Raw genomic sequence first — 57,671 nt, 5'->3', positions numbered from 1 at the left:
CCGTGCGCGCGGACGTGGCGGCCTCCGACGACGTAGCGGACATGTTCCAACGAGCACAACGCGAGATGGGACCACTGGCCGCGCTGGTCAACAACGCCGGAACGCTAGGCGAACAGGCACGCGTCGACGAGCAGGACGCGGACGAACTGACCCGGCTGATGCAGGTCAACGTCGTCGGCCCGATGGTGTGCGCCAAGCACGCCGTCCAAGCAATGTCGACCGCGCACGGCGGGCCGGGTGGATCCATCGTCAACATCGCCTCGCTCGCCGCCCGGACCGGCGGCCTAGAGGGAGCCGTGCCCTACGCAGCCACCAAAGGCGCCTTGGTGACGTTCACCCACGGCCTCTCCAACGAGGTCGCCTCCGAAGGGATCCGCGTCAACAGCGTCTCACCAGGCCTCATCGACACGGACATGGCAGCGTCAGCCCCATGGGCGCCAGAGGTCGTCGCGCACAGTCCGATCGGTCGCATGGGCCGGCCCGACGAGATAGCGGCCGCCGTGTCATGGCTGATCTCACCGGCGGCATCGTTCGTCACCGGCAGCGACATCACCGTCTCAGGCGGCCGCTGACAGACCACCACCGTGGACCGGGTTCCGGTTCCCGCCCGAGGTGATCGTCCTGGCGGTCCGCTGGTACCTGCGGTTCAACCTCTCCTACCGCGAGGTGGAGGAACTCCTGGTCGAGCGTGGCGTCGAGGTCGACCGCGTGACCGTGTTCCGATGGGTGCAGAGGTTCACCCCGTTGTTGGCCGACGCCGCCCGGTTCTGTCGGGACTCGCCAGGTGATCGGTGGTTCGTTGATGAGACGATCATCGCCGGACACGCCTTCGTGCAGAACCTGCGGCGCGGGCATTACGCGGGCCTCGCGCAGCGCACAAAAGCGGAGGCATCGTGAACACGTTCAGGCATGTGCTCGTCACGCCCGTGCACACCACCTCGTACCTCGAAACCGGGCCGGAAAACGGTCCCGTGCTGGTGTTCGTCCACGGCTGGCCGGGGCTTGCCTCGACGTGGCGGCACCAGCTCGGGTACTTCGCCGCACGGGGCTACCGAGTGGTCGCACCCGACATGCGGGGTTACGGTGACTCCACCGTCCATGACGACTCGGCCGCCTACCGGCAAGAGCTCGTAGCCGCCGACATGCTCACCCTGCTGGACCACCTCGGGCGCCGGCGGGCGGTCTGGATCGGACACGATTGGGGAAGCCCCACGACCTGGAACCTCGCCGCGCACTTCCCTGAGCGGTGTGTCGCCGTCGCCACGCTCGCCGTCCCATTCGGCACGCTGGAACGCGGGTGGGACGGCCTGCTTGCGACGGTCGACCGCGACCGATACCCACAGGACACGAACCCGTACGGCCAGTTCGACTACATGGCCTACTACGAGAGCCACGCCGAGCGCGCGGCGTCCGTCTTCGAGTCGGCCCCAGGCAACACGGTCAAGGTGCTCTTCCGCCGTGGCAACCCGGCGGAGCACACCAGGTCCGCACCGAGATCCGCGATCACTCGCGAAGGCGGCTGGTTCGGCGGCGCCCCGAGCGCCCCGGACGCCCCGCTGAGCACCACCGTCCTGACTGAGCGCGACTTTCAAGAACTCACCGTTGCCCTGGCGCGCAACGGGTTCGGCGGGCCCACCGGCTACTACCTCAACCATGAGGTGAACGCCCGCTACGCAGACGCGGCACCGGGCGGCCGCGTGCTCCGGCTACCGGTGCTGTTCGTCGGCGCCGCCTACGACCAGGTCGCCGACCTTCGCAGCCCCACAGCACTCAACGCGATGCGATCCACTTGCCCAGATCTCACCGAGGCCACCGTCCCGGCCGGGCATTGGCTCCACATGGAGGCACCGCACGCGGTGAACGAGCACATCGAGTCCTGGCTCACCAGCCAGGTCTCCGAGTCGCGGTGGTGATGCTGCTGGCACCGAGCACCGCCTCGGCCCCTGTCATCGTCGGCAAGGTTAAAGATCGAGCTCGGCTCAGAAATCCGCCGCTAATTTCCTTGCCTCCTCCTGACCGAGCGCGATTTTCTCCGCGCCCTTCTCTTTCCCGCCCCACGTCGTGCCGTCCACCACCAGCGTTTGAACCTCCTTGACCCCGATGAACTTTAGCCAGAAATCGATGTACCTTTTCTGATGGTCGAACCGGGAGGCGGGCGTCGGCGAGTCTTCCGAATACGTCCCGCCTCGCGCATAGACCACGAAGGCGCGGGGAGTTTTCAGCAACGGGCCGTACTCGATGCCGTCATAGGTGAAGAGCATGTTCCGCTGACAGGCCAGATCAATCAATTGCTTAAGTTTGTACGGATAGGCGAAGTTCCACATGGGCACGCCGAGCACGATGCGGTCCGCTTGCTGGAAACGTACCGCCAGCTCCTGAATTTTGTCCCAGATGGCGGACTCCACCCGGTCCATCGGTTCCTTGCTCACGCCCTTGTACTTCGCCCCGATTGCCTCCTGATCGAAGTCCGGCAGCATTTCCTCCCAGACGTTCAAGGTATCGACCATGACCCAGGGGCAAGCCTGACGGTAGGCTTCGATAAATGCGCTGGTGACGGCGATCGACGCAGACCTGGATCCGCGCGGAGAGGATTCGATGTTGAGTAGACGCATGACCTTACCTCGCGAGCCCCGCGAGGGGAGCGGACATCGAGGCGCCGCCGGCCGTGGCCACGATCGCGGTGGCGGCCCGGTAGGTATCCTTGGCTCTACCTCCACGTACGGATCGACCGCACTACCCCGTCTGCGCCACCAATAACCTCGTTCCCTGATGCGACCGAGGCCGTCGTCGCGGTGGGCTCCGGTCGTACCGACGTGCTTGGCGCGGCGGCAGCCGAACTGGCCACCCCGCAGCCTGTGCAAACGTTCGGGCTGGAGCCATGAAACCGCCTGCCCGTGCTCGATCCTGGTCGCCACCGATGTCGGCGTTCGCCGGGTTCCGGTTCCCCCCGGAGGTGATCGTCCTGGCGGTCCGCTGGTACCTGCGGTTCAACCTCTCCTACCGCGACGTGGAGGAACTCCTGGTCGAGCGTGGCCTCGAGGTCGACCGTAACTGTTCAGCTGGTTTTGGGCATCCAGCGGACCCGCGACGGTCGTATCGCTATCGGCGGCCTGGGCGTCCCGTACCACTTCGCCTCAACGTTCGACCCGGCGGGCACCACACCATCGGAGACGATCCAGCAGCTCAAGGCGCACCTTGGCGAGATGCTGCCGGCGACCCGGAAGGCGAAGGTCGACCGCGCCTGGAGCGGCATCCTGGGTGTCCCCGTGACTGGACGGCAAGCGTGACGTTCGACGAGAGCACCGGCTTGGGCGCCTCCGGCGGATACACCGGTCACGGGGTGGTCGGCACCAACCTCGGCGCCCGTACGCTCGCGGACCTGATCCTCGGTCGCGACACCGGGCTCACCCACCTGCCCACGCGGCTCAGGCCTCCGCCAGCCGTACGTGGAGCGAGGCTCCGAACCGCTCGAAGAAGATCTCGTACGCCGGCTCGCCGGGCGTCCACGCATCGTTCACGTCGCGGGCGGTGTAGCGGCGCACCGCCTCGCCCAGGTCCGAGCAGGCCGCCACCCAGGCCTCGCGGCCCTGGGCGACGACCCACTTGCACAGGTCCTCGGTGTCGTCCTCGGAGTACGGCACGCCGTCGACCACCGGGCCGTCCCAGTAGTCGGCAATCTCCTCGGCGGCCTGCTCGTAGGCGAGCTGGTAGGCGACGATCTCGTCCGCGGACGCGCGGCGCAGCCAGGAGACGAGGCTGTCCTGATTGCGCGCGTGTGACTCGAGGACGCTCCAGAACCGGTCCGGCATTTGCTCCACCCTCACGCCTGCTCCAGCTTGACGAGGAACTGCCGGATGTACAGATCGACCTCGTCCCGACGATACCCGCGCGGCACCGTCGGCAGCTCGGCCCCGCGCAACGCGGCCACAGCGGCGGGGCGCCGGCGCATGCTCCGCTTGCGTCAGGCGAACATGAATCGTCCACCATCGATGCCGATCGCCTGGCCGTTGATGTAGCCCGCGCCTTCGCTGGCGAGGAAGACCAGCATAGGGGCGCAGTCCTCGTACGCCGTGCCGAACCGTCCCGTCGGGATCTGCTCCGCAAGCATCTTCGCGGCCTCACGGCCCTGCTCGCTCAGGTCGTAGGCAGGGGTCCTGATGACCGGCAGGAAGGTGTTGGTGACGATGCCGTACTTTCCCCACTCTTGGGACGCGTTGCGGGTCAGCGCCATGATCGCACCCTTGGCCATCTCGTACGGGGTGAAACCGGGGATTCCAAATAGCGCGGAGTGCGAGGCGGTGTTGATGATGCGCCCGTAGTGCCGTTCCTTCATGTACGGCAGGCACTTCTGCATGAACAGCATCGTCTGGAGCGGCCCGGTGACGAAGCTGGCGATCGTGTCTTCCGGTTTGGTTTCTTCCAGATACCGCATCTCGCCCATGGCGCCCTGCGCGATGTTGGCCAGGATGTCGATCTGCCCGAACGACTCGATCGCCACCCCTACCACCTGGTCGATCTCGTTCTCGTTGGCCACGTCACAGGTCACCGCTACAGCCTTGCCGCCGCCAGTGGTGATTTCCTCGGCCAGTTCCTTCACCAGTTCGCCTTGGATGTCGGCGAGCACCACAGCGGCACCCTCGTCAGCGAACCGCCGCGCACAGCCTCGCCCGACACCGGACGCCGCACCGGTCACGATGGCCACCCGCTCGCTCAACTGTCCCATCTCGACTCCCTTCACTTCTTCGACCAATGGCTTGGTTTGTCTATATCGCCGACCATCTCAGGCTCGGCAACGCTCTCGAAACACCGTCGTCACGGTTCCTGCGTTCCGCCCGCCGACTCCACGATCCTCTCGCCACGGCCTCCGCCCGATGATCAAGGAGCGTCAGCGCCCTTGCGACACGTCCTGTGCGGTCAGCACTCGCATCTGCTCGGCGGTAGGGACACCGATCGCCCGTAGGCAACCTGCCTGCCGGGTGACCGCGTCGTCGAAGAGGTGCGGGCGTAGCGGGCGTTGCCGAAGGTGGCGTTCTCCGGGACCTGTTCGAAGTGCGTTCGCAATGCCGCGAGCGTGCTGCCGGGACAGTCGTAGCCGTTCGCCTGAGCGAAGCCGTCGCAGATGGCCACCAGCTCGTCCGGTCCGTAGTTGGCGAAGTGGAACCTTTCTCCTCCCGTCGTCGTCCGGTGGCACTACGACCGCCGGGGCGGGCCGGTTCAGTTTTCTTCTTTCCTTCGTCGATCGGGGATGACCAGGACGGCTGATGCCTCGTTCACGACGACGCGACCTTCGGTGACCCGATCGGCCACTCGTCACGTAGTTGGCACGGAGGCCCACAAGTCGTGTGCCGGGAGGGCACACGACGTGGGCACCGTGCTGTTCCAGCAGCCTCCGCGCCGCGACCTGCACGACACGGTGGGGCACGCGATCGCCACCATCACCATCCAGTCCGCCGCCGCGCTGCGGCTGCTGGACCGGAATCCGCAGCGCAGCCGCGCGGCGCTGGAGGCCATCCGCGGCACCGGCCGGGCGGCGCTGGCCGAGATGCGGGCCACCCTCGGCGTCCTGCACTGCAGGAAGCGCTGACCAACGTGCTTCGGCACGCCGGACAGCAGGCCGGCGCCGAGGTACTGCTGCGGGCGGCCCCCGAGTCGGTCACCGTCGAGGTGACCGACAACGGGTCCGGCCCCGGCGCCGGGCAGCCGGACGACCCAAGCGGCGTAATGCCCGACCGCGGCGACGGACGGCGTTGACGGTCGCGTCTGGCCCCTGAACTGGGGCCCCAGCCACCGGGACCGTTCAGCAGGGCCGGTTGCCGGCGCTGGTGCTGCCCCAGATCCGGTAGTCCCCGCCGCCGGGCCGGGTCAGCGAGTACGTCACGTCCCATCGCGTGCAGGTCTCCGACTCGCGCCCCTTGGGGCCCTTGCCGGCCTCCTGGTGGCTGCGGAACGTGACCCGCGCCTGCATGGTCCCCTTGCCGGACGTGTCGGGCCCGAGGGCGAGCAGCAGGATGTCGTCGTCGGTGCTGGTGCTGATGCCCTCGCTGAACCGCCGCACCGCGTTCGCGTCGCCCTGGTTGAGGGAGCCGCCGGGGTCCATGACGGCGAGCGCGGCGTTCGCGTTCCTGGCGTTGACCGAGGAGAAGTACGTGTCGAACACCGCCGCCACCGCGGGCGCCTGGGCCGGGTCGAGGCTGGGGTCGAGGCGGACGCTGCCGACGGAGGCGGGCAGCGTGGGCGGCCCGGCGGTCGTGGTGGCGGTGGTCGGCGCCGGCTGCGCGGTCGTCTGCGCCGGCTCCGGCCCGTCGTCCGCGCTCGTCGCCGGCCCGCCGGTCGGCCCGGCGGTGGGTGCGGCCGTGCCGCCGGGCAGCCAGCGGTCGCGCAGCACGAACGCCACGGTGCCGCCCGCGAGCAGCACAACGATCGCGACCACCGCCGGAAAGATCCAGACGGGCCGCCGGGCCGGTTCGACCTCGACCGCCGGAAACAGTGCCTGTCCGGGATGCTGCGGCTGCGCGCCGGCCGGCCCGCCGGAGACCGGCCACGGCTGCACGCCCTGTGCGGGCGGCGCGCTCTGCACCTGCGGCATGTTCGGCACCTGCGGCACGTCCGGCGGCGCGGACGCCGGCCCCTGCCACGACTGCTGCGCCGGCACGGCGGGCGCCCATGGGTCCAGTGACTCTGCGCTTATCGGATTTGTCAGAGCACTCGGCGGGGCTTCGGGGCCTGCCCCGTACGCGGGCGCCGGCATGTTGGCCCCCGCCGCGGGCGGCGACCAGGAGCCGAACTCGTCGGCGGGCGCGGAGGCGGGCCACGCCACGGGAGGATCGGCCGGCAGCATCCCGGGCCCGCCGGTCTGCGACTCGGCGGGCGCTCCCCAGACGGCCGGTCCCCCGGCGGCGGTAGGCGCCGGGGGCCAGGAGCCGAGCCCCTCAGCGGCCGGCCCTTGCGGCGCACGGACCGCACCGCAGCCCGTACACGCCCCGCCGTCCCCGGCGTTGCTCGTGCCGCAAACCCCACACTGCCACATGTACCAGACCGAACCGTACATCGATGGCGGATACCATCGGCGCATCGCCCGACATCGTCCGCCGTTCGTGCGGGGCCGCCTCGATCGACGGTAGCGCCGTTCCGAACCCTCGGCCTGGCGACGGCGCGATCAGCACCTTCCGCCCCGACCGGCCCGATCCAGCGGTTGAGGCTCCAGTACCACACCGCCACGATGCCGGACAGCAGCGCCCCGAACAACGCGAGCGCGGCCAGGTAAACGCCGAACGGCATGTGGCGCTCGAATTCCGTGGCCTGCCCGCGGCAGATTGGACTGTATGGCGGTGACGATTGGGTTACGCGGTTGGGATTTCGCGGTTCAGGCCACCCGGTACGAGGCGGTCGCGGAGCGGCGGCTCGTCTTGCCGATGAGCTGGAGTACGACCGACGTGCCGGCCTTGGTCCCGGCGGCGGCCACCGTCACGCTCTCCTCGACGCCGCCCCGCTCGTCGGCGGTGAGTGTGGTCAGCGTCCTGGTGCCGGCGTGCACCTCGATCCGCTCCCCCGGCCCGAACCCGCTCGCGGTCAGCCTCACCGCGGCGCCGGCCCGGCCGCTGTTCGGTTGGAGCAGGACCGTCGCCGGCGGGGCGCTCGGCGTGTGCGCGGGGCTCGCGGGCGGGCCGCCGGCCGGCGTCGACGTGGTGACGCTTGGCGATGGCGCGGCGCCGAACAGGCTCTCGACCTTCGCCTTGCCGTCGTTGAACAGGCCGCGGCCCCAGGGTGTGAGTGTCATGATGAGCACCCACGGCAGCAGCGGCAGCGCCGCGAATCGCAGCCGGCGCAGTATCCCCCAGCCGCGACGGCGGCGCGGGCTGGGCGGCCCAGGGGGCCCCGATTGCGCGGGCGGGCCGCCCGAAGGGCGCCGCGGCTCGTCATCGTCGTCGTCGGGCATGAGGTCGGCGTCGCCGTACACGGCCACGTTGCCCTGCAGCGTTACGCCCGGCCCGATGATGACCGACGGCCGCGGCCGCCGCGGCGGCGCGGCATCGGGCTGGGCGCTGACCGGCGCTACGGGGAACGCGCTCACGGGCGCGGCGGCTGGGACCGGGAAACCACTGACCGGAGCCGTGGACGTGGTCGGGAAGCCGCCGGGCGGTGCCGAGACGGCGGCCGGCAATGAGGATGTACCGCCGTAGACCGCGCCGGTCCGCGTGTGGTCTGCCGGCGGGGAAGGTACCGGGCCGGCCGGGCCGTTGGCGAGTAGCAGGGCACCGAAGGCGACCGGGAGCTCGGGCTGCTCGGGCACGACCGGGGCGAGGCCGAAGCGGGCGTGCAGTCGGCTTGCCACCAGCGGCAGCCGGCTGGAGCCGCCGACGAGCACGATCGCGTCCAGGCGCGCGGGCGACACCCCCGAGCGCTCCAGCACCCGGCGCGTCTCGTCGACGGCGCGGTCGACGAGCGGGCCGGCGATGCGGTCGAGCTCGTCGCGGGTCAGGTGCGTGGCGCGGTCGCCGCCGGGCACGTGGATCGGCGCCGAGGACGCCCGGGACAGCATCTCCTTGGCCTGGCGTACCTCGGACCAGAATGTGCGCCGATCGCGGAACTCGGCCGCGGTGCGCGGCGCGGCGAGCCGTCGCCAGAGCTCCGGGTCGGCGGCGGCGACCAGGTGGCCGAGATGGCCCACGAGCGCCGCGTCGACGTCGGTGCCGCCGAGGTCGGCCAGGCCGCCGGTGGCCAGCACGCGCAGGCCCGCGGGCGCTGGGCCGGCCGGCGCCTCGACGACGGTCACGTCGAGCGTGCCGCCGCCGAAGTCGAAGACCACCGCGCAGCGGCCGGGGGCCAGGCGTCCGCCGAGGGCGCGCACGCAGTACGTCGCGGCGGAGACTGGCTCGTCCAGCAGTGTGACCTGGCCGAGCCCGGCGCGCGCGGCCGCGTCCACCAGCACCGCCCGGCGGGTGTTGCCCCAGTCGACGGGGCAGGTGAGGACGGTCGCGCCGGTCACGGGCACGCCGGTGTGGGCGGCCTCGGCGGCGGCTCGGCGCAGCACGGCGGCGAGCAGCTCGGCGACGGGCAGCTCGCGGTCGCCGAGCAGGATCACGCCCTCGTCGACGCGGCCCTTGGGGTTGGGCTCGAACCGCGCGGCGTCGGTCATCATGTGCCGCTCGGCGTCACGGCCGACGAGCAGCGCGCCGGCGGCGTCGGCGAAGACGGCGGAGGGCAGCAGCGGGCTGCCGTCGAACAGCAGCGGGCGGGGCGTGCCGTCGCCGCGGTCCACGACCGCGACCGTGTTGGAGGTGCCGAGGTCCACGGCGAACCGGAAAGGCATCGCGGCATCGTACCGGCCGCCCTGCGTGGCACGTCCGGCGCCGAGTGCCCGAGGGTTGCCAATGCCCTACTTTTACTATAGGAAATACAGACTATACGCATCCACGGCCGGAAGGGTGGGCATGGTCGCCGAGAGCGCCGTCCGCAGCGCGCAGCAGGGCGACGGCCGGCGCGCCACTCGCGGCAGGTGGGGGCTGCGCATCGTCGCGCTGGTGGTGCTCGGCGTGCTGTGGCAGGTCACCGCCACCGTCATGCACAATCCGGCGTTCATCCCCTCGCCCGGCGCGGTGTGGCACCGGCTGGTGCAGACGTCCACGACCCACGACGGCGTGCGCGGGTACAGCGGGCACCTGCTCATCGAGCACCTCGGGGTGAGCCTGCGGCGCATCCTCATCGGCTCCGCGATCGGCGTGGCCGGCGGCTTGATCGCCGGGGTCGTGATGGGCACCGTCGGCTGGGTGCGGGTGGTCACCGAGCCGGTCGTCACGTTCGTGCGGGCGTTGCCGCCGCTGGCGTACTTCAGCCTGTTCGTCATCTGGTTCGGCATCGACGAGACGCCGAAGCTGTGGCTGCTGTCCATCGCCGCGCTGCCGGCCGTGGCCGTGGCCACCGCCTCCGCCGTCGGATCGGCGCCGAGCGCGCTCGTCGAGGCGGTGCGCGCGCTGGGCGCGAGCCGCTGGGCCACGATCCGCGACGTCGTGCTGCCCAGCGCTCTGCCGGAGATCTTCACCGGCGTCCGGCTGGCGGTCGGCATCGCGTACTCCTCGGTCGTCGCCGCCGAGACCATCAACGGCGTTCCGGGGATCGGCGGCATGGTCCGCGACGCGCAGCGGTACTCCCAGACCGACGTCGTGGTGCTCGGCCTGTTCGCCATCGGGCTCTCCGGGCTCGCCATCGACGCCGTGCTCCGGACCATCGAACAGCGCCTCATCCCCTGGCGCGGCAAGTCCTGACCGCCATACCCACAAGAGAAGAACGGATCACCCGTGCGCCTGAAACTCCTCGCCGCCCTGACCGCCTCGACCGCGCTGCTCGCCGCCTGCGGCAACGGCGCCGCCGGCGGGAACACCGACCCGGCGCAGAAGACCATCCGGATCGCCTACCAGGCCTTCCCCAGCGGTGACCTGATCGTCAAGAACCAGGGGTTACTGGAGAAAGCGCTGCCGGACTACAAGATCACCTGGACGAAGTTCGACTCGGGCGCGAGCATCAACACCGCGTTCGTGGCCGGCAGCGTCGACATCGCCGCGATCGGCTCCAGCCCCGTGGCCCGCGGGCTGTCGGCACCGCTGAACATCGCATACCAGGTCGCATTCGTGCTCGACGTCGCCGGGGACAACGAGGCCCTCGTCGCGCGGAACGGCACGAACGTCAACAGCGTGGCGGACCTGCGCGGCCACAAGGTGGGCACGCCGTTCGCCTCCACCGCGCACTACAGCCTCCTCGCCGCGCTGGACAAGGCCGGCGTCAAGGAGTCCGAACTGACCATCGTGGACCTCGAGCCGCAGGACATCCAGGCCGCCTGGGCGCGCGGCGACCTCGACGCCGCCTACACCTGGCTGCCGTCGCTGGACGAGCTGAAAAAGACCGGCAAGGTGCTCATCTCCAGCCGGGAGCTGGCCACGGCCGGCAAGCCGACGCTCGACCTCGGCGTGGTCTCCACGGCGTTCGCCGCCGCCCACCCGGACGCGGTCGACGCGTGGCGCAAGGCCGAGGCCAAGGCGCTGGACGTCATCGCGCAGAACCCCGACGCCGCCGCCGACGCGGTGGGCAAGGAGCTCAACATCTCCGCCGCCGACGCCAAACACCAGCTGGGCCAGGGCGTGTTTCTCAAGCCGGCGGACCTGTCCGGCAGCGAGTGGCTCGGCACCGACGGCAAGGTCGGCGACCTGGCCAAGAACCTGCTCGCCGCGGCCCAGTTCCTCAAGGCCCAGAACAAGATCGACGCGGTGCCCGACCTCGCCACGGTCGAGAAGGCCATCTACACCAAGGGCCTGCCGGGTGTCCTCACCTCCTGAACCCGCGGTCATCGTCGAGGGGGTCGAGCACCGGTACGGCCCGGTCACCGCGCTCGGCCCGCTCGACCTTCGGGTGCCTTCCGGTTCCTTCCTGGTACTCGTCGGCGCCTCCGGCTGCGGCAAGAGCACCCTGCTGCGGCTGATCGCCGGGTTCGAACGACCGACCGCCGGAGCCGTCCGGGTCGCCGGGGCGGAGCCGGTACCCGGCCGCGGCGCCGGACTGGTGTTCCAGGCACCGCGGCTGCTGCCCTGGAAGACGGTCGGCGGCAACGTGGAACTGGCCCTGCGCTACGCCGGCGTGCCGCGCCAGGAGCGGGCGGAGCGGGTCGCGCAACTGCTGGCCCGGGTCGGGCTGCACGACGTCGCCGGGCGCCGGACCTGGCAGATCTCCGGCGGCCAGCAGCAGCGGGTGGCCATCGCGCGCGCACTCGCCGTACCGAACCCGCTGCTCCTGCTGGACGAACCGTTCGCGGCCCTGGACGCCCTGACCCGCGAACGCCTCCAGGAGGATCTGCGGCGGGTGAGCGCGGAGACCGGGCGGACCTGCGTGTTCGTCACGCACAGCGTGGACGAGGCCGTGTATCTCGGCAGTCGCGTGGTGGTGCTGACGAGCCGGCCCGGGCGCATCGCGCTGGACCGCGACATCGATCTGCCGCGCGCCGGCGTGGAGCCCGATGAGCTGCGTGGCCTGCCCGCCTACGCCGCCTACCGGACCGAGATCGGCCACGCGGTGCGCGACGCCGCCGAGGAGAAGTCAGGGAGTACGGCATGAAGCTCGATCCGCTCGGCCCGCACTTCGGCGCCGAGGTGGCCGGTGTCGACCTCGGCCGCGCCCCCGACCAGTCCATTGTGGACATCCGAGCCGCGCTCGTGGAACACAAGGTGCTGTTCTTCCGCGACCAGCGGCTCGACGACGACGGGCAGGTGCGCCTCGGCCGGCGGCTCGGCGAGCTCACCGCCTCGCACCCGGTCGTGGGCGGCGTCGACGAGGCGCACCCCGAGGTGTACGCGCTGGACAGCGCCGACAACGGCTTCGCCGACGTATGGCACACCGACGTGACCTTCATGCGCCGCCCGCCGCTCGGCTCGATCCTGCGCGCCGTCGTGCTGCCGCCGGCGGGCGGAGACACCAGCTGGGCGGACAGCCAACTGGCATACGAGTCGCTGTCCGAGCCGGTGCGGCGCCTCGCCGACGAGCTGACCGCGGTCCACGACGGCAACCGTGAATTCGGGTACTACCTGGCCCAGCGCCGCAGCGGGAAGGGCAGCGTCTGGGACGGCGAGGTGGTCACGCGCCTCGACCCGGTCGAGCACCCGGTCGTCCGGGTCCACCCGGAGACGGGCCGCCGCGGCCTGTTCGTCAACCCGGGGTTCACGTCACACATCGTCGGGGTGTCGGAGGCGGAGAGCCGGGGCATCCTCGATCTGCTGTACGCCCACCTGACCAAACCGGAGCACATCGTGCGGCACCGCTGGCGGCTCGGCGACGTCGCGATGTGGGACAACCGCAGCACGGCGCACTACGCCAACCGCGACTACGGCACGGCACACCGGGTGATGCACCGGATCACGCTGCGCGGCGACGTCCCGGCCGGGCCCTCGCCGGTGGTCACGCCGGTGGTCACGGCAGCACGGTGAGGACGTCCGCCAGCGGGGTGTCCACGGCCGCGCGCAGGACGAGGTCCGCGGCGGTGAAGCGGGACGGGTCGGCGTACCGGTTGGGAATCGCGACGCAGCGCTACGGGCCGTGACCCGGCCCGGCACGTCCGGGCCTCGTATGATGCGCGTCACGTCCGGCAACCGACCATCACGCTGGCCGGTCCGGCGATTCCCGAGGGCGGCTCGTATCCAGTACGGTGCCTGCGTGAATCACGGGGAGAACATGGAGCCGTCGCCGGCTCCGGCGGCGCCGGGCTCGGACGAGCCGACGGTGCCGGCCGAGCCGGGTCCCGCCGCGCCGGTTTTGCCGCCGGTCGCGCCGGTTTTGCCGCCGACGGTGATGATTCCGCGGCAGCGCGGGCCGGAGATGTACGTGCCGCAGCCATCTCACCCGGCGGACCCGGCGCCGCCCTACTCGGCACCACCATTCTCGGCCCCGCCCTACTCCGCACCGCCGTTCTCCGCACCGCCCGGCTCGACGCAGGCGTTCCCGGCGCCGCCCGGTCCAGGGCATCCGGGGCAGCCAGGGCATCCGGGGCAGCCCGCCGGGATGCCGGGGTACTGGCCGGTGCCCCAGGCGCCGCCGCGGCCGCGCCGGCGCGGGCTGGTCGCGACCGGCGTCGTCGCCGCGGTCGTCCTCGTCCTCGCCTTCGCCGTGTGGATCGCCTCCGCGGGGCCCGTCGGGCAGAACGCCCTCGTCGGCTCGGGCCACGCGCTGCCGGGCCGGTCCGGGGCGGCGGCCGGCACCGCGCCCGGGGCCAAGGGCGAGAACACCGTCTCCGACAAGATCCTCGCGACGCTGTCCAAGCAGTCCAAGGCGCTGCTCGCGGGCGACCACGACGGCTACCTCACCGGGGTCGGCGGCGGGCTGCAGGACGGGTTCAACCGGCGGTTCGGCTCGCTGCGCGCGATGGGCGTGCAGACCTGGAAGCCGACGCTCGTGGACAAGCCCGCGCAGAACGCCGACGGCACCTGGTCGGTGCTCGTGCGGTACGACTACTGCTTCGGCACGGGCTGCACCCAGCTGTTCCCGCAGGTCGTGCAGACCTCGTGGACGGTCGTCGGGGACCAGGCGTCGGTCGCGAAGTACGAGCAGAGCTCCGAGCCCTGGGACGCCTCCGCGCTGCAGGCGGTCACCGGCCGGCGGGTCATCGTCGCCGGGTCGACGGCCAACGCGGGCAAGCTGCAGCGGGTGCTGCCCAAGGCCGACGCGGCCGCGGACGTGGCCGACCGCTACGCGCACTGGGACCCGCCGCCGAAGTGGTACATCGTCTACGTCGCCGGCGAGGGCGAGTGGAAATCGTGGTGGGACAACGGCGACATCGGGGCGTCGTACGACGGCTACTCGACCGGCCCGCGCGGCATTGTCATGCAGGCCGCCGACGCCACCCAGCAGTGGCTGCAGATCCTGCTGACGCACGAGTTCGGCCACGTGGTGACGGTGGGCGAGGACTATGGCACCGCCGATAACTGGTGGCTTGTCGAGGGCATCGCCGACTACATTTCCGACCGCGACGGCACGACGATGCGCGGCCGGCTGCCGGACGTGCGCCGGTTCGTGAAGAAGGGCTGGAACGGCTCGATCACGCTCGGCCCGCCGCCGGACACGGCCTCGGACCAGGAGATCGACGCGCGGTACGGCATCGCGCTGATCGCCGTGACCTGCCTGTCGAAGAAGTTCGGCGAGCCGAAGATGCTGGACTTCTTCGGCGCGGTGGTGCGCAAGAACACGTCGCTGGAGTCCGCTTCGACCTCGGTGCTGGGCACGGAGTGGAGCGGCGTGGCGTCGTCGTGCGCCGCCCAGGTGCGCAACTCCTGACCACCGATAGGCTCCGAATCGCGCGAATGCATTGGGCCACGCTATTCATTGAGGTGATCGACATCGCTTCCATCCGTCACGAAGTCGTGGTCGCCCGGCGTCCGCACGAGGTTTGGGACGTGCTGCGGGACGTCGGTGCGGTGCACCGCCGGCTGCTGCCGGGGCGGGTGCAGGACGTCAGCATCGACGGGAACGTGCGGACGCTGACGATGCCGGACGGGCACATCGTGCGCGAGCTGATCGTCGACGTGGACGACGATGCGCGCCGCCTTGCCTACGCCGTGGTCGAGGGCGCCCGGCCCCCGCTGGAGCACCACCACGCGACCTTCCAGGTCTTCGCCGAGGGTGACGCGCAGAGCCGTCTGGTCTGGGTCACCGACATCCTGCCCGACAGCCTGGCCGACCTCATCCGCGAGCGCTGCGCGCGCGGCGCCGTCGAGATGCAGCGGGTCATCGAGTCGGCCGGAGAGTGAACGTCCGTCCGGCCGCGTGGTAGCAGGACTCGGATGCCGACTGTGTGTTGTCGTGCGGAAAGTGTGTGGCCGGTGTGTGGGCGGTGTTGGTGGGCCAGGCGGCCCGCGGGCCGCAGGCTGGTCATCAGCTGACCATCCGTCCACAGGAGGACCCCATGAGCGTGCCCGCCACCGACCACAGGCCCAACGTGCAGGAGATGACCGTGATCCACCGGGTCTTCCGCCGTGAGCTTGCGCAGATCCCCCGCCTGGTGCGCGCCACCGACGGCCGGAACACCGACCGGGTCCGCCTGGTCGGCGAGCACGTCGAGTTCGTGCTCGCCTTTCTGCATGCGCACCACTCGGGGGAGGACGAGCTGCTCTGGCCGCGGCTGCTGGACCGGGCCGCGCCGTCGGCCGGCCTCGTGCACACCATGCAGGAGCAGCACGCCCGGGTCGAGCAGTTCACCGCGGCGGCGCACGACGCGCTGCGACAGTGGGTGGACGCGCCCGCCACCGCGACGGGGGAACGGCTGGCCGGCCTCGTGGACGAGCTGCGCGCCGCGCTGGTGACGCACCTCGACCTGGAGGAGCACGAAATCCTGCCGCTCGTCTCGCGGCACGTCACCGCCGAGGAATGGGCGCTGCTCGCCGAGCACGGCAAGAATGCCATGCCGCGCAAGCAGCTGCCGCTCGTGTTCGGCGCGATACTCGAGGACGCCGGCCCGGCCGAACGGGCCGAGCTGCTCGCCGCGGTACCCGCGCCGATCCGCTTCTTCCTGCGCACCGCCGGGGCCCGGCAGTATCGCCGTTACATCACTCGGCTGCGAACCGGCTGAGCCGTTCGGCCAGCCCGGCGATCTGGTCGAGGCCGAGCAGGCGGCCGTCGTCGAAGGCGGCCTGGAAGGTCGGCTCTCCCAGCCGATCTCGTACGGCGGCCAGGTCGCCGGCGGCCATCCGCCGCGACGCCGGCACCCGTCCGGCCGGCCCACCGTCCGCAGGCGCCGCCTCCAGGGGCGCGCCGGACAGGCTGGCCGCGGCGCCGAACAGCCGTGCGGCGGTCGGGGCATCGCCCATCCGGGCGGCGACCCCGGCGAGGGCCGGCAGGGCGTACGCGAGCGGCCACCGGATCCGCGCGTGGACGGCGACCGTCACGGACTCTGCCAGCAGCCGGGCGGTGCCGCGGTCGTCGCCGGCCATCTCGGTCACGGTGGCGCGCATGTTGAGGATCATCGCCACCGCGAACGGGTTGCCGCCGTCGCGGGGCCGTCTCCTCGGCCGCGCCCAGCCAGCGGACGGCGGTGGCGAGATCGCCGGACAGGATCGCGATCTGCGCCCGTACGCCGAGCAGCACCGCTGCGGCCCAGCCGCTCCCGCCGGCGGGCACCGCCCCGACGACCTGCTCCGCGGCCGGCACGTCGCCGACGAACACGGCCGTCAGCGCCGCGATCGCCGCCGTCTCGGTGATCAGCTGGGTGTCGGCCAGGGTACGGGCGAGTTCGAACGCGGCCGTGGCGTCCTCGCGAGCCCGGGGCAACTCGCCGAGCGCGTATGCCAGGACGCCGGCGGCGCCCAGCGCGTGACAGCGTGGACCGTCGGGCAGCGCCGCCGTCCGGGCCCGGTCGAGCCAGCCGAGCCCCTCGGCCGCGTGCCCGCGCAGCGTCAGGTACAGGATGAGGTCCCAGATCATCGTGGCGGCGGCCGCGGTATTCCCGCCGTCGGCGAGGAGCCGTTCTACGGCCGCGCTGAGGTTGGCGTGGTCTTCCTCCAGGGCGTCCAGCCGCCGCGCCAGGTCCGCGCCGTCGAGACCCGGGCGGCTGCGGCTCGCGGCGGTCCGGAAGTGTTCGGCGTGGCGGTCGGCGACCAGCTCGGCATCCGGCGCACCGGCCAGCCGGCGCCGCGCGTACCGGTGGATCGGCCCCAGCATCCGGAACCGGGTCTGCCCGGCCGGGCCGGCGGTGCCGGCCGGGACGCGCACGACGAGGGACTGCTCGACCAGCGTCGCGAGGTCGGCCATGGCGCTGTGCTCGGCACCGCCGACCGCCTCGGCCGCCTCCAGCGAGAAGGTTCCGCTGAACGCCGCGAGGCGGGCGAACAGCCGGCGCTGCGCCCCGTCGAGCAGCTCGTAGCTCCAGTCGACCGTGGCCTGGACGCTCTGCTGCCGATCGGGCAGGTCCCGGATCGCTCCGGCCGACAACGCATAGTCCAGCCGCTCCAGCAGCGCGGCCGGCTCCAGCAGCCGGGACCGGGCGGCGACCAGCTCGATCGCCAGCGGCAGGCCGTCGAGGCGCCAGCAGATCGCCGCGATCGTCGCCGCGTTCTCCCGGGTGAGCGACACGGGGGCGCCCATGGCCGCGGCCCGGTCGAGGAACATGGCCGCCGCCGGCGAGCGCCGCACGCCGTCCGGGTCGTCCACTGCCCACGCGTCCGGCACCTCCAGCGGCTCGACGACCACCTCGTGCTCGGCCCGGATCCGCAGCGGCGACCGACTGGTCGCCAGCACGACCAGGTCGGGGCAGCGCGCTACCAGATCGGCCACGTCGACCGCGCAGCCGAGCAGGTGTTCGAGGTTGTCCAGGACGAGCAGGAGCCGGCGGCCGGCCAGAAACTCGGTGATCACGGTTCGTACCGACGTGCCTTGTGGGCGTTGCTCCGCGATGCCCAGCTGCCGGGCTACGCTGTCCAGCACCTGGCGGGGATCTCGCAGCGCGGCCAGCTCCACGACGACGTGCCCGTGCGGGAACGCCTGCGCCACCTGGGCGGCGACCGCCAGAGCCAGCCGGGTCTTGCCGACCCCGCCCGGCCCGGTCAGCGTGACCACCCGCCGGGACGTCAGCAGCGCCGCGACAGCGGCCACATCGGCCGCGCGCCCGATGAGGGGCGAGCGCTCGACCGGCTCGTCGAGCGCGGGCTGCGGCGCGCCCGACGCCGCTCGCGCCTGACCGGGGACCGCCGCGGCGAGGGCGGCCCGGCCACCGTCGTCGAGCCCCAGCGCGTCGGCCAGCGCTCGCACGGTGTGTGGATACGGCCGGCGCCGCACCCCGCGCTCCAGGGCGCCGATCGCGTTGACGGTCAGCCCGGCGCGCTCGGCGAGCTCTTCCTGGGTGAGCGCACGCTGCTCGCGGAGTGTGCGCAGGTGTGCGCCGAACGCCCCGGCTACGGCCGGCCCGCCCGCGGACCGCCCGGGCTCGGCGACCCGCGTCGCGGCCAGGACCGGCGGCGCGTGGTCGAGGGCCGGGTCGTGCCGCAGGATGGCGGTCTCCAGGGCCTGCAGGTGCGGTCCTGGCGGCAGCCCCAGCTCGGCGTCCAGCACCGACCGGGCCCGGCGGAAGGCCGCCAGCGCGTCGGCCTGGCGGCCGGAGCGGTACAGGGCGAGCATCAGTTGGCCCCAGGACCGTTCCCGGAACGGGTGCCGGTCCAGCAGGTTCTGCGCGGCGGCGCTCGCCTCGGCGTTGCGGCCGGTGGTGAGCAGGACCTCCACGAGGTCCTCGACGGCGGCGTCGTGGCGCTCGCCGAGCTGGGCCGCGACCGCGGTGGCGAACTCCTCATCGGCGAAGTCGGCCAGCGGCGCGCCCCGCCACTCGCCGAGCGCCGCCGTCAACGCGTGCTCCGCCTCGGCGAACGCGCCCGCGGCCAGGTGGGCGCGGGCGGTCTCCACGCCGGTGGTGAACCGGACCGCGTCGACCTGGTCGCCGTGGACTGCCAGCAGGTAGCCGGGCTCGCGGGTCACCAGCAGCCTCGCCGGGGTCCGGGGCGGCCGGTCCGGTTCCAGCACCCGCCGCAGCTGCGAGATGTAGGCCTGGAGGGTGCCCGTCGCGCTCGACGGCGCCTCGTCCGCCCAAAGTCCGTGGATGATCCGGTCGAACGAGACGACACGCCCCGGTTCGAGCAGCAACAGGGCGAGCACAGCCCGCTGTTTGCGGGCGCCGAGGTCGAGGGGGATTTCGCCCGGCGTCCGGACAACCTCCAAGGGGCCGAGGATCCGGAAGTCGAGCCGTGCCACCGGATCACGGTACCGACCATTCGGGGCGCGGGGAATCGGCCGATGAAAACCCGACAGCGCGGGCCGGTCACGCGAACCAGTGGCGCGCCAGCAGTTCGAAGGAGCGGACCCGGTCCGCGTGGTCGTGGGCGATGGTCGTGACCAGCAGCTCGTCGGCGTCGGTCGCGGCGCGCAGGATCGACAGGCGCTCCGCGACCTCCGCCGGGGTGCCGACGAACTGCGTGTCCAGGCGGTCCTGGACCAGGGCCAGTTGCTCCGCGGTGAGCGGCGTGGCCCCCGCCTCGGCCGGGGTCGGGAACGGGATCGCGCCGCGGCCCGAGCGGATGCTGTGCACCCAGTGGCCGTACGGGGCGGCCAGGTGCCGCGCCTCGGTCGTCGTCGGGGCGACCACGACGTCGGCGGAGACGAGGACGTACGGGCGGTCGAGGACCTCCGACGGGCGGAACGCGGAGCGGTAGTGGGCGACCGCCTCCAGGACGGTGGCCGGGGAGACGTGGTAGTTGGCGGCGAACGGCAGGCCCCGCTCCCCCGCCACCTGCGCGCTCTGCCCGGCGCTGCTGCCCAGGATCCACAGCTCGGTCTTCGCGCCCTCGCCGGGGGTGACGTGCACCTCGATACCGTCGCGGGCGTAGCTGCCGGCGATCAGGGCGCGGATGTCGTCGACGACCTCGGCGAAGTCCGGGGACTGCGCGCCGGGCTGCTGCTGCAGGCCGGCGTAGACGGCCCAGCGCGGGGACGCGGCGATCGTGGTGAAGTCGAACGGGGGTGGGATGAGGAGGCCGTCGACGACGTGGGACTCGGTGCGCGGGGCCGGGCGGGGGCCGGTGAGGGCCGACAGCGCCTCCGCGCGGCGCTGGCCCGAGCGGCCGAGGCCGAGGTCGAGCCGGCCCGGGAAGACGGCGTCGAGCAGGCCGAAGCTCTCCACGATGGACAGTGCGGTCTGGTGGCCGACCTGCACGGCGCCGGAACCGACCCGGATCCGGTCCGTGGCCGCGGCGATGAGGCCGATGAGCACGGCCGGGGCGGCACTGGCCACGCCGTCGGTGAAGTGGTGCTCGGCGACCCAGTACCGGTGGTAGCCGAACGACTCGGCGCGCCGGGCGAGGTCGATGCTGTTGCGCAGCGCGCCGCCCGCGTCGCTGCCGGACGGGATCGGTGCGAGGTCCAGGATGGACAGTGGTACGGCGGTCATGACGGCCTCCCCAGGACGCCTTCGGCGAAGGCGTACGCCTCTTCCAGATGCGGATAGCCGGACAGGATGAACTCGGAGATGCCGGCCGTACGGTACTCCTCGATGCGCGCGGCCACCTCGGCGTGACTGCCGACGAGGGCCGTGCCGGCGCCGCCGCGCACGAGGCCGATGCCCGCCCACAGGTTGGGGGCGACGACGAGGCGGTCGCGGGAGCCGCCGTGCAGGGCGAGCATGCGCCGCTGGCCCTCGGACTCGAGCGCCCGCAGGCTCTCCTGGCGTTGCCGTACCGTGTCATCGTCCAGGCCCGCGATGAGCCGCTCGGCGTCGTCCCAGGCGCGGTCGGCGGTGTCGCGGGTGATGACGTGCAGCCGGATGCCGAACCGGAGTGACCGGCCGTGGGCGTCGGCCTCGACGCGCACCTTGGCGATCTTCTCAGCCACCTGCTCGACCGGCTCGCCCCAGGTGAGGTACACGTCAGCGTGCCGGGCGGCGAGGCGCACCGCGGCCGGCGAGGAGCCGCCGAGGTACACGGTCGGGATGACCTGCGGCGGCTCGCGCAGCAGGCCGCCCTCGACGGTGTAGTGCGCTCCATTGTGGTCGAAGCGCTCGCCGCGCCACGCGGCGCGGACCACGTCGAGGAACTCGCCGGCCCGCTCGTAGCGGGCGTCGTGGTCGAGGAGGTCGCCGTAGCCGCGCTGCTCCTGCGCGCTGGAGCCGATGACGACGTTGAGCAGCAGCCGGCCGGCGGACAGGCGCTGGAACGTGGCGGCCATCTGCGCGGCGAGCGCGGGGGCGATGAGGCCGGGCCGGAACGCGACGAGGAAGTTCAGGCGCCGTGTCTGGGCGATGAGCGCGGCCGTGGTGAGCCAGGCGTCCTCGCAGTGCACTCCGGTGGGGGTCAGCACCCCGGCGTAGCCGAGCCGGTCGGCGGCGCGGGCGATGTCGCCGAGGTACTCCAGGCTCGGCTCCCGGTGCGTGGCCGAGCGCGGCAGGCTCGCGAGGTCCTGCGCGCCGATGATGCCGCCGTGGCTGCCCGCGCCCACGGCCCGGTCGTCGCCGCCGGTGGGCAGGAACCAGTGGAAGACCGGGTCAGTCCTGGGGTCAGTCACGGTCGAGTCCCAAGTGCCCGCGCAGGGTGGTGGTCGTGTACTCGGTGCGCAGCACGCCGCGCTCCTGCAGCAGCGGCACGACGGTGTCGACGAACTCGTCGAGGCCGCCGGGGACGATGTGCGGCACGAGGATGAACCCGTCCGCGGCGCCCTGCTGCACGAAGTCGTCGATCGTCGCGGCAATCGACGCCGGGGTGCCGATGAAGGTCTGCCGGCCGGTGACCTCGATGACGAGGTCGCGGATGCCGAGGCCCTTCTCCTCGGCGAGGGCGCGCCACTGGTTCGCGGTGGCGACCGGGTCGTCGTACATGCGGGCGCGGCCCTTGATGATCGAGTCGGCCTCGGGGACCGGGTCGAACGCCGGCAGCGGCCCCTCCGGGTCGAAGTCGCTGAGGTCCTTGTTCCACAGCTGCTCCAGCAGCAGGATCGCGGTCTGCGGGCTGACCTGCTGGCGGCGGACGTGGTGCGCCCTCTCGCGGGCCTCGTCCTCGGTGTCGCCGAGCGCGAAGGTGGCGGCCGGCAGGATCTTCAGCTGCTCGGGGCGGCGGCCGAAGCGCGCCATACGGCCCTTGACGTCGTTGTAGAACGCCTTACCGGCCTCGAGTGTGCCGTGCCGGGAGAAGATGGCGTCGGCGTCGGCGGCGGCGAAGTCCCGGCCGGCGTCGGAGTCCCCGGCCTGGATGATGAGCGGCCGCCCCTGCGGGCTGCGCGGCACCCCGAACGAGCCGGCGATGTCGATGTGCCGTCCCTTGTGGACGAACGCGCCGAGGTCGCCGGTGCGGGTGAAGACGCCCGCGGCCGGGTCGGCGACGGGCTCGCCGGCGGGCCAGGTGTCCCACAGCTCGCGCGCGGTCTGCAGCACCTCGGCCGCGCGGGTGTAGCGGTCCGCGCGGTCGAGGTAGCCGCCGCGGCGGAAGTTCTCGCCGGTGAACGCGTCGGAGGACGTGACGACGTTCCAGCCGGCACGGCCGCCGGAGAGGTGGTCGAGGGTGGCCAGCCGCCGGGCCAGGTCGAGCGGCTCGTTGAAGGTGGCGTTGACGGTCGCGGTGAGCCCGAGGTGGGTGGTGACCGCGGCGAGGGCGCCGAGCACCGTCAGCGAGTCGGGGCGCCCGACGACGTCGAGGTCGTGGATGCGGCCGCGCTGCTCGCGCAGGCGCAGGCCCTCGGCGAGGAAGAAGAAGTCGAACCGGCCGCGCTCGGCGGTGCGGGCGAGGTGCTCGAACGAGGGGAACTCGATCTGGCTGCCGGCGGCGGGGTCGCTCCAGACGGTCGTGTTGTTCACGCCCGGGAAGTGGGCGGCGAGGATGACCGGTCGCTTGGTCATGCGGACACCTTCTCCCGGTCCGGACCGGTCGTCGCGTACCGGCTGGCCGGGCGGCCGAGGCCGAGGTGTCCGCGCAGCGTGGTGGCCTCGTACTCGGTGCGGAAGAGGCCGCGCCGCCGCAGCGCCGGCACCACACCGTCCACGATGGACAGCAGGTCGGCCGGCAGGACGCCGGGGCGCAGCCGGAAGCCGTCGAGGCCGGCCGCGTGCCACTCGGCGAGCAGGTCGGCGAGGTCTCCGGGCGTCCCCTCGAACGTGTGCGCGTCGCTCGCCGGCAGTTCCCCGTCCGGGCGCCGGCCGAGATATACGACCAGGTCGGCGAGGATCCTCACGGGACGGTCGGTCAGCGCGCGGACCTCGGCGATGATCGACCGCGCCGAGTCCGGCCCGGTCGGGGTCACGAGGACGACGTCGGCGTGGGCGGCGGCGAACTCGTACGCCGGCCGGGCGTGGGCGAGCACGGCGACGACCGGCTGGCCCTGCGGCGGCCGCGGGGTGATCGACGGGCCCTTGACGCTGAAGTGCCGCCCGGTGAAGTCGACGTAGTGCAGCCGCTCGCGGTCGATGAAGCGGCCGGTGGCCACGTCGCGGATCTCGGCGCCGTCCTCCCAGCTGTCCCACAGCCGGCGCACCACCTCGACGTGGTCGGCGGCCTCGGCGAACAGGTGCTCGACGTCGCGCCCGCGGTCCGGTGCGGCCTGCACCCGCCACCCGGCGCGGCCCCGGCTGACGTAGTCGAGGGTGGCGAGCTGGGTGGAGACGTGGAACGGCTCGGTGTGGGTGGCGACCACGGCCGGCACCAGGCCGACGTGCGAGGTCAACGGCGCGACCCGGGCCGCGATGAGCAGCGCGTCGAGCCGGCCGCGGACCCGGTCGGTGCGCCCGTCGTCCGGCGTCCCGGCGGGCCTGCGGGCGTCGCGGTCCTCGATGGTGACGAAGTCCAGCCGGCCGCGCTCGGCGTGCCGGACCAGGTCCGTCCAGTATCCGGCGGTGAGCAGCTCGGCGGGGCGGGCGCCGGGCTCGCGCCAGGCCCCCGGGTGCCAGCCGGCGCCGTCCAGCGCCACGGCCAGGTGCAGTCGTTCGGTCATGAGAATCCTCCGCCATCCGGAGCGATGAAGCCAAGCAATGAAGCCGACTAATCCTACGTGCAAGCTATGATTTACACCAGGGGTTCGTGACCCAGACCTCGGTTCGTTGACACCCGCGCCGGCCCGCTGCTGCACTGGCGGAGACGCCGACGCTTCGATCCGGCGTATCTCCCAACCCTCCTGTCCATTGGGGCTCCTCCATGCGCAGATTTCTTGCCGGTCTCGCCGCGGCCGGCTTACTCCTCGCCGGCTGCCAGGGCGGGGCCGCCGGTCCCGACGCCCGTCCCGGCGCCGAGGCCGGCGCGCCGGTCCAGGGCGGCAAGCTCACCTGGGGCATCGAGACCGAGCCGGTCACCTTCAACCCGCACCAGTACGCCCAGGCCAAGGCCCGCCTGCTGGTGTGGAACAGCTTCGAGGCGCTGCTCACCCACGACGACAAGGGCGGGTACGTGCCCTGGCTGGCCAAGTCCTACAGCGTCTCCGCCGACGGCCTGACGTACACCTTCAAGCTCCGCGACGACGTGACCTTCCACGACGGCGAGAAGTTCGACGCCGCCGCGGTGAAGGCCAACCTCGACCAGCTGCAGGTACCCGGGTACGCCCCGTCGGTGCTGGCCACCCAGCTGCGCAACTACAAGGACGCCACGGTCGTGGACGCCACCACGATCGAGGTGCACCTCAAGCAGCCCGACGTGCTCATCCTCGACTTCTTCGCCTCGCCGCAGGGCGCGCAGATCTCGCCGAAGTCGCTCAAGAGCCCGAACCTCAAGGCCGGCGGGCCGGACGTGGTCGGCACCGGGCCGTTCATCCTGGACCGCTACACCAAGGGCCAGGAGGTGCACTACAAGCGCAACCCGAACTACAAGTGGGCGCCGGCCAACGCCGGACACCAGGGCCCCGCATACCTCGACGAGGTCACGTACCGGTTCCTCAAGGAGTCCTCGGTCCGCGTCGGGGCGCTGACCTCCGGCCAGGTGGACGTGGTCGAGGGCGTGCCGGCGACCGAGCAGGAGCTGGTCAAGGCCGACCCCAACCTCACCTTCAGCCGGTCGCTGAACAGCGGCACCGCGTACAGCTACTACTTCAACGAGACGAAGGCGCCGTTCGACGACATCCGGGTGCGCAAGGCGTTCCGCGACGCCGTCGACGTCGACGCGCTGTTGCAGGGCGTCTATCGCGGCACCGCCACGCGGGCGTGGAGCATCCTCAGCCCGTCCGGGCCGTTCTACGACGCTACGCTTCCGAAGACGTACGGCAACAACCCGGCCGAGGCCAACTCGCTGCTCGACCAGGCCGGCTGGTCCACCAAGGACGCCGACGGGTTCCGCACCCGCGACGGCAAGCGGCTCAGCGTGCGCATCGTGCTCTCCGCGCCGTTCGTGCGCGACAAGCGCGACATCCTGGCCCAGGCCGTGCAGGCCGCGGTGAAGCAGTCCGCCGGCATCGACCTGCAGGTCAAGATCGTCGACCAGGGCACCGCTACCGACGCGCTGGCCAAGAACGAGTACGAGGTGTTCGAGAACTCCCGCGCCGACACCGACGCCGGCGCCGCGCTGAGCCTGATCCTGCCCAAGGGCGCGCCGATCAACCGGCACGGGTACAGCTCACCGGAGCTCGACCAGCTCGTCGCCCAGGCCGGGGCGACCACGGACACGGCCAAGCGCAAGGAGATCTACCTGAAGCTGCAGCAGCTGACCGTCACCGACAACGCGACGCTGCTGCCGCTGTACGCGCCGGCCGATCAGATCGCGGCGCAGAAGAAGGTCGGCGGGCTCGGCTTCGAGCCGACCGCCGGCGTGCCGGGCAGCGCGTACAACGTCTGGATCGGCGCGTAGCGATGCTCAAGCCGATCCTGCGGAGATTGGCCAGCGCGGCGGCGGTCCTGTGGGCCGCCGCCACCGCGGCCTACCTCGCGCTGCATCTGGCGCCCGGCGACACGATCGACACCCTCGTCGGCGACGGTCCCGACACTCCGGCGATCCGGGCGCAGATCGCCGCCGACCTCGGCCTGGACCGCCCGGCGGTGGTGCAGTACCTGGCCTACCTCGTACGGCTGCTGCACGGCGACTTCGGCCGCTCCTACGTGCTGCAGCGCCCGGTGACCGACGCCATCGGCGGGCAGATCTGGCCGACCGTGAAGCTGACGCTGCTGGCCAGCGCGTTCAGCGTCGTCATCGCGGTCGGGCTGGCGATCCTCACCACCGGCCGGCCGCGCTGGATTCGCGGCCTGGTCTCGTTCCTGGAGCTGTCCCTCGTCTCGGCGCCCGGCTTCCTCATCGGCATCCTGCTGCTCAGCGTCTTCTCGTTCCGGCTCGGCTGGTTCCCGGTCTCCGGCGACCGCGACGCCTCGGCGCTGGTGCTGCCCGCGCTGTCGCTGGCCCTGCCGATCGGCACGCTGCTGAGCCAGGTGATCCGGGAGGGCCTCGAGCGGGCCCTGGAGGAGCCGTTCGCGGTGACCGCCCGGGCCCGGGGCCTGACCCGGTTCGCCCTGCTGTGGCGGCACGCGCTGCGCCACGCGCTGCTGCCCGCGGTCACGCTCGGCGGCACGCTGATCGGCTTCATGCTCAGCGCCGCGGTCGTGGTCGAGCACGTGTTCGGCCGGCCCGGCCTCGGCCAGGTCGCCACCGACGCGGTCGGCACCAAGGACATCCCGGTCGTGCTGGCCGTGGTGATGCTCGCCGCCGCGATCTACGTGCTGCTCAGCACGCTCGCCGACCTGGCGTATCTCCTGATCGACCCGCGGCTGCGGAAGGGCTGACCACAGTGGACGTCTCGCTGCCCGTACCGTCCACGGTGGACGTTCGTGCCGGATGGCGGCTGCCGTCCCTCGTCGTGCCGGCCGCGTTCCTCGTGCTCGTCGCCGTCGCGGTGGTCGCGCCCGCGCTGCTGACCGGCACCGACCCGCTCGCCGCCGACCCGATGTCGGCGCTGCGGGGGCCGAGCGCCGCGCACTGGTTCGGCACCGACCAGCTCGGCCGCGACGTGTTCACCCGGGTCGTGTACGGCGCCCGGTATTCGCTGAGCATCGGCCTCGCCGCCACCGCGCTGTCGGTCGTCGCCGGCGGCCTCGTCGGGCTGCTCGCCGGGCTCGCCCCGCGGGTCGTGGACGAGCTGCTGAGCCGGGCGCTCGACGTGCTGTCGGCCTTCCCCGAGGTACTGCTGGCGCTGTTGTTCATCGCCTTCACCGAGCCCGGCACGCCCAGCCTGATCCTGGCCATCGCGCTCGCGTTCGCGCCGCGCTACGGGCGCATCGTGCGCGCCCAGACGCTGCTGGTGCGCCGGGCCGGCTACGTCGAGCAGGCCACCACGTTCGGGCTGTCCCACGCCCGCCTCGCCTGGCGGCACATCCTGCCCAACGTGCTCGGCCCGCTGCCGATCCTGGCCACCATCGGCCTCGGCAGCGCGATCGTCAACGCGGCCTCGCTGAGCTTCCTCGGCATGGGCCCGCAGCCGCCGTCGCCGGAGTGGGGCGCGATGCTCGCGGAGAGCCGCAACTACCTGCGGGTCGCCTGGTGGTCGGCGATCCTGCCGGGCCTCGCGCTGACCGCCACCGTCGTCTCGCTCACCGCCGTCGGCCGCCGGCTGCAGGTACGCTTCGAAGGTAGGCGCTGAATGTCCACAGCAGACCCGCTGGTCTCCGTGACCGACCTGCACGTCACCTTCCCCGGCCCCGTGCACGCCGTGCGCGGCGTCAGCCTCAGCATCGCCCCCGGCGAGTGCGTCGCCATCGTCGGCGAGTCCGGCTCCGGCAAGAGCGTGACCGCGCGCTCCCTCGTCGGCCTGGCCGGAGACGCCGCGACGGTACGCCACGCCGGCCTCACCGTCGCCGGCCGGGACACGACCGGCTACACCGACCGGGACTGGCGGCGGCTGCGCGGGCGCCTCGCCGGCCTCGTGCTGCAGGACGCGCTCGTCTCGCTCGACCCGCTCAACACCGTCGGCCGGGAGATCGGCGAGGCCCTGCGCACGCATCGGGTCGGCACCGCCGCCGAGCGCCCGGCCCGGGTCGGGGCGCTGCTGGAGTCGGTGACCGTGCCGGCGGAGCGGGCCCGTTCCTACCCGCACGAGCTGTCCGGCGGCCTGCGCCAGCGCGCGCTCATCGCCTCGGCGATCGCCGCCGACCCGCCGCTGCTCATCGCCGACGAGCCGACCACCGCCCTCGACGTGACCGTGCAGGCCCAGCTGCTGGCGCTGCTCGCCCGGCGCCGGGCCGAGGGGCGGGCGCTGCTGCTCGTCAGCCACGACCTGGCCGTCGTCGCCGGCATCGCCGACCGGGTGCTGGTCATGCGCGACGGGCGCGTCGTCGAGCAGGGTCCGACCGGGCGGGTGCTCGCCGCGCCGGAGCACGAGTACACCCGGATGCTCCTCGCGGCCGTGCCGGACGCCGCCTCCCGCGGGCGCCGGCTGTCCTCCCCCGGCCGGGAGCCGCTGCCGCCGCGGCCCGAGCCGGGCGAGGAGGTGCTGTCCGCCTCGGGCGTGCACCGGCGCTTCGGCGCCCGGCACGCCGTCGTGGACGTCAGCTTCGCGCTGCGCCGCGGCGAGACGCTCGGGATCGTCGGCGAGTCCGGGTCGGGCAAGACGACCCTCGCCCGCATCGCGCTGGGGCTGCTGGAGCCGTCGGCGGGCCGGGTCCGGCTCGGCGGCGAGGACTGGAGCGGGATCCCGGAGCGGCGCCGCCGCTCCCGCCGCCGGCGGTTGCAGGTCGTCTCGCAGGACCCGCTGAGCTCGTTCGACCCGCGGTACACCGTGGAGGAAATCGTCGGCGAACCGCTCCTGGAGCGCGGCCGGGTCCGCCGGGACCGCGTGGTCGAGCTCCTCGAGCGGGTCGGGCTCGACGCGGAGCACCTGCGGCGGCGGCCGCGCGCGCTGTCGGGCGGGCAGCGGCAGCGGGTCGCGATCGCCCGGGCCGTCGGGCCGCGCCCGGACGTGCTGGTCTGCGACGAGCCGGTGTCCGCGCTGGACGTGTCGATCCAGGCGCAGGTGCTCGACCTGCTCGCCGAGCTGCAGGCCGCGGACGGCACGGCGCTGCTGTTCATCTCCCACGATCTGGGCGTGGTGCACCATCTGGCGGACCGGGTGCTGGTCATGAAGGACGGGCGGGCCGTCGAGGAAGGGCCGGTGAACGCGGTGTTCACCGGCCCGTCGCACGAGTACACCAGGCAGTTGCTGGCCGCCCTGCCGTCCCTAGATCTTTCCGGTGCCGGCGCCCGCCGTCACGCTTGACTTGACCGTGGCCGAGCTGTCGACGGTGTAGGAGTACGGGATGCTCGCCACGCTGCCGCTGGTGAGGATCGGGCCCGAGTTGACCAGGAAAGCGCATTCCTAGGCACAACGTCGCACCATTGACAGATCGAAGTCAATGCCTGGCGTTTGCAGTTCAGTTGCAGGAATTTCCGGCCGCGCCCCTCGGCCGGTTCGTGCCGGCGCCGGGTGCGGGGCTGTCAGCGCTCGTCGACCGCGCCGAGGACGGGCTTCACGTCGAGGACCGGGGTGCCGTCGATCGCTTCCAGGCCGCTCACCCGCACCCGCAGGCCGTCCACGGCGAGGATCGCGGCGCGGTGCAGCCCGATCGGGTTGGGCCGGTCCGGGGCCCGGGTGCTGAACACGCCGGTCTCCGGGCGGGTGCGGTCGCCGCGCGAGTGCACCGCGAGGACCTCGCGGTCGGCGCGGTGCAGCCAGGTCAGCAGCAGGATCTGGTCGCCGGGGCGGAGGTCGCGCAGGGCGGGGCGGACGCGCTCGTCGAACACGACCCACGCCGATGGAGCGTCCTCGTCGCCCTGGCGCGGCGCGCCGGCGCGGTCGGTGAGCGGCGACTCGACCCGGCCCACCGGGCGCACCACAAACCCGTCATGCTCCACGCCCGAACCATATACCGGAGAGGATCCCGCCCGGCTGTGGCAAAATCTGCCACGATGGAACCCGGGCAACGACGAGACTCGAGCGACGTCCTCGACGCACCCGTGTGGGCCGCGCTGCACGGCCCGCACCGCCGCTTCGCCGAGGTCACCGGCCTGGCGGCCCGCTTCCGCACCGACGTGGCGCCGTTCTACGCCCTGGCCCCCGACGCCGGCCCGGAGGCCTGGCCGGACCTGGCCAAGCTGACCGGCCCGGGTGCGGAGGTGACGCTCACCGGCGACACCCCGCCGCCCCCGCCCGACTGGACCGTGCTGCGCGTGCTCGGCGGCGTCCAGCTCGTCGACGTGGCCCTGGAGGCCGCGCCGGACCCGGACGCGGTCGTCCTCACCGCCGCCGACGTGCCCGAGATGCTCGACCTGGTGGCGCGCACCCAGCCCGGCCCGTTCCTGCCGCGCACCGTCGAGCTCGGCACCTACCTGGGCCTGCGCCACGAGGGCACGCTGATCGCGATGGCGGGCGAGCGCCTGCACCCGCCGGGCTGGACCGAGATCAGCGCGGTGTGCACGGACCCGGCGTTCCGCGGCCGCGGCCTGGCGACCCGCCTGGTGCGCGCGGTGGCGGCGGGCATCCGCGCGCGGGGCGAGCGGGCGTTCCTGCACGCCTCGGCCGCCAACACGACCGCGATCCGCCTGTACGAGTCGATCGGCTTCGAGCTGCGCAAGCACACCCCGTTCACGACGTTCCTGACCCCGCGATAGCCGCTGCGACCGCCGGACGGGCGGCGGCGTGTGTGGAAACCGTTGGCCGGGGCGGCTTCGACCACGGATGATGATCCGGTGACCGAGCGCTGGGAGACCGTCGAGGCCATCACCGCTGCCCGTGACCGGTTCGAGGCCGCCATTCCCGGCTGGCGACCGCCCGCCGCGTTCGGCATCGCCCGCGACGGCGCCGACGGACCGTCGTTCGTCCGGGTCAGTACCGCCGAAAACCGGCTCCCGGCGGCGGTGCTCGCCACGGTCTGCGGACATGTCGGCCGATCGGGGTCGTACCGCCTCTGCCGGGAAGACCTGGAGCGGGTCATCCGGCTGCTGGCCCCGGCGCAGGCGTGCACCGACCTCGAGCACCCGAACCTCGTGGCCTGGCAATGGTTGCACGCCGACCTGGCGCCCGGCGAGCACGTCGTGGCCGTCTTCGCCGCCGCCCTCACGGACGCGGCCGGCGACCGGTACGTGGCAGCGCTGCTCGCGGCCGCACTGGCCGGACGGGTGGAGAACCCGGACGGCACGACCACGCTGTGGCGCCCGGTCGGGCCGGCCGAGCTGGCGCTGATCCGGGCCGGTGGGTGGCGGGCGTTCCCACCCCGCCTGCCTGACCAGCCGATCTTCTACCCGGTCCTCAGCGAGGCCTACGCCACGAAGATCGCCCGGGACTGGAACACCACCGCCAGCGGGGCCGGATACGTCACCCGGTTCCGGGTCGCCGCCGGCCACGCCCGCCGTTACCCCAGCCGGCAAGCCGGCGGCTCCGACCTGCTGGAGCTGTGGGTCCCGGCCGGCGAACTGGCGGAGTTCAACGTCCACATCGTCGGACCGATCGAGGTCGTCGCCGAGTTCACCAACCACGACGTGCCGTAACCGCTGGTCGATCGGCGGCTCCACGTCGCCGTCCGACCGTAGGGGCGCGGTGCCGGGCCCGCCGTCAGTCGACTTTCGGGGACGTTCGGTTGCCGCGCTTGAGCTCGTAGAAGCCCGGGGTCTGGACCATCAGCAGCATGCCGTCGAAGAGCCGGCCGGCCGCCTCGCCGCGCGGGACCGGGGTCACCACCGGGCCGAAGAAGGCCGACTGTCCGATGTGGATGGCCGGGGTGCCCAGGTCCTCGCCGACCGGGTCCAGGCCCGCGTGGTGGCTGGCCAGCAGGGCCTCGTCGTGGGCGTCGGAGGTCGCCGCCTCGGCGAGGTCGGCCGCGAGGTCCAGCGAGGACAGTGCGGCGCCGTACAGCTGCGGGCCGATCGGCGTGCGGTCGTGGTGGATCCGGTTGCCCATCTCGGTGTAGAGGTCGCGCAGGACCGCCGGGCCGTACTTCTGCTCGGCCGCCACCAGCACGCGCACCGGGCCCAGCGTGTCGGACAGCCAGGTGCGGTACCAGTCCTCGAGATGTTCGCGGTCCTTGTTGAGCAGCCAGAGGCTCATGACGTGGAAGCGCGCCTCCACCGGGCGGACCCGCTCCACCTCCAGCAGCCAGCGGGAGGCGTTCCAGGCCCAGGGGCACTTCGGGTCGAACCACATGTCCACAACGGTCACGCACACCATCCAAGCCGCGGCGATTGGCCCTTGGAAGTTCCAATTCGGCGCCACTTCCATTGGGCCAAATCAACGGTCGCCGCGCTCAGCCGGTGTACTTGAACGCCTCCGCGGTCACCGTGCCGTTGAGCTTGGCCGGGCCGTTGTAGCCGCCCACGGCGTAGATGGTGCCCTGGTAGGCGGTGACCGCCATGCCGGCGCGGGGCATCTGCTGCTTCGGCAGCAGCGGCGTCTTGCTGCTGTCCTGGCACCACCAGTCGTAGAACTTGTCCCCGCCCTCGTTGCCGCCGAGCACGCACAGGCCGATGCCGGTGATGGTGACCGCCGAGGCGCCCTCGCGCGGGTGGTCGAGCTTGAGGCCCGGGCTGATCACCATCTTCTGGTGCACCATCACGTCGATGGTGTCCTTGGGGATGTTGCCCGCCTTCTGCCGGACCCCGCCGATGAACCAGACCGTGCCGGCGTTGTCGGTGGCCGCGGTGAGCTTCTCCCGCCGCTCGGAAAGGATGCCGAGCTTCTCCCACTTGTCGTGCAGCGCCCAGACCGTGTCGTCGGCCTCGCCGCCGGGCTTGGTGCCGCCGGCGAAGACGATGCTCTCGCCGTCGTAGAGCCCAGCGCCGGAGTTGCGCGGCTCGGGCAGGCCCGGGCCCTCCTGCCACTGGATCGCGCCCGGCGGCAGCTTCCACACCTTGTCCGTGGCGCCGCTCTTGGTGAGGCCGCCGATGATCCAGATGGCGTCGTCGGGGTCGCGCACCACCGTCATGTGGCTGGTCGGCACCGGCAGCTTGGGGCCGTCGGACCAGCTGCCCCGGGCGATGTCGAAGACGTGCACGGCGTCCAGCAGGGGGCGTGGGTCCTCCGCGGCCAGGCCGCCGATGACGTACAGCTTGCCGTCGGCGACGGCGGCGCCCGCGCCCTCGAGGGCGCCCCCCGGGAGGTCGGGCAGCTTCGTCCACGATCCGATCGGCGACGGGGGCGCCGCGTTCTGGCCGCCGCTGTCTCGGCCGTCGTAGGCCTTGAGCGCGAACACGGTGCCGACGCTCAGCAGTACGACCGCGGCCACACCGGCGATGATCGCCGCCCGCTTCCGGCCCCGGCCGGTCGGCGGCTCGGGGTCGGGGCGCTCGGGGGCCTCGGCGGGCGCGGGCGCGGGCGCGGACGCGGTGGCGAAGGCGGCGCCCGAGGTCGCCGGGGAGACCGGCGCGGCGGCGACGCCGACGCCCGGGGACACCGGGGTCGCGGAGGACGGGACGCTCGACATCGGCACGCCGGAGATCGGGGCCGCCGGCGCGGAGACGGGCGGCCCGGACATCGGTATCCCGGAGACGGGCATCCCCGAGCCGGGCATCCCGGAGACAGGCACCGACGACACGGGAATCGCCTCGGTGCCGTAGGTCTGGGCGGGCGGCGGGCCGGTGAGCACCGGGGGTCGCGGGCCGGGCCGGGCGGGCGGGGCGCTGACCGAGGCCGAGCCGGTCGCGACGCCGAAGCGGCCGTCGGCGGTCAGCTCGGCGGGGTGCACGACCGCGCCCTCGGCGACCGGCAGCTCCGGCTGCTCCAGGACGGTCGGCGCGACCTCCAGCTCGCGGTGCAGCATCCGGGCGACCAGCGGCACCCGGGACGAGCCGCCGACGAGCAGGATGCCGGCGAGCTGGCTGGCCTGCAGGCCCGACCCGCGCACGACGCGGGCGGTCTCGGCCACGGTACGCGCGATCATCGGGCCGATCTTGCGCTCGACCTCCTCGCGCGTGAGGTGCAGCGCGGCCTCGACGCCGGGGACGGTGACCGGCGCGACCGTGGTGCGCGAGAGCATCTCCTTGGCGCCGCGGATGTCCTCCCAGAACAGCCGGCGGTCGCGGCGGTCCTGGGAGGTGCGCGGGTCCTGCAGGCGCCGCCACACGTCGGGCTCGGCGGCACGCAGCACGTCGCCGAGCAGCTCGACGAGCGCCGCGTCGAGGTCGAGGCCGCCGACGTCCTCGAGGCCGCCGGAGCCGATCACGGTGAAGCCCTGGGGCTCGTTGCGGACCACGGCGATGTCGATGGTGCCGCCGCCGAAGTCGTACACCACCATCGCGGATCCGCCCGGCAGCGGGTGGTTGAGGGCGCTGATGAAGTACCGCGCGGCAGCCACCGGCTCCGGGATCATGCTGACCTGCGGCCAGCCGGCCGCGATCGCGGCGTCATAGAGCGTCCGGCGCCGCGTCTGGCCCCACGAGGCGGGGTAGGTGAGCACGACCGGCGGCGGGAACCGGGTGATCTCGCTGACGCCGACGGCGACGGCCCGCAGCACCGCGGCCAGCATGTGCACCGTGGGCACCTCGGCGGTGCCGAGCAGCACGGCCGGCTCGTCGATGCGCCGCTTCGGGTTGGGCTCGTAGCGGCCCGGGTCGAGCTGGGCCAGCCGCTGGGCGTCGCGGCCCACCGCGAGCTGCCCGTTGTCCTGCAGGAACACCGACGACGGCATGAGCGGGGCGCCGTCGAACAGCACGGGGCGGCGCCGCCCGTCGGGCGAGCGGATCACCGCGACCGTGTTCGACGTGCCGAGGTCGATGCCGACGACGTAGCCGCCGGGCGCCGGGCTCACCACGACGACCTGCCCATCTGTGCTCCTAACAGCGATAACAGCGATGTCGAAACGCGCGCGGCGGCAATGCTAGTGCGGCCGGCCGGCGCGGGCACTAGTTTGATCGGGAGGCCGACGGAGTCGCCGACGCGGTGGCCGAGGGTGCGCCCGACGGCGGCGCGGACTGGGACGCGGCCGGCAGGGTCGTGCGGGGCAGCATGTCGGGCGACCAGCGGGCGCCGAAGTACGGCCGGGAGATGCCCTGCGCGAACGCGGCGGAGGCGGCCTTCGAGGCGGCGATGCGCCAGTCCGTCTCCTTGACCGACTCGTACCACAGAAATCCGATGATCTCCGGGTGCTTCGGCAGCGTCTGCAGCAGGTCGGTGATCCAGTCGGCCTTGCGGCCCTGCGCGTCGGTCGCGGCGGTCTCGGTGACGACGATCGGGCGCTTGCTGATCGTCTTGAGCTCGGCGAGCGTGGACCGGTAGATCTGGTCGAAGGTCTGGTACGTCTCCATGCCCGCGGTTCCGTAGTAGCCTGACAGGCCGACCCAGTCGACGTATTTGTCGCCCGGGTAGAGCTGCGACAGCGGCGTGGAGTTCTCGTAGACGACGTTCGGGCTCCACACCCAGATCACGTTGCCGGCGCCGAGGCGGTCGAACAGGTCGTGCACGTGCCGCCAGGCCGCCACGTAGTCGCCGCGCCGGTTGCCGTTGGCGGACTCGCACCAGGGGTACCAGTAACCGTTCATCTCGTGCGCGAACCGGATCGCGACCGGGTAGGCCAGGTCCTTGATGCCCCTGGCCCACTCCGTGATGTACGCGTCGTAGTCGCCGCCGGTGATCCTCGCCAGCCGGAAGTCGGGCTGCGTGCCGCGGTCCTGGTCCTGTTTGGACTCCGCGCGGTAGTCCCACGGCTCCCAGCCGAGCATCGGCAGCATGCCCCGGTTGACGATGCGGTCGAAGGGCTGGCGGTCGAAGTGCTTCTGCGCCGCCCAGCCGGACGCGAACATCATGACCTGCGGGCTCTTCCCCGCCGCCTGGACAAACCCGTTGTAGTCCGTCAGGTCGCCGGGGCCCTTCTCGGTGAAGATGCCGAAGAACGCGGTACCGGGCGACGGGAAGAACTCCGGGCGGCGGCCGGGCCGGCTCGGCTCCGGCGCGAACGTCGGGCGCGGCTCGGCGAGCTTCTCCTGCCACTGCGCCGACGGCGTCGTGTACGCCTCGACCTGCGGGGCGATGACGAACACGTATCCGCCGATGAGCACGAGCGCCGCGAACATGATCCGGGGCAGCGTGATCATGCGGGGCTCCCCTGCGGCTGCACCTGGTGCGGTAGCGGGAACCCGGCGTGCGGTACCGCCGGGAACCCGTGCACCGTCGGGAGGTCATCGATCGACATGGCGCTCGCCGCGGTGGCCCGGATCGTGACGACCAGGCCCGCGGTCACCGGGTCCTCCTCCGGCTCCACGGCGCCCCGGTCGCGCAGCCAGGTCGAGAACGCGATCAGCGGCGGCACGAGCCCCACGACCACGCTCAGCGAAGCCCAGAAACGCAAGACCACGGAGTTGTACCCCAGGACGGCGCTCGTCCCCAGCAGCGCCGCGCCGACGAAGGCCCACATCGCGTGCGTACGGAAGGTCTTGGGCCCGTCGACGCTGCGCAGCCGCCCCTTCGCCGTCACCGCGTAGGCGAGCGGCCGGCGCAGCAGCGCGGCGAAGCCGGCGGCGGCGTACACGGGCACCGCGAAGAGCGCGAGCAGCATGCCGTGGACGCCGATCTCCCGCTGCTCGTGGCGCGCCAGGTTGAACCGGCGCAGCCACAGCCACAGCACCGCCCAGGTGCCCATGCTCGCGGCCCACAGGCCGAGCCACAGCTGCCACTGGATCTGCGCCGCGTTGATGCCCAGGCCGAGATACGTGCCGGTGGCCACGACGCCCGACACCGCGGACAGGGCCACGCTCGGGTAGTAGGACTGGACCAGCCCGTAGCACAGCCGCTGCCCGGCGCCGAGGCGCTTCAGGTGCGGACGGGAGCGGCGCAGGAGGATCTCCCACACGCCGTACGCCCACCGCTTCTGCTGGTTGAAATAGTCCGTCCAGCTCGTCGGGCCCTCGCCCACCGCGATGACGTCGGGCGTGTAGACGCCCTTCCACTTGCGATCGGTGAGCGGGTTCTTCGCGCCCATCACGACCATGCTCGTCAGGTGGTCCTCGATGATCGAGTCCTGGTATCCGTCGATCAGCCCCCACGCCAGCGGCCGGTACAGGTGGTTCGTGCCGATCAGCAGCGGCGCGTCCAGCCCGTTGCCGCCACGCTCGATCAGCCCCGAGAACAGGTACTGCTGCACCGACGCGCCGTGCACGACCCAGTTGTTGTACATGTTGCCGTACACCTGCGGCGCCACGACGAACGCGACGTCAGGGTCGCGGAAGTAGCCGAGCGTGCGCTCCAGGAAGCTCGGCAGCGGCACGTGGTCGGGGTCCATCTGCGCGACCACGTCGTACACGTGCTCGTGCGTGGCCCGCCACGCGTTGTGGTTGCCGGACTTGGTCTTGGCCCGGAAGGCGCCGTGCTCCTGGTTGAACTCGGGCCGCCCCTTGCGGCTGAAGTGGTGCACGCCGAGCCGCTTCGCCATCGCCTTCACGCGGGGGTCGTCGCCCTCGTCGAGGATCCAGATGTCGACCTGGCCGTTGTAGCGCACCTTCTGCATCGCCCGCAGCGACCGTTCGACGACGTCGATGGGCTCCTTGGCCGGCACGATCGTGGTGAGCATCGCGATGCGCAGCCCCGGTTCCGGCAGCATCGGCACCGGGTCCCGCGCCTTCCACGCGAACACCCACACGGCGAAGTTCTGCAGCAGCCGTACGCCCTCGACCAGCACCACGAAGCAGAACGCGACCCGCGCGACGATCACGTGCCAGTCGCCCGCCCACGACGACCCGGCCCGCGATCCCGGGATGTGCTCCGGCAGCAGCAGCCACCCGATGAACACCAGCCCGGTCAGGAAGTTGGCCGCGATCAGCAGCGACAGCATGACGCGCCGCCACGCGCCGCCGACCCGCCGGTACACCACGGGCTGGTGCGCCTGCGCCGGCAGCGTCAGCGCGCCGGTGATCTCGTTGCACGCCTCGTACGCCCGGTGCGTCGCGGCGAGCTTGTCCTGCATCCGTTTCCGGCGCCGCTGCGCGCGGCTGGGCTTCGCCCCGCCACCGTTCGCGGCGGGCTCGGTTCTCAACGATCGGGGCGCGGCGGTGTCCAGCAACTACCCGGCCTCCGATCTTCAAGGTCTGCACGGAACACCACGTTCTATGGCGTTCCAGAGCCGTGTTCGGCTTTGCTGATCGTAGGCATAGAACGCGATGAGCCGGACCCTCCAGCCGGCCGATCCCGAAACATCCGCCAGTTGGTCGTTCCCGCAGGTGAACCCGCGTTTTCAAACGCCCGCAACACCCTTTCCGGCCCCCCGCCAAGACCCGAATGTAGGAGATCTGACAGGCCTCTTCCTGATCTCTTTCTTGAACCATTCCAACCGTGCAAGGTCATGTTGCCCGGATCGACGAAACGGTTCGCTTGATACTGTCAATTTGCCGACTCGGCTCGGTTTACAGCGCGCATGCGGCATGCCGGGTCGTGTTCCGTGCCGCTCAGCGGTTGCCGGGGCGCGGGGTTGAACGGGCGGGTGATCGGGCTCCACCCGTGAGCGCGTGGGGGACGGCCGGCTTCTACCCCTTCTCTTCTACCCATTCTTTGCCCGCAGCCTGCGCAATCGCCGTGTTACGGTTGGCCGCGCACCCAGGTCGCAAATGCTTTGCCACCATGCTGCCGACGTTCGCGGCGGCCCGACGGTGCTGGGTCGGCCGACTGCGGCCGTCGCTTCGGCTCGCTCTAGACGGGCGACCGCGCTGATTCCCGACCGGAGCTGCAATGACGATCCATGCCGATGACGCGCAACTGCGCCGCCACCTTCGCGATGCCGAGGTGCCCGCCCTGCTGATGACGGTGGCGCACCTGACCGGCGACACCTCGATCCTGCGTGACGACCTGCTTTCCGACGGCTGGCTGTTCCTGCCGCAGGGCGGGCTGACCGCCCGGCAACGGGAGGAGGCCCGGGCGCTCGCGGCCGGCGTGCTGGCGCGGTTGCGCGACGGGGCACCGGTGCCGCCGCTGGACGCGCGGATGCTGCGCCGGATCACCAGCTGGGCGCTGGGCATGGACACCGCGGACCTGGTACCGCTGCTGGCCGAGGAGATCGTGCCGCTCGGCGCGGACCCCAAGGCTCCCGGCTGGAACCGCTACGACCTGCCGGGCGCGCGGGACGTCGAGGTGGCCGTCGTCGGTGCCGGCATGAGCGGCCTGCTCGCCGCGTACCGGCTGAAGCAGGCCGGCGTGCCGGTCGTCGTCTACGAGAAGAACAGCGACGTCGGCGGCACCTGGCTCGAGAACACCTACCCGGGCTGCCGGGTCGACGTAGCCAGCCAGCTGTACAGCTACTCGTTCGCGCAGCGCGCGGACTGGCCGCAGCACTTCAGCACCCGGGATGGTCTGTGGCAGTACTTCGCGGACTTCGCCAAGCAGCACGGCCTGTACGAACACATCCGCTTCGACACCGAGGTGCGCGCCGCCGCATGGGACGAGCCGGCGGGCCGATGGCGGCTGACCCTGGACACGCCCGACGGCGCACGCACGGTCACCAGCACCGTGCTGGTCGCCGCCGTCGGGCAGCTCAACCGGCCGCACGTGCCCGACATCCCGGGCCGCGACGAGTTCGCCGGCCCGGCGTTCCATTCCGCCCGCTGGGACCACTCCGTCGATCTCGCCGGACGGCGGGTCGCGGTCGTCGGCACCGGCGCGAGTGCCGTCCAGTTCATCCCGGAGATCGCGAAGACGGCGGGCGAGCTGTGCATCTTCCAGCGCACGCCGCCCTGGCTGCGGCCCACCCCGAACTATCACCAGCCGGTCGCGGGCGGGCTGCGCTGGCTGCACGAGCATCTGCCGTACTACGCCGCCTGGTACCGCTTCTGGCTGCTGGCACCGGGACTGCACCGGGTGCTCGATGGCTGGGTCGTCGACCGGGACCACCCGCCGACGGAGCGGGCGATCTCGGCGGTCAACGACGCCCTGCGCGCGACGCTGACCGGCTACATGAGGGGCCAGCTCGCCGGGCGCCCCGACCTGGAGCCGTTCGTGATACCCGCCTACCCCGTCGGCGCCAAGCGGGTCCTGCGCGACAACGGCGCCTGGATCGCCACGCTCAAGCGCGAGCACGTCCGGCTGGTGGGCGAGCGGATCGAGCGGATCACGCCGAAGGGGATCCGGACCGCGGACGGCGTCGAGCATCCCGCCGACGTGATCGTCTACGGCACCGGCTTCGCCGCGTCGGAGTTCCTCGCCCCGATGACGGTCACCGGCCGCGGCGGCGTCGACCTGCACCGGTCCTGGAACGGCGACGCCCGCGCGTACCTCGGTCTCACCGTGCCCGGCTTCCCCAACCTGTTCTGCTGCTACGGGCCGAACACCAACCTCGCCGGGCACGGCGGCAGCATCATCTACATGTCCGAGTGCGGCGTCACCTATCTGCTCGACGCGGTCCGGCACCTGCTCGGCGCGCCGCACCGGGCGGTGGAGGTGCGCCGCGAGGTCTTCGACGCCTTCAACGTGGAGGTCGACGCGGCCAACGCGGAGCGCGCCTGGGGCTTCTCGAAGGTCGGCGGCTGGTTCATCAACCGGGCGGGCCGCTCGGCGCAGAACTGGCCGTTCCCGGCGCAGGAGTACTGGCGGCGCACCCGTCGTTTCAACCCGGCGGAGTACCTGCACCTGCCGTAGCCGCCCCGGGAACCGCCGTGACGGCCCGGATGACCTGGCCGGCATCGTGCAGCGCCCGGACCCCCTCCGGCAGGATCGGGTGGTACCACTGCCAGACGTGGAACATGTGCGGCCAGTGGTGCAGGACAGCGTCCCCGCCGGCGGTCCGGATGCCCTCGACGAGCATCAGTGCGTCGTCGAGCAGCACCTCCTGGCCGCCGACCTGGACCAGCACCGGCGGTAGGCCGGCGAGGTCCGCGAAGACGGGCGAGATTTCCGGGTGTCGCGGATCGACGCCGCCGGCGTACCGCGCGGCCATCTCCAGGAGATCCTCGGTGGCGAGCACCGGGTCCGCCGGCGCCAGCTCCCGGTGGCTGCGGAAGGAGCAGGTCAGGTCGGTCCAGGGAGAGAACAGGACGAGCAGGTCGGGTGCGCGGGCCCCGTCGTCGCGCAGGCGCGTTGCCACCGACACGGCCAGGCCCCCTCCCGCCGAGTCCCCGGCGATGACGACCGGGCTGAGCGGCGCCACGGCACGGATCGCCTCCATGGCGGCGAGGGCGTCGGTGACGGCGGCGGGGAAGGGGTGCTCGGGGCCTCTGCGGTAGTCCAGGACCAGGCAGGCGGCCCCGGCGAGATCCGCCAGCAGGCCCGCGAGGTGCAGGTGCGATCGGGCCGAGCCGATGCAGTAGAACCCGCCGTGCAGGTAAAGCAGGACGGGCCGGCCCGTGACGGGAGGACGGATCCAGGTCCCGGAGGCCGCCCCGACCGGCACCGCCTCCACGCCGGCCGGCGCCGCCGCGAACGCATCGGCTGCCCTCTCGTAGGCAGCCCGCCGTTCCGGGACCGTGCCCGAACGCCCCGGCGCCGCACGCTGCAGCATCGCCCGCACCAGCGCCGCCTTCGCCGACGGTCGATCGGGCACGACCAGGTCGGGGTGTGTCGCCGGCATGCTCACTCCCTACTGCGCCGTGTAGCCGCCGTCGGTGACGAAGTACGAACCGGTGGTGTTGGACGCGCGCTCGGAGGCGAGGAAGGCGACCACCTCGGCGACCTCGTCGGGGCGGCCCAGCCGGCAGGTGGGGTGCAGGTAGGCCACGCCGGCGGCACCCTCCTCGGTCAACATCGGTCCCTGGATGAAGCCCGGCCCGACGCTGTTGACCCGGATTCCACGCCTGGCGTACTCCAGGGCGGCGGTCTTGGTCATGCCGACGACGCCGTGCTTGGCCGACACGTAAGCGACCTGCCGAGCGAAGCCGACCGATCCCAGGATCGAGGACATGTTGACGATGGACCCACGGCCGTTGCTCAGCATGGCCGGGATCTCCGCCCGCATCGAGTAGAACACCCCGCTGAGGTTGACCGCGATCACGGAGTCCCAGCCGTCGAGCGGGTATTCGCCGGTGAGCTCTCGGGGCCCGCCGATGCCGGCATTGTTCACGGCCACGTCGAGGCGGCCGAAGGACGCCACCGCCTCGTCGACCATCGCCTCGCACGCCCATGGGTCAGTCACGTCCACCCGATGAGGCCGGGCCGACTTGCCGATAGCGTCGGCGACCCGGGTCGCCGCGTCGAGGTCGAGGTCGGCGACCAGGACGCTGGCCCCCCGGCCGGCCAGCAGCGATGCGCAGGCCGCACCGATGCCCGAGCCGGCCCCCGTGACCAGCGCGACCCTGCCCGCGAAGTCCAGCTCCGGCGTGTCGGCGAAACCCAGATCGGTCATGTTCCCCTCCCGGCGTCGTGTCACCGCTGGATGTCCAAAGGCACATCGTCACAGCACGCCGGTCGGATGCGACGCGGCGACGGCCAGCGCCTCGCGCTCCCTCGGGCGCGTCCGCACCGACCCGGCCACCCGGTGCGCCCACGGCTCCCAGTCCTCGAAGCCCAGGAAATTGCCCAGCCGCCCGAGCTGCGTCACCGGGTCGGCCACGAGGTCCTCGTACGCCATGGTCAGCAGCTCCCGCGGCCGCGCGTCGGCGATGGCCTGCTCGGTCTGGCCGGCGAGGAACGCGCACAGTCCCCGGTAGCGCCGGACGTCCTGGCCGCGCTCGCGAAGCATCTCGGCGGTCAGCCGGCCGGGCAGGTAGCGCTCCACCTCAGCCGGCACCCGCTGGCCAGGGGCGACCCTGAACGGGTCGAATCCGTACCGGCCGACGGATTCCACGCACAACTGCATGAGCTGGAAGCACGAGTGCCGGCTCATCGATCGTGCGGTGTCCGCCCAGTCGCGCGTCAGATAGACGATCTTCGCGTCGGGGAAGTTCTTCAGCAGGTACGGGGCGATGTTGCTGGAGCCGCCGGATCGCTCGACCCAGCGCCGCCGGCCGGTGAGCGAGGTGAGCAGGTCCAGCAGCATCTGGTGGTGCCGTGCCAGCGGCTGTGCCGGAAACCCGGGCACCAGCTCGGCGAGGGTGTCGAAGAGACGGTCGGGATCGGACGAGATCTTCGGCAGCGTAGTCGCGAGGACCTGCGGCAGTTCGGCGAGGTTGCCGCCCCAGCGGCCGTCCACCGGATAGCGCACCTCGGGCGGCATCAGCCCGACCCGGAAGAGGGTGGCGAGGTGGGGGCTGGGGTTGCTCAATGCCGACCAGTACGCGGTGCCGGTCAGCACCTGCCGACCGGCGGCCCGCGGCGCCACCCATCCGAAGAACTCCTGGACCGAGAGGGTCTCGGGCTGCTCGGCGATCAGGTCGGACAGCAGCGTCGACCCGCAGCGGCCGGTGTTGATGATGATGGCGTGGTCGTGGATCTTTGGGTCCATCGGGATTCCTATGAGTCGATGCTTGCTAGTTGATGATCTTCGCAGCGGAGCCCGCCGGCTCGGCGCACCCAGGGCATGACGATGTCGCGGATGGAGTTCGGCCGATCAACGAGGACGGTGTGCCGCTGGCCGGGCACGGTGACGATCTGTGCGTGCGGCAGCAGCCGGCGCACGTCGGGGGCCAGCGCGCCCACGCGCGACTCGCCCCCGTACACGCACAGGACCGGGCACCCGATCGCGGCGATGCGCTCCTCGGCCGGTAGCCGGCTGGCCGGCACGTCGCGCCTGACGCTTGTGGCGTCGAGCACTTCGCGAGCGGCCATTGCCAGGCGGAAGACGCGCTCCCCCCGTCCGGCATCGATCTCGGCGAGCACGTGGCCGCCCGGCAGGTGCGCGGCGGCCTTGTCGAGCCACCCAGGCATCCGCTCGAGCCACGCCGCGGTGGGCGGCAGGGACTCCACGGTGGCGATGGCGGCGACCCGCTCGGGGTGGCGTGCCGCGTAGCTGAACGCGATCGTGCCGCCGAATGAGTTGCCGAGCAGGAGGACCGGGTCAGTGATGTCGAGCGCGGCCAGCAACGCTTCCAGGTCGTCGACGAAGTCGTCCAGCGTGTAGCCCTCGGGAGGGCGTTCGGTGTGTCCGTGCCCGCGCAGGTCGTACATGACCACGTTGAGGCCGGCGGCCGCGAGCGGGGAGGCCAGGGTGAGGTACCAGCTGGCCAAGGTGTCCAGGGCCAGACCGTGGATCAGCACGGCGGTTGGGGCCGCGCTGGGCACGCCGGACACCGGTTCGGGCGGGGCGAGCTGCTCCACGTGGATGGACAGGCCGTTGGCCAGCACCATGCTCATGCTGGCGCACCCACCTCGTCGAGCGCGGCTGCGATGTACTCGACGAGCTGGCCGACGCTCAGATGCCGTACCGAATCCAGGTCGAGGCCGGCGATGAACTGGGCGAAGTTGACCGTGTCGCCGTACCGGACCTGCAGGCGGCCGGCGAGGGAGACCACGTCGATGCTCTCCATCTCCAGGTCGTCCTCGAACCTGGTCGACATTGTGATCTCGCTGTCGACTCCGGCGTGGTCGCGGATCGCGTGCAGCATCTCGGCGACCTCGGCGAGAATCGTGGCTTGGTCAGCAGGCATGTGATGTCCCTTCTCGTTGTACGTGCCGCTACGGGCGGCCGTTTGGATGGACGGGCTCCGGGCCCCAGGTCCAGCCGACGACGTAGCGTCGCGGCGGCAGGCCCTCAGGGTTGGAGAGTTCTCGATGGGCGACCAGGTAGACACGGCCGGCGACCTCCACGGTCAGCACGGCCGGGGTGGCGGCCACCAGCTTGAACCGCCGGGGGTCGCCGGCCAGGCCGGTGCCCTCCGCCTTGGCGGCGGCCTCCTTCGCGGCCCAGAAGCGGGCGAACCACAGGCGCCGGTCCTCGCCGGCGGCCGCCTTCGAGTCGAGCAGCCGCCGTTCGGAGTCGGACAGCGCGAACGCGATCGTGCTGTCCGGATGGTCGGTAATCTCGGCGACGTCGATGCCCACGCCGGGAGCGTCCGCCGCTGCGCGGGACGCGCGGGGCTTGGCGATCGCGACGGCGATCTCGGCGACGTGGGCGAGTGAGACGTCACACTCCCGGTAGCCACGGCCGGGGCGCGGGTGGACCCGGGGGCGCCCGTTCGGGTCATTGCTGACCGTCAACTCGATCGGGTAGACGTCGGTGTGGCCGTCGTCCCACAGCTGAAGGCGTACGGCGTCGTTGACCGCGATCCGGCCCAGCAGCCACTGCTTGCGCGCCCTGGCCGGCTGCCGCTCGTACTCGGCAACGCCACGGGCGCCAAGCATGCCGCGGGCGGCCAGGCCGCGGGAGACCAGGTCGGGCCAGCTGTCGAACGCCACGGTCCACCCCTCCGGCTGCCGCAGCGACATCGCGTGGCGCTGCGGGATGCGCTCGGCGGCCCGTATCGCGGGGTGGCTGAAGAACCGCCGGTGGACGCACCCCTCGAGCTGCGCCCATACCCGGCCGTCGACGGCGAGCTGCGATTCGAAGACGAGTCGCGCGGCCTCGAGCGAACGGATCCGCACGACGCAGTCGACCGCCGTACCTGGGGCCGGCGACGGTCCGAAGAACCGCGCGTGCCCGATCCCCACCGGCAGCGCCCCGAACTCCTGCGTCGTGAAGAGCCAGTTGCCCATGAGCTGCGACGCGTTGTCGAGCAGCGCGCCGGGCGGGGGCAGAGCAGTCAGGACGCCGCGGACGTGCATGTCGCCGACGGCATGGACCTCGGTCACGCCGCGGAACAGCGGTCCGTGGAACACGAACCGTTCGGCGTACATCTGCTCGGCACTGATCTGCGGGGGCCGTTCCGTGGCCGGGTCGTGCCGCCACACCTCCGGACGCTCGGCCGGGTAGTCGGGTGCCACCTCGATCGTGGAGCGGGCGTAGTCGCCGAAGGTCACCGAGAGGCGGCCGGGTCCCGCGGGCTTGACGGTGATCTCGACGTCCTGTGGCGGCGCGGCGACGCACCAGCGGTTGAATCGAGCGTCGTGCACGGCGACCACTCGCGCGCCGGGGGCCGCCTGCTGGGCGGCGTCCATCATGTGTTGCATGACGGTGGTGGCCGGTACCACGGGCCATCGGTCTTCCGGATGGGGCCAGTCGTCGGGCTGGAGGAAGAAGCAGTGGTCGCGCAGGTACGGCATCGTGTCGAGGGCGACCCGCAGGACCGTGCGGTGGACATCCGGCGGTGGCGACGGCGAGGTGTGCCCGTTCCCGCCGCCGGGTTCCGCGCCGCCGGCCACCACATCATCGGTTGCTCCACCCAGCAGCGAGGCGAGCTCCGCGGCGGCGCTGGAGTGCCCGGCGAGCTTGTGCAGCGCGGCCAAGGCCGGCGATCTCGGCGCCGGCACGGCGGCATGTGTCGCCACGGCGGTCGCCACCGCGCTGTCCCGGACGATCGCCGGCTCGGCGGCGCGCGCGGGCATCGCGGGCATGCCGAGCAGGTCGCCGGCACCGTCACCGAGGTGGACCAGCGGGACACCGAGCTCGAGCCGCATGAGCGGCCCGCGGCGGGCGGATCGTCCGGTCGCGGGTGCACCGGCTCCCGCTTGGCCCGTGCCGGTCGTGTCGAGGACGCGCAGGTCCGGCGCGGCGCCCTCGACCCACAGCGCCGTGGCGACGCGGCGCAGCTGGTTCAGGCCGCTGCGGTGGGCGACGTTGACCGGCATGGCGAGGTGGTCGCGGCCGCGCAGGTTGTCGTCGATGACCGAGGCGAGCTGCCCGATGCCGACCTGCAGGAACACCCGGAACCCGGCGTCGTACATGGCCTGGACGGTTTCCCGGAACCAGACCGGTTCGAGCATGTGCCGTACGGAGATCTCCCGGATGCCGGCCGGATCGTCGGGGAACGGTGCCTTGAGGGTGGTCGACCAGACCGGCACCCGCGGGGCGTGGACCTCCCAGCGACGCAGGGCGGCGCCGATCGACTCCAGCCCGGATGCGAACAGCGGGGTGTGGAACGCGGAGCGGAACGGCAGCCTCTGGCAGACGAGGCCCTTGCTGCGCAGTGCATCGACAAGCCTGTCGATGTCGCCCTCGGGTCCGTTGACGATGCACTGGTCGGGCGCGTTGTCGTGGGACAGCACCACCCCCGGGTAGCGCGCGAGCCACGGCGTGATCCGCTGGGCGGCGCAGCCGACGACGGCGAACGCGTGGCCGGGCACCTCGACCGACGCCGAGTTGAGCTCGGCGAGGACCTCGTCGAGGGAGAGCGCGCTGACCTGCCCTCCGGTGACCGCGGCGGTCCACTCGCCGAGGCTGTACCCGGCGACCGCGTCCGGGGTGATCCCGATACGGCACAGGGCGTCGTTGAGCAGCTTGCCCAGCTCGATCAGCCCGGCGCCATGCCGGCCCAGGTCGGCCGCGGACCACTGTCGGTCGGGCAGGTCGAAGTGCGCCGCGACGTCCGCGGTGCGCGGGCTGAACTCCGCCTCGATGCCGGGGAACACGAAGGCGATCCGGCCCACCCCGGTCGATGTGGCCTCGCCGGCGAGCAGCGGGGCCGGGCTGAACCAGATATCGCGGGCGCCGCGCCAGGCTTGCCCCCTGGCGACGGCGAGCCGCGCGGTGGCGAGGTGCTTGGCGTCCGGGTTGACGATGCCGATCCGGCAGCGCTCGTCCCCGGCAGCGCCGGCCGGACCGGCCTGCCGGGCCCTGGCGGCGCCAAGGGTGCGCACGGTGGTGTCGTCCGCCTCGAGCAGGCGGGCCAGTGCGGCCGGGTCGGGCGCGGCCAGCCACAGCACCTCGTCGGGCTGCTCAACGCCGGCCGCCGCCCCGGCCCGGATGCCCGCCTCCGCCGCGGGCAACGTCGCCGGCCCCGTCGCGCCCGCGCCGCCGCGACGGGCCGCCAGTGCGTCCGGCGTCTCCTCCAGGATCACGTGGGCGTTGATGCCGCCGAAGCCGAAGGCGTTGACGCCGGCACGGCGCGGCCCGTCGCTCTCCCAGGGCCGAGCGGAACCGATCGTGGCGAACCGGGTGCGCGCCAGCTCCGGGCGTGGATCGTCGCAGTGCAGGGTGGGCAGCAGCACGCCGCGGTACACGGCCAGGGCCGCCTTGATCAACCCGGCGATGCCGGCCGCGGGCATGGCGTGGCCGATCATCGACTTGACCGAGCCGATCACCGGTTTCGGGCCCCCGGCGTGCGAGCCGAACACCTCGGCGACGGTGTCCAGTTCGGCGGCGTCGCCGGTCGGCGTGGCGGTACCGTGCGCCTCCAGCATGCCCAGCGCGTCCGGCGCGGCCGGGTCGAGGCCTGCGGCCGCCCAGGCCCTCCGGATCGCCAGCGCCTGCCCGGCGGCGGCCGGGTTGACCATGCTTGCGGCGCGCCCGTCGCTGGACACCCCGCTGCCCCGGATCACCGCATAGATCCGATCGCCGTCGCGCAGCGCGTCGGCCATCCGCTTGAGTACGACGATTCCGGTACCCTCGCCGATCAGCAGCCCGTCCGCCGCGCTGTCGAACGGCCGGATCTCGCCCCGCCGGGACAGCGCGCCGAGCTGGCTGAAGACCGCCCAGAAGCCGACGTCGTGCACGTGATGGACTCCCCCGGCGAGCACCGCGTCGAGCCGGCCCATGTGCAGCTCGGCGATCGCCTGGTCCACCGCGACCAGCGACGAGGCGCAGGCGGCGTCCACCGTGTACGCGGGGCCGCGCAGGTCGAGCCGGTTGGCAACCCGGGAGGCGGCCAGGTTCGGCACCACCCCGATCGCGCCCTCCGGCTGATGTTTGCCGAGCTGATCGACGAACCGCTGCCGTACCGCCTCGAGCCGGCTCTCCGGCAGGTCCGGCATCAGGTCGCGGAGCACGTGGATCACCTGGTTGGACATCCGGATCCGCTGGTAGAACCGGACCTGGCCCGGGCTGAGGAAGCCGCCCCGGCCCAGGATCACACCGACCCGGTCGCCGGCGGGCAGCCGGTCCGCGCCACCCGCGTCGTCGATGGCGGCCGCGGCCACCCGCAGCGTGATGAGCTGATCCGGTTCGATGTCGGCGATCGACGCCGGCATGATGCCGAACTTCACCGGATCGAACTCGGCCAGGTCGTCCACGAACCCGCCCCGCCGGCAGTACAGCCGGTCCGGACGGTGCGCCTGCGCCGGGTCGTAGAACTGCGGATCCACCCGGTTCGGCGGCATCTCACTGATCGCGTCGGCCCCCTCGACCAGGTTGCGCCAATAGCCGTCCAGGTCGCCCGCGCCGGGCAGCAGCGCCGCCATCCCCACGATGGCCGTCTGATCGCCGTGCAACGCGGTCACCAGCCCGACGCGGTGTAGACGACGGAAGTGACCGCGGGATCGCCCCAGGCCAACTCGCCCAGCAGGCTCAGCGCGCCCTCCTCGGGGTCGATGAGCGCGATGCCGCGCCGGGCGTACTCCCGGCCCAGCTCCGCGGTGACCATGCCGCTGTGGCCCTCGGCCGGCGCCCACGGTCCCCAGTGGACGGTCAGGCAGCGATTGCCGGAGCGGGCCGCCCAGCGGGCGCCCATCGCCTCCAGCGCATCATTGGCCGCCGCGTAGTCGGCCTGACCGCGGTTGCCGTACGTCGCCGCGACGCTGCCGAAGAACACCACGAACCTCGGCGCGCAGTTCAGGCCGTCCAACGCGTCCAGGACCGCCCGGGCACCCGCCACCTTGGTGTCGAAGACCCGGGTGAACGACTGCGGGTCCTTGTCGGCGATCAGCTTGTCCTCGATCACCCCGGCGGCGTACACCAGCCCGTCGATGCGGCCGTACTCGCCATGGATAGCGGCGATGAGCCGGCTCGTCGCCTGCGCGTCGCGCACGTCGACGCTGTGGTAGCGCACCTGGGCCCCAAGCTCACCCAGTTCCCGCAGGGTGGCGCCGACCTCCCGGCCGGCCAGGATCGCCTGGGCCCTGCGGGCGATCTCGGCCGGCGAGCCGACCCCCTGGCGCGCGAGCGCCGCCCGCAGCGAAACCTCGTCCGTGGCCGTCGCCAGCACCGGATCCTGCGGCCCCTCCGGCAGCGGGGTCCGGCCGACCAGCTCGATGCGGCACCCGGCGGCCGAAGCGAGAGCGCGGGCGAACCAGGGGGTGATGCCCCGCGCGCCGCCCACCAGCACCACCACCGAGTCGCGGTCCAGCCCGGCCGCTCGGGCCTCGGCCACACCGTCTCCGGCCGGGCCGGCACCACCGGCCGCGAGCGGCCCCAGGCTCGCCGGCACCAGCTCGTACGCGCGGCGCGCGCCGCCGCTGCGGTCCACCACCGCCGCGTCGCCCCCGGCGAGCAACTCGTCGACGATCTGCTGGGCGAGCCGGTCCGCGGGTTCCGTACCGTCCATGACGACCACCCGCGCGGTGGTCGACGGGTACTCCCGGGCGATGGTGCGGAACAGGCCGCGGAGCCCGTCCGTGCCGGCACCGGCGTTCGCGTCGGCGACCGCCAGCACCCAGCGCGGCCCGCCCGCCAGGGCCTGCTTGATCGACCCGAACGCGCCGGGCAGCAGCGGCGTCCGTCCGCCGGCCAGCCCGTCGAGCAGGACCAGCCCGTCCGCCCCCTCGAGTGTTCCCGCCTCGGCGAGCATGCCGGTGCGCACGGTCGCCCCGTGCCGGCCCAGCAGCTCGACCACGCGCGCGGCCGCCGGGCTGGGCCCGGTGACCACCAGCGTGGCGCCGGCGAGCACCGGCCGGATCGGCGCGTCCGCGATGGGAACCAGGGCCGGGAGCATGCGCGCCGGCGCGACACCCGGCCGGGAGTCACCGCCGATCGGTGCCTCGCCGCCGGCCGCGGTCCGTGGGGGTGCCGGCTCGAACCCCGCAGGTTCCGCCGCAGCCGGCGCGGTGCGGCTCTGCACGGGTATCGCCGGGGCCGAGGACGGTGCCGGCGCTGTCTCCGCCAGGGCCGCGTCCACCTGGGTCGTGAGCCATCCGACCATGGCACGCACAGACCGGGCCTTGACCAACTCCTCCAGCTCCGACTCGTCGCCCTCGGCCGACAACCCGAGCCGGGCGGCCACCTCCCCGGCCACCTCCGCCCGCTTGATGGAGTCGATGCTGAGGTCGGCCTCCAGGTCCAGATCCAGATCGATCAGGTCGGCCGGGTAGCCCGTCCGCTCGCTGAGCACCGCCAGCACCGCACCCTGGAAGTCCGTCGTGGCCGGCACGGCGGCGGGTGCCGGTGCTGCTGACGTGCCGATCCGGGGCAGCTGCAAGCCGGCCGGCGGCGAGACAACGGAACCGTTCACCCCCGGCGAGGTCAGCGCGCCGTTCACCTGGGCGGTCAGCCAGCCGACCATGGCACGCACGGAGCGGGCCTTGACCAACTCCTCCAGCTCCGACTCGTCGCCCTCGGCCGACAACCCGAGCCGGGCGGCCACCTCCCCGGCCACCTCCGCCCGCTTGATGGAGTCGATGCTGAGGTCGGCCTCCACGTCCAGATCCAGATCGATCAGGTCGGCCGGGTAGCCCGTCCGCTCGCTGAGCACCGCCAGTACCACACCCTGGAAGTCGAGCTTCGGCGACTCCGCGACCAGGGTTGCGGCCGGTGCGGCGGCCGCGCTCACGTTGCCGGCGCCCCCGTTGGGGGACGGCGTGAACACCGGCGCCGTGGCCGACATCGGCGCCGGCGAGATCGGCACGGGCTGGCTGACAGGTGCCGGCGCCGGCAAGGCCGGTACCTGAGGGCCTGGCGACGCTGTCGACGCCGGCATCGGCGACACCGGCAAGGGCACGGAGCCACCGCCGACGTCGTTGCCGAGGTAGGCGAGCATGACGTCACGATGGGAGGCGATCAACTCGCGATGTGTCCGCAGAAACTCGGCGAGCATTTCGTCCTGGCCTAGTCGCCCGGCCCGGTTGTCGCGGTCGTCGCGGCCGGCGGCGGGTTCGATGGTTGCGGTCATGGACATCTCCTTGATGCGTCGTGAGGGCTTCAACCCGCCGGGGACGCTGTTGCCGTCGCGGTCGCGGACGAGCTGTCCGTCCACCGTCCAGAAGGGACGGTCTCCGGGCCCGGCCGAGGTGGCCTCGACGGTGTCGCGGCCGTGGAACAGCCAGCTGGTCTGCACCGGTACGCCGGCACAGGCCAGCTGCGCCACCGCGGTGAGCAGGTCGCGAAGCCCTTCGCCGGTGCCGCGGTCGCAGGGGATCGCAAGATGTGGCCGATCGCCGAGGATGGCCTGGACGAGTCGGGTGAGGACCTGCCCGGGGCCGGTCTCGACGAACGTCCGGGCGCCGGCCGCGTACATGGCCTCGATCTGCTCGACGAAGCGGACCGGCGCGCCGACCTGGGCGGCGAGCTCGTGCCGTACCGCATCGGCGTTCGCGGGGTAGGCGGTGGCGGTGCGGTTGGACCAGACCGCGACGGCCGGTGCGGCGATCGGTTGGTCTTCGAGCACCTGCGCGAAGCGCTCCACGGCGCCGGCGACGAGCGGGCTGTGGAAGGCGCAGGCGACGTTGAGCCGGTGTGTCGTCAGGCCGGCGGCCTTCAGTGCGTCGATCGCCGACTGCACCGCAGGCGTGGGGCCGGAAATCACCTGTTGGGTGGGAGAGTTCTGGTTGGCCAGGACGACCCGGCCGGCGAGGCCGGCGTCTTCGAGGACCTTGACGATCCGCTCGGCGGTGGCGCTGACCGCAGCCATGGTGCCCGGATCGTCACCGGTGGCGTCGAGGATCGCCTCGGCGCGTTGCCGGCTGAGCCGCAGCAGCGTCGAGGGTTCATAGGCGCCGGCCACGCACAGCGCGACGAGTTCGCCGTAGCTGTGTCCCGCGGCGAGGTCGGGACGGATGTTGAGCCGGTTCAGCAGGTGGCCGACGGCGAGCCCTCCGATGCCGAGCACGGGTTGGGCCACCCGGGTGTCGAGGAGCCGCTGCCGCTGGTCGCGTTCGGTGGCCTCATCGAACGCGGTGGGTGGGAACAGCAGGTCCGCCCACTCCCGCCCGAGTTCCAGGTACTCCCGCAGCTCGGGAAAGCTGACGAACAGCTCGGCCAGGGCCCCGGGTCGTTGGCTGCCCTGTCCCGGGAACAGGAACGCCATCTTGCCGGCGCCTGGGCCCGGTGCGGGCTGGATCAGCCCCCGTCCGGGGTCGTGCTCGCCGGCGAGCGCCCGGCGCAGCAACTGGTCGAGCTCGTCGGTGTCGCGGGCGACGATCGCGACCTGGACGGGGCCGGAGCGCGGGTCGGCCTGCGCGGCGGCGGTGGCGGCCAGGTCACGTAGTCGCCACGGCCGGCCGAACCGGTCGGTGCCGTCGAGCAGGCCGGCGAGCCTGCCCACCGCCTGGTGCGCGGCCGCCCGATCCCGGCCGCGGAAACAGAACAACTCGGCCGGCCATTCGTCACGAGCGTGGCGCGGTTCGGGTGTGTGCGAGTGCCCGGCGAGCACCACGTGGAAGTTGGTGCCGCCGAAACCGAACGCGCTCACCCCGGCGATGCGCTGCTCCGCCGGTGCCGCCCACGGGCTTGCCTCCGTGTAGAAGGCGAAGGGGCTGGTTTGGCCGTCCCAGACCGGATTCGGGCGGGTCAGGTTGATCGTCGGCGGCCGCACGCCGGTGTACAGCGCCAGTGCGGCCTTGATCACCCCGGCGAGACCGGCGGCACACTTGGTGTGCCCGATCTGCGACTTGACCGAACCGAGGGCGCAGCCCCCGGGCCGCGCGCCCGCCTCGACGAACAGCCGGGTCAGCGTCTGAAGCTCGGTACGATCACCGACCACGGTGCCGGTGCCGTGCCCCTCGAGCAGACCCACCTGCCGAGGGGAGACGCCGCTTTGCGTGTACGCCCGGTCCAGCGCCCGGCGCTGACCCTCGGCACGCGGCGCGGTCAGCCCCAGCGCCCGCCCGTCGCTGGCCGCGCCCAGCCCCTTGATCACCGCGTAGACGCGGTCACCGTCGCGTCGCGCGTCGGCGAGCCGCTTGAGCACGACACACGCGACCCCCTCGCCCAACGCGATCCCGTCGCCGGTGGAGTCGAACGTGCGGCACCGCCCGGTCGGCGACAGCGCGTGCGCCGAGCTGAACATGAGGTAGTCGTGGATACCGTTGTGCAGGTCCACCGCGCCGCAGATCATCAGGTCGCTGCCGCCGGTGGTCAGCTCCTTGCAGGCGGCGTCCATCGCCGCCAGCGCGGAGGCGCAGGCGGCATCCACGGCGAAGTTGGGCCCGCCCAGATCCAGCCGGTTCGCCACCCGCCCGGCGATCACGTTCGTCAGGACGCCGGGAAACGAATCCTCGGTGATCGTGGGCAGCTGGTCCGCCAGCTCCGCCGGTACCTCGCCCAGATAGGCGGGCAGCGTCGTGCGCAGCACCTTCGCGTTGGCCATGTCGCTGCCCGCCTCGGCGCCGAACACGACCCCGGTGCGCGAATGGTCGGCCCCGGGCGAGCCGTGGTGGTAGCCGGCGTCGGCCAACGCCTGCCGCGCCGCCTCCAGGGCCAGCAGCTGTGCCGGGTCGATGCTGGCCAGCGCCGCCGGGGGAATGCCGTACCCGATCGCGTCGAACGGCACCGGCTCGATGAAGCCACCCCACTTCGACACGCTGATCCGGCCCGTCTGCCCCGGCTCCACCTCGGGCGCGTAGTAGGTGTCCGCCGCCCAGCGCTGGGCGGGCACCTCGATGATCGCGTCGCGGCCGTCGAGGATCGTCTGCCAGAAGGCGGCCAGGTCCGGTGAACCCGGAAGGACGCACGACATGCCGACGATGGCAACGTCCAGGGGGGTCGACGGCTCCCGCTCCGCGGCCGCGGTGTCCGGCCCGAGCGCCGCCGTCAGGGCGTCGATCCGGTCGGCATGGAAGCGCTGCGCCCCCGTGGTCACGTCGCTGTGCAGGGCGGCCACGGTGGTCTGCCGGTCGCGAAGCACGGCGACCTGGCCCGCCATGAAGAGTCCCTCGCCGCGCTGACCGGCCTCGTCCACGGCGACCAGCGCGTCTCCCTGGCGGCGCTTGCCCTTGCTGGCGATCCGGAGCCGGCCGACGTTGAGCATCTCCAGCTGCTCCCACACCTGCCGGCCGGCCGCCCCCGCCGCGGCCAGCTCCTGCCGCATCCGGTGGAAGTCGTCGACGTAGGGCGTGTGCAGGCACCGCGTCACGTGTCCCGGCGCCGTCTCCAGCAGCGCCGTGCCCGTCGCACCCAACACCTCGCGCTGGAACAGGGGCTGGATCGCCCCGCGCTCGACCGCCTCCCTGGTGAACAGGTACGCGGTGCCCATCAGCACCCCCACCTGCACACCGCGGCGCGTCAGCGGCCCGGCCATCGCCGCCACCATCGCCGCCGAACGCGCATCGTGGACACCGCCGGCGAAGAACACCTGCACCTGGGCGGCGGTCCCGGCCGGCGCCTCATCGAGGAACTCCTCCAGCGCCAGCGCCTGCGCCTCCCACAACGCGAAGCTCGTGCGCGGCCCGACGTGCCCGCCGCACTCGGCGCCTTCGAAGACGAACCGCCGTGCCCCGGCACGCAGGAACTGCCGCAACAGCCCCGGCGACGGAACGTGCAGGAACGCGTTGATGCCGTCCGCCTCAAGGGCCTTCGCCTGCGCCGGCCGGCCACCCGCGATGATCACGACGCGCGGCCGGACCTCCATCACCGCCTCGAGCTGGGCCGCCCGCACGTCCTCCGGGGCGAAGCCGAGCACGCCGACCCCCCACGGGCGCTCCCCCAGTTGCTGCGCGGTCTCCTGCAGCATCCGCCGGGACTGTTCGCCGGTGGCCAGCGCGAGCGCGATGAACGGCAACGCGCCGTCACCGGCCACCGCCTCCGCGAACCCGGCCAGATCGCTGACCCGCGTCATCGGCCCCTGCGCGACCGGAATGCGCACGCCCAGTTCCTGTGCCAGCGGTGCGCCGGGCGCCAGCGCCGCGCCCGCCTCGGCGTCGCGGGCCGCGGCCTCGATGGCCGTGCGGATGCCGCGGACCGCCTGGGTCGTGTTCCCCCAGCGCTTGCGGAACTCCGCCGCCATCCAGCCGTCCTGCCCCACCGGCAGCAACTCGCCGGTGCCGTCCGGCCGGCCGTCGCGGCGCAGGCCGCGCACGCCTTCGCACAGCACCGTCTCCGAGCCGTCCATCCGCCCGATCACGGCCCGCACGTCGTCCGGCAGGTCCGACTCCGGCATCAGCGCCAGTTGGCTGTCCAGCACCACTCCGGCCGCCCCGCCGACCACGCATGCGGCCGCCGTGCGCGGCCCGATGCCGCCGGCCGCCCACACCGGCAGGGCCAGCGCCTCATCGGCCAGCAACTGCTGCAACAACACGAACGTGCTCAGCTCACCGCATCGGCCGCCCGCCTCGGAACCGCGCGCGATCAACCCGTGCGCACCGGCCGCGGCGGCCGCACGCGCCTCCGTGCGGCTGGTCACCTCCACCAGCACCCGATGCCGCCGCACCGCCTCACTCAGCGGCCACCCGCCGCTCGCCGGCAATATCACCAGGCTCACCCGGTCTTTCGCGGCGCGCTCCACGTCGGCCGGCGTGGCGGAACAACCCGCCGGCACCCGCACCCCGATCGGCCCCGCCGACCACGACGCCGCCTTCTCCAGCGCCCGCAGCGTCCGGCGGTCACCTTCGGCCAGGTCGAAGACGCCGATCCCGCCACCAGCACCGGCGGCCGCCACGATCCGCGGACCAGGCTCCACCGCACCACACGGATTGATGGCGACAACGAGATCATTGCCGCCGATTGCAGTACTCATCAAGCCCCCGTCGATTGGGTCAGGTGTGCCGGAAGCGTTGGATGGTGCGGGCACACACCGACCCGACGGCGCAGCACTGTGCGCCGGGTCAGTTGGTTGTTCCGCTGGTTGTTCCGCCAAAGCGAACCGCCGGCCGTCCGGCCGGGAAACACGCTCACGTCTGGCGTGCGTGCCGCCGGCGTCCGCAGCCGGCCCGTCCGCGGCGCCTTCCAGCACGCGATGGCCGCGACTCATCATTCGTACAACACGGCGGGCGTGTTCGTCCCCGGTTATTCAGAACTCTCTTCGCCGATCGTCCCGTTCGCACGTCGGCCGTCTGATACAAACCTGGATGTAGACGCCTTGGGCTGAGATGCGCGCATGGCACAGGCCGTCCGGTTCGCTGGCTTGTTCCAGCCGGACTCGCAACCTGTGTGCGTGCACGTGGCAGGCTTCGCCGCCCGCTCGACCAAGGGGTGCGGACACACCGGTCTTCGCCGTGCCCGTCATCCGTACGAGCCTGCGGACTCCCTGCCCGTCAGTGGGTCCTTATCTCGTCATCCAGCCTTCCCAACGTCGTCGGCGGCTGCCGTCGACGAGCCAGTACCTGAAGAGAGGACAAGCATGCACAGGATCCGGTTCTTCGCCCGATCTCTGCTACCCGCCGCCGTCCTGGTGGCCATCCCGGTGCTCGCCGCCACCCCGGCCGCCAACGGCGCCGTCCGAGCCGACACGGCAAAGGCCTCGGGGGTCGAGCTGCTGGCGAAGGCCGCGCCGGACGAGTGCTTCGCCGGGGTCGGCCAGCCCTACCCACCCGGACCGCCCTGCACCACGGGCAAGCCGAAGGTGAACCAGTCCTACGTCTGGGGCATGACCAAGTCCGGCGACCGGATCTGGTTCGGCACCGGCGCCAACGTCCAATGCCTCACCCTCGGCACCAGCCTCGGACAGCGCACACCCGTCCAGAACGACGACTACGTCTGCGAATACGGCTCTAGCCAGCTCAGCAAACAGACCAGAGGCCTCGCCGCATCAGTCGGTGACTGGCGCCCACCCAAGATCTACCTCTACCAGACCTCCTCCAAGAAACTCACCGACAAGACCGGCGACATCACCAAGGCCTCCAGCAACGACAACCGCCGGATCAACACCACCATCGGCATCCGCGCCGCCGGCTCCAACAACGGCATCGTCCTGCTCGGCGGCCCCGGCCTGCTCGGCATCAACCTCTTCGCCTTCGACAGCAACTCC

The 57,671-nt window shown here is 72.5% G+C and carries 43 protein-coding genes and 3 pseudogenes (1 of these 46 running past the window's edge); 23 read left to right on the top strand and 23 right to left on the bottom strand.

Translation table 11 applies throughout. From position 1 onward, the window contains the following. From ACGFI8_RS41825 to ACGFI8_RS41815, 3 genes and pseudogenes are all read left to right on the top strand, one after another. Nucleotides 1-572, top strand: the 3' portion of a protein-coding gene (locus ACGFI8_RS41825; RefSeq protein ID WP_392813240.1) for an SDR family oxidoreductase. Its footprint begins 184 nt before the window's first position; the window shows 572 of its 756 coding nt (coding positions 185-756); its start codon lies off the left edge, out of view; it ends in the stop codon at nt 570-572. A 40-nt stretch (nt 573-612) separates the two neighbouring features. After that, nucleotides 613-816: pseudogene (locus tag ACGFI8_RS41820) on the top strand (IS6 family transposase); the annotation flags it as partial. Between the two features lie 77 nt (nt 817-893). Next, a complete protein-coding gene (locus tag ACGFI8_RS41815) occupies nt 894-1,913 on the top strand; it encodes an alpha/beta hydrolase (protein ID WP_392813239.1) in 1,020 nt (339 codons plus the stop codon). A 66-nt stretch (nt 1,914-1,979) separates the two neighbouring features. Here the strand turns inward: ACGFI8_RS41815 and ACGFI8_RS41810 are convergent, their stop codons facing one another. After that, the gene (locus ACGFI8_RS41810) at nt 1,980-2,612 is read right to left on the bottom strand and encodes an FMN-dependent NADH-azoreductase (RefSeq protein WP_392813237.1); all 633 of its coding nucleotides are present in this window, start codon (nt 2,610-2,612) and stop codon (nt 1,980-1,982) included. A gap of 305 nt (nt 2,613-2,917) precedes the next feature. Here ACGFI8_RS41810 and ACGFI8_RS41805 point away from each other — a divergent pair. After that, nucleotides 2,918-3,052: pseudogene (locus ACGFI8_RS41805) on the top strand (IS6 family transposase); the annotation flags it as partial. A 13-nt stretch (nt 3,053-3,065) separates the two neighbouring features. Further along, entirely contained in the window at nt 3,066-3,287 is a 222-nt protein-coding gene (locus tag ACGFI8_RS41800) for a hypothetical protein (RefSeq protein ID WP_392813235.1), read from the top strand. Between the two features lie 138 nt (nt 3,288-3,425). Here the strand turns inward: ACGFI8_RS41800 and ACGFI8_RS41795 are convergent, their stop codons facing one another. Genes ACGFI8_RS41795 through ACGFI8_RS41785 form a run of 3 tightly spaced genes read right to left on the bottom strand, consistent with a single transcriptional unit; the run spans nt 3,426 to nt 4,723 of the window. Further along, complete coding sequence (locus tag ACGFI8_RS41795) at nt 3,426-3,824, bottom strand: DUF4240 domain-containing protein (protein ID WP_392813233.1); 399 nt, start codon at nt 3,822-3,824, stop codon at nt 3,426-3,428. Further along, complete coding sequence (locus ACGFI8_RS41790; protein ID WP_392813232.1) at nt 3,821-3,949, bottom strand: hypothetical protein; 129 nt, start codon at nt 3,947-3,949, stop codon at nt 3,821-3,823. The genes ACGFI8_RS41795 and ACGFI8_RS41790 overlap by 4 nt, the downstream gene beginning before the upstream one ends. Before the next feature lie 12 nt (nt 3,950-3,961). Then, nucleotides 3,962-4,723 (bottom strand): SDR family NAD(P)-dependent oxidoreductase, encoded by a 762-nt coding sequence (locus tag ACGFI8_RS41785; RefSeq protein WP_392813230.1) that lies wholly within the window; start codon nt 4,721-4,723, stop codon nt 3,962-3,964. Nucleotides 4,724-5,362: 639 nt separating this feature from the next. Between ACGFI8_RS41785 and ACGFI8_RS41780 the strand changes: the two genes are divergently transcribed. Then, a complete protein-coding gene (locus tag ACGFI8_RS41780; protein ID WP_392813228.1) occupies nt 5,363-5,584 on the top strand; it encodes a histidine kinase dimerization/phosphoacceptor domain-containing protein in 222 nt (73 codons plus the stop codon). 5 nt (nt 5,585-5,589) lie between these two features. Beyond that, a complete protein-coding gene (locus ACGFI8_RS41775; protein WP_392813226.1) occupies nt 5,590-5,751 on the top strand; it encodes a hypothetical protein in 162 nt (53 codons plus the stop codon). Between the two features lie 46 nt (nt 5,752-5,797). Here ACGFI8_RS41775 and ACGFI8_RS41770 read toward each other — a convergent pair whose 3' ends face one another. After that, nucleotides 5,798-6,652: a hypothetical protein gene (locus ACGFI8_RS41770; RefSeq protein ID WP_392813224.1), complete on the bottom strand. Its 855-nt coding sequence runs from the start codon at nt 6,650-6,652 to the stop codon at nt 5,798-5,800. A gap of 398 nt (nt 6,653-7,050) precedes the next feature. On the opposite strand from ACGFI8_RS41770, the gene ACGFI8_RS41765 reads away from it, so the two are divergent. Beyond that, nucleotides 7,051-7,332, top strand: coding sequence for a hypothetical protein (locus ACGFI8_RS41765; RefSeq protein ID WP_392813223.1), 282 nt, complete (start codon nt 7,051-7,053; stop codon nt 7,330-7,332). Between the two features lie 31 nt (nt 7,333-7,363). Here ACGFI8_RS41765 and ACGFI8_RS41760 read toward each other — a convergent pair whose 3' ends face one another. Next, nucleotides 7,364-9,310 carry an Hsp70 family protein gene (locus ACGFI8_RS41760; protein WP_392813222.1) on the bottom strand — a complete coding sequence of 649 codons (1,947 nt, stop codon included), beginning with the start codon at nt 9,308-9,310 and terminating at the stop codon, nt 7,364-7,366. Between the two features lie 121 nt (nt 9,311-9,431). Between ACGFI8_RS41760 and ACGFI8_RS41755 the strand changes: the two genes are divergently transcribed. The 7 genes from ACGFI8_RS41755 (at nt 9,432) to ACGFI8_RS41725 (ending at nt 16,096) form a co-directional block, all read left to right on the top strand. Then, nucleotides 9,432-10,262: an ABC transporter permease gene (locus tag ACGFI8_RS41755; protein ID WP_392813220.1), complete on the top strand. Its 831-nt coding sequence runs from the start codon at nt 9,432-9,434 to the stop codon at nt 10,260-10,262. Between the two features lie 33 nt (nt 10,263-10,295). Continuing rightward, a complete protein-coding gene (locus tag ACGFI8_RS41750; protein ID WP_392813218.1) occupies nt 10,296-11,327 on the top strand; it encodes a glycine betaine ABC transporter substrate-binding protein in 1,032 nt (343 codons plus the stop codon). Further along, entirely contained in the window at nt 11,311-12,099 is a 789-nt protein-coding gene (locus ACGFI8_RS41745; protein WP_392813216.1) for an ABC transporter ATP-binding protein, read from the top strand. The genes ACGFI8_RS41750 and ACGFI8_RS41745 overlap by 17 nt, the downstream gene beginning before the upstream one ends. Further along, nucleotides 12,096-12,965 (top strand): TauD/TfdA dioxygenase family protein, encoded by an 870-nt coding sequence (locus tag ACGFI8_RS41740; RefSeq protein WP_392813215.1) that lies wholly within the window; start codon nt 12,096-12,098, stop codon nt 12,963-12,965. The genes ACGFI8_RS41745 and ACGFI8_RS41740 overlap by 4 nt, the downstream gene beginning before the upstream one ends. 226 nt (nt 12,966-13,191) lie before the next feature. Beyond that, complete coding sequence (locus ACGFI8_RS41735) at nt 13,192-14,805, top strand: hypothetical protein (RefSeq protein WP_392813214.1); 1,614 nt, start codon at nt 13,192-13,194, stop codon at nt 14,803-14,805. 26 nt (nt 14,806-14,831) lie between these two features. Next, nucleotides 14,832-15,278: an SRPBCC family protein gene (locus ACGFI8_RS41730; protein WP_392813212.1), complete on the top strand. Its 447-nt coding sequence runs from the start codon at nt 14,832-14,834 to the stop codon at nt 15,276-15,278. 155 nt (nt 15,279-15,433) lie between these two features. Continuing rightward, nucleotides 15,434-16,096: a hemerythrin domain-containing protein gene (locus ACGFI8_RS41725; protein ID WP_392813210.1), complete on the top strand. Its 663-nt coding sequence runs from the start codon at nt 15,434-15,436 to the stop codon at nt 16,094-16,096. Here the strand turns inward: ACGFI8_RS41725 and ACGFI8_RS41720 are convergent. The 5 genes from ACGFI8_RS41720 to ACGFI8_RS41700 form a co-directional block, all read right to left on the bottom strand. Then, a complete protein-coding gene (locus ACGFI8_RS41720; RefSeq protein WP_392813208.1) occupies nt 16,069-19,260 on the bottom strand; it encodes a BTAD domain-containing putative transcriptional regulator in 3,192 nt (1,063 codons plus the stop codon). The two genes, ACGFI8_RS41725 and ACGFI8_RS41720, sit on opposite strands and share 28 nt — an antisense overlap. A gap of 67 nt (nt 19,261-19,327) precedes the next feature. Then, nucleotides 19,328-20,452 (bottom strand): LLM class flavin-dependent oxidoreductase, encoded by a 1,125-nt coding sequence (locus ACGFI8_RS41715; protein WP_392813207.1) that lies wholly within the window; start codon nt 20,450-20,452, stop codon nt 19,328-19,330. After that, complete coding sequence (locus ACGFI8_RS41710; RefSeq protein ID WP_392813205.1) at nt 20,449-21,561, bottom strand: LLM class flavin-dependent oxidoreductase; 1,113 nt, start codon at nt 21,559-21,561, stop codon at nt 20,449-20,451. Before ACGFI8_RS41710 ends, ACGFI8_RS41715 begins: the two co-directional genes overlap by 4 nt. After that, nucleotides 21,554-22,885, bottom strand: coding sequence for an NtaA/DmoA family FMN-dependent monooxygenase (locus ACGFI8_RS41705; RefSeq protein WP_392813204.1), 1,332 nt, complete (start codon nt 22,883-22,885; stop codon nt 21,554-21,556). Before ACGFI8_RS41705 ends, ACGFI8_RS41710 begins: the two co-directional genes overlap by 8 nt. Beyond that, complete coding sequence (locus ACGFI8_RS41700) at nt 22,882-23,973, bottom strand: LLM class flavin-dependent oxidoreductase (RefSeq protein WP_392813202.1); 1,092 nt, start codon at nt 23,971-23,973, stop codon at nt 22,882-22,884. Before ACGFI8_RS41700 ends, ACGFI8_RS41705 begins: the two co-directional genes overlap by 4 nt. Nucleotides 23,974-24,173: 200 nt before the next feature. On the opposite strand from ACGFI8_RS41700, the gene ACGFI8_RS41695 reads away from it, so the two are divergent. Genes ACGFI8_RS41695 through ACGFI8_RS41680 form a run of 4 tightly spaced genes read left to right on the top strand, consistent with a single transcriptional unit; the run spans nt 24,174 to nt 29,196 of the window. Further along, nucleotides 24,174-25,808 (top strand): ABC transporter substrate-binding protein, encoded by a 1,635-nt coding sequence (locus tag ACGFI8_RS41695; RefSeq protein ID WP_392813201.1) that lies wholly within the window; start codon nt 24,174-24,176, stop codon nt 25,806-25,808. 2 nt (nt 25,809-25,810) lie between these two features. Beyond that, entirely contained in the window at nt 25,811-26,731 is a 921-nt protein-coding gene (locus ACGFI8_RS41690) for an ABC transporter permease (protein WP_392813199.1), read from the top strand. Between the two features lie 5 nt (nt 26,732-26,736). After that, on the top strand, nt 26,737-27,585 hold the full coding sequence (locus ACGFI8_RS41685; protein WP_392813198.1) for an ABC transporter permease: 849 nt from the start codon (nt 26,737-26,739) through the stop codon (nt 27,583-27,585). Beyond that, the gene (locus tag ACGFI8_RS41680) at nt 27,586-29,196 is read left to right on the top strand and encodes a dipeptide ABC transporter ATP-binding protein (protein ID WP_392813196.1); all 1,611 of its coding nucleotides are present in this window, start codon (nt 27,586-27,588) and stop codon (nt 29,194-29,196) included. It begins immediately after the preceding gene. A 218-nt stretch (nt 29,197-29,414) separates the two neighbouring features. On the opposite strand, the gene tsaA is transcribed toward ACGFI8_RS41680, so the two are convergent. Continuing rightward, nucleotides 29,415-29,831, bottom strand: coding sequence for a tRNA (N6-threonylcarbamoyladenosine(37)-N6)-methyltransferase TrmO (gene tsaA / locus ACGFI8_RS41675; protein ID WP_392813195.1), 417 nt, complete (start codon nt 29,829-29,831; stop codon nt 29,415-29,417). A 54-nt stretch (nt 29,832-29,885) separates the two neighbouring features. Here tsaA and ACGFI8_RS41670 point away from each other — a divergent pair, with 54 nt between their 5' ends. Both ACGFI8_RS41670 and ACGFI8_RS41665 read left to right on the top strand, forming a co-directional pair. Next, the gene (locus ACGFI8_RS41670; RefSeq protein WP_392813193.1) at nt 29,886-30,587 is read left to right on the top strand and encodes a GNAT family N-acetyltransferase; all 702 of its coding nucleotides are present in this window, start codon (nt 29,886-29,888) and stop codon (nt 30,585-30,587) included. 507 nt (nt 30,588-31,094) lie between these two features. Then, a complete protein-coding gene (locus tag ACGFI8_RS41665) occupies nt 31,095-31,463 on the top strand; it encodes an ADP-ribosylation/crystallin J1 (protein ID WP_392813259.1) in 369 nt (122 codons plus the stop codon). A 64-nt stretch (nt 31,464-31,527) separates the two neighbouring features. Here ACGFI8_RS41665 and ACGFI8_RS41660 read toward each other — a convergent pair whose 3' ends face one another. From ACGFI8_RS41660 to ACGFI8_RS41645, 4 genes are all read right to left on the bottom strand, one after another. Further along, nucleotides 31,528-32,139 (bottom strand): disulfide bond formation protein DsbA, encoded by a 612-nt coding sequence (locus ACGFI8_RS41660; protein WP_392813258.1) that lies wholly within the window; start codon nt 32,137-32,139, stop codon nt 31,528-31,530. A gap of 76 nt (nt 32,140-32,215) precedes the next feature. Beyond that, a complete protein-coding gene (locus ACGFI8_RS41655) occupies nt 32,216-34,714 on the bottom strand; it encodes an Hsp70 family protein (RefSeq protein WP_392813191.1) in 2,499 nt (832 codons plus the stop codon). Nucleotides 34,715-34,808: 94 nt separating this feature from the next. Then, on the bottom strand, nt 34,809-35,996 hold the full coding sequence (locus ACGFI8_RS41650; RefSeq protein WP_392813190.1) for a glycoside hydrolase family 26 protein: 1,188 nt from the start codon (nt 35,994-35,996) through the stop codon (nt 34,809-34,811). Beyond that, nucleotides 35,993-37,861, bottom strand: coding sequence for a glycosyltransferase family 2 protein (locus tag ACGFI8_RS41645; protein WP_392813189.1), 1,869 nt, complete (start codon nt 37,859-37,861; stop codon nt 35,993-35,995). The genes ACGFI8_RS41650 and ACGFI8_RS41645 overlap by 4 nt, the downstream gene beginning before the upstream one ends. Nucleotides 37,862-38,619: 758 nt before the next feature. Between ACGFI8_RS41645 and ACGFI8_RS41640 the strand changes: the two genes are divergently transcribed. Next, nucleotides 38,620-40,518, top strand: coding sequence for a flavin-containing monooxygenase (locus tag ACGFI8_RS41640; RefSeq protein ID WP_392813188.1), 1,899 nt, complete (start codon nt 38,620-38,622; stop codon nt 40,516-40,518). On the opposite strand, the gene ACGFI8_RS41635 is transcribed toward ACGFI8_RS41640, so the two are convergent. From ACGFI8_RS41635 to ACGFI8_RS41605, 7 genes are read right to left on the bottom strand one after another with little or no spacing between them, the layout of a single operon-like run. After that, entirely contained in the window at nt 40,487-41,446 is a 960-nt protein-coding gene (locus ACGFI8_RS41635) for an alpha/beta hydrolase (RefSeq protein ID WP_392813187.1), read from the bottom strand. The genes ACGFI8_RS41640 and ACGFI8_RS41635 overlap by 32 nt on opposite strands. A 9-nt stretch (nt 41,447-41,455) precedes the next feature. Then, a complete protein-coding gene (locus tag ACGFI8_RS41630) occupies nt 41,456-42,217 on the bottom strand; it encodes an SDR family NAD(P)-dependent oxidoreductase (protein ID WP_392813185.1) in 762 nt (253 codons plus the stop codon). Nucleotides 42,218-42,265: 48 nt separating this feature from the next. Further along, nucleotides 42,266-43,255, bottom strand: coding sequence for a sulfotransferase domain-containing protein (locus ACGFI8_RS41625; protein ID WP_392813184.1), 990 nt, complete (start codon nt 43,253-43,255; stop codon nt 42,266-42,268). An 8-nt stretch (nt 43,256-43,263) separates the two neighbouring features. Continuing rightward, the gene (locus tag ACGFI8_RS41620) at nt 43,264-44,103 is read right to left on the bottom strand and encodes an alpha/beta fold hydrolase (protein WP_392813183.1); all 840 of its coding nucleotides are present in this window, start codon (nt 44,101-44,103) and stop codon (nt 43,264-43,266) included. Further along, complete coding sequence (locus tag ACGFI8_RS41615; protein ID WP_392813182.1) at nt 44,100-44,396, bottom strand: acyl carrier protein; 297 nt, start codon at nt 44,394-44,396, stop codon at nt 44,100-44,102. Before ACGFI8_RS41615 ends, ACGFI8_RS41620 begins: the two co-directional genes overlap by 4 nt. A gap of 28 nt (nt 44,397-44,424) precedes the next feature. Beyond that, nucleotides 44,425-49,059 carry a beta-ketoacyl synthase N-terminal-like domain-containing protein gene (locus ACGFI8_RS41610; RefSeq protein WP_392813181.1) on the bottom strand — a complete coding sequence of 1,545 codons (4,635 nt, stop codon included), beginning with the start codon at nt 49,057-49,059 and terminating at the stop codon, nt 44,425-44,427. Beyond that, entirely contained in the window at nt 49,056-56,441 is a 7,386-nt protein-coding gene (locus ACGFI8_RS41605; RefSeq protein ID WP_392813179.1) for an SDR family NAD(P)-dependent oxidoreductase, read from the bottom strand. Before ACGFI8_RS41605 ends, ACGFI8_RS41610 begins: the two co-directional genes overlap by 4 nt. 603 nt (nt 56,442-57,044) lie before the next feature. On the opposite strand from ACGFI8_RS41605, the pseudogene ACGFI8_RS41600 reads away from it, so the two are divergent. After that, nucleotides 57,045-57,671: pseudogene (locus tag ACGFI8_RS41600) on the top strand (hypothetical protein); the annotation flags it as partial.

Source organism: Dactylosporangium sp. NPDC048998, from assembly GCF_043197855.1.
GTDB lineage: Bacteria > Actinomycetota > Actinomycetes > Mycobacteriales > Micromonosporaceae > Dactylosporangium.
Note: the sequence above shows the minus strand (reverse complement) of the source record. Positions and strands in the feature narration are given on the sequence as shown.

Bases quoted from the DNA above. Each gene is read 5' to 3' on its own strand.
- ACGFI8_RS41715 (WP_392813207.1), bottom strand. From the start codon at position 20,452: ATGACCGCCGTACCACTGTCCATCCTGGACCTCGCACCGATCCCGTCC.
- ACGFI8_RS41785 (WP_392813230.1), bottom strand. From the start codon at position 4,723: ATGGGACAGTTGAGCGAGCGGGTGGCCATCGTGACCGGTGCGGCGTCC.
- ACGFI8_RS41620 (WP_392813183.1), bottom strand. From the start codon at position 44,103: ATGAGCATGGTGCTGGCCAACGGCCTGTCCATCCACGTGGAGCAGCTC.
- ACGFI8_RS41670 (WP_392813193.1), top strand. From the start codon at position 29,886: ATGGAACCCGGGCAACGACGAGACTCGAGCGACGTCCTCGACGCACCC.
- ACGFI8_RS41695 (WP_392813201.1), top strand. From the start codon at position 24,174: ATGCGCAGATTTCTTGCCGGTCTCGCCGCGGCCGGCTTACTCCTCGCC.
- ACGFI8_RS41725 (WP_392813210.1), top strand. From the start codon at position 15,434: ATGAGCGTGCCCGCCACCGACCACAGGCCCAACGTGCAGGAGATGACC.
- ACGFI8_RS41810 (WP_392813237.1), bottom strand. From the start codon at position 2,612: ATGCGTCTACTCAACATCGAATCCTCTCCGCGCGGATCCAGGTCTGCG.
- ACGFI8_RS41705 (WP_392813204.1), bottom strand. From the start codon at position 22,885: ATGACCAAGCGACCGGTCATCCTCGCCGCCCACTTCCCGGGCGTGAAC.
- ACGFI8_RS41730 (WP_392813212.1), top strand. From the start codon at position 14,832: ATGCATTGGGCCACGCTATTCATTGAGGTGATCGACATCGCTTCCATC.
- ACGFI8_RS41650 (WP_392813190.1), bottom strand. From the start codon at position 35,996: ATGATCACGCTGCCCCGGATCATGTTCGCGGCGCTCGTGCTCATCGGC.
- ACGFI8_RS41615 (WP_392813182.1), bottom strand. From the start codon at position 44,396: ATGCCTGCTGACCAAGCCACGATTCTCGCCGAGGTCGCCGAGATGCTG.
- ACGFI8_RS41740 (WP_392813215.1), top strand. From the start codon at position 12,096: ATGAAGCTCGATCCGCTCGGCCCGCACTTCGGCGCCGAGGTGGCCGGT.
- ACGFI8_RS41625 (WP_392813184.1), bottom strand. From the start codon at position 43,255: ATGGACCCAAAGATCCACGACCACGCCATCATCATCAACACCGGCCGC.
- ACGFI8_RS41790 (WP_392813232.1), bottom strand. From the start codon at position 3,949: ATGCGCCGGCGCCCCGCCGCTGTGGCCGCGTTGCGCGGGGCCGAGCTG.
- ACGFI8_RS41635 (WP_392813187.1), bottom strand. From the start codon at position 41,446: ATGCCGGCGACACACCCCGACCTGGTCGTGCCCGATCGACCGTCGGCG.
- ACGFI8_RS41640 (WP_392813188.1), top strand. From the start codon at position 38,620: ATGACGATCCATGCCGATGACGCGCAACTGCGCCGCCACCTTCGCGAT.
- ACGFI8_RS41760 (WP_392813222.1), bottom strand. From the start codon at position 9,310: ATGCCTTTCCGGTTCGCCGTGGACCTCGGCACCTCCAACACGGTCGCG.
- ACGFI8_RS41690 (WP_392813199.1), top strand. From the start codon at position 25,811: ATGCTCAAGCCGATCCTGCGGAGATTGGCCAGCGCGGCGGCGGTCCTG.
- ACGFI8_RS41680 (WP_392813196.1), top strand. From the start codon at position 27,586: ATGTCCACAGCAGACCCGCTGGTCTCCGTGACCGACCTGCACGTCACC.
- ACGFI8_RS41755 (WP_392813220.1), top strand. From the start codon at position 9,432: ATGGTCGCCGAGAGCGCCGTCCGCAGCGCGCAGCAGGGCGACGGCCGG.
- ACGFI8_RS41660 (WP_392813258.1), bottom strand. From the start codon at position 32,139: ATGGTGTGCGTGACCGTTGTGGACATGTGGTTCGACCCGAAGTGCCCC.
- ACGFI8_RS41605 (WP_392813179.1), bottom strand. From the start codon at position 56,441: ATGAGTACTGCAATCGGCGGCAATGATCTCGTTGTCGCCATCAATCCG.
- ACGFI8_RS41765 (WP_392813223.1), top strand. From the start codon at position 7,051: ATGGCGGATACCATCGGCGCATCGCCCGACATCGTCCGCCGTTCGTGC.
- ACGFI8_RS41630 (WP_392813185.1), bottom strand. From the start codon at position 42,217: ATGACCGATCTGGGTTTCGCCGACACGCCGGAGCTGGACTTCGCGGGC.
- ACGFI8_RS41700 (WP_392813202.1), bottom strand. From the start codon at position 23,973: ATGACCGAACGACTGCACCTGGCCGTGGCGCTGGACGGCGCCGGCTGG.
- ACGFI8_RS41645 (WP_392813189.1), bottom strand. From the start codon at position 37,861: ATGCAGGACAAGCTCGCCGCGACGCACCGGGCGTACGAGGCGTGCAAC.